The following is a 57671-nucleotide window of genomic DNA, read 5'->3' on the forward strand; positions in this document are numbered from 1 at the left end:
TCAAACTCTCCATAAAGGTCACTCAACCCGACCCGGCGACCCGAAGATCAGCCTGGGAAGGGTAAACCTAGAAGAAATCCTGACCGGTCACTCTCGTGACCAATCAAAGGAACCCTCCACACCGAAGTGTGGTCGGGGCCAAAACAAACATGGCTTAAAGAAAATCAAACACGCGCTGTTGAGTTCTCAAGAAACAATCACGCTTCCCGTACAAGCTCCAGGACCAGTGTCCCGTTCCGCTCTTCCGTGGAAGGCTTTGTTCGCGTTCGCACCGTTTCCGGTGTTTCCCGCTGTGTTGTGTCTTTACTTTATCAGGTATTCCGTGTCCCGCAACTCGGCGGTTTTCGGTGTTCCCGATCGGGGTAAAGCCCGTTTGCTTCCTTTGTTCTCCGCCTTTGTGGTGGAGGCTTCCGGGAAGCGACTCTTTCATCCTACATGCCCCGGGCAGTGCCCGAACCGTTTCGGCTGAGAAAGAGAAGTGTCGAGAGTTCACGGCCCGGTTCCGAACGGTGAACCCGAGGTTCCCGCTCGCCGTCCCGTGGCGACTCGGAGAACACTACCCCCACTCCGGGACCCGAGCAAACCGAGTCGCCTGTGTCGGCGGTCACCGGAGAACCGGCGTCGCCCCGTCTCCCGCCGAGGCTCCCCCACCCCGTTCCCGCCCTCCCCGACCTTCTCCACACCCCCTCCCGCCCCACACCCTGTCTCTCGCGCGCCCGCGCCCTCGCGCGCGAGGCGAGACGGGTCACCCTCCCTTCCTCCCCTCCCTCCCCATCGCTCTCCCCTCCACCTCAGCCACTCACCGAACTGATGAAACGGGCACCCGACAACGCTCATGTCCCTGACAACGGAAAAGCACCCCACCGTTTCGATCGGAACGACACCCGTGGAACGGAGGGGGCTTCGATCAGGGGCGAGTTCCCCCTTTTCACCCACGTCGAAGCAGGCCAGGGCCCCACAGGCGAAGGGACGAAGATCATTTCATCGCGGAATCCGAAAAGGCAGAGAAAGTTGTCGAAAGGCCCTTGAAATCCCCCGAAGGCCGATACATGATGTCGGCTTATCGGAACAGTTTCCGCTTCGGTCCCTCGCTCCGGCGCGAGTGACCGGAACAGGCCGCGTGTCGGGTGTTCGGGGGGACGACAGGCGCAGCGCGGCCATGCACCCTGTGGAAGGACACGCATGGACACCACATCCCCCGACAAGGCGCCCCCGACCGACACGGACCGGGCACCCGAGAGTCACATCAGCTGGAAGAGGTTCGCTCTCTTCTCGGTTCCCGCCGGAGCCGCGATCGGCGGAATCCTGGTGGCGATGGCCAGTGGGGCTCTCGCGGCCACCTTCAGCATCTCCAGCCAGCAGTTCAAGATCTCGGCCGACGAGATGACCGGCCAGGGGTTCGCCCAGTTCGGCTGGATCGACGCCACCGTCCGCGACGAGGCGGTACCCGTGGCGGTCGCCGGTATCCGCGAGGCCGAGATCGTCGGCCTCTGCCAATCGGTGCTGACCACCGAGTTCCCCATGGTCGGACCCATCTCCCTGATGCTGACCGCCGGCGACGCGGGCACCCCGGTGCGCGCCTCCGACCTGGTCATCGACATGGAACAGATGGACGGCGACGCCGAGTTCGACAACATCGAGATCGGCAGGGACGCCTCCACCCTGGACAAGGGGCCCCAAGGTCTCGGACGCGGGCAGGGGCACACCGACCTGTTCGGCATGCAGTCGGACGTGATCCGGGTCGAGAACCTGGAACAGACCGCGTGGGCCGCCTCCGCGGGCACCTTCCGACTGCACAACCTGAGCCTCGGCGTCTCCCTGGGGGATGACGAGTGCTTCTGAGTCCGCTTCGAAGGTCGTGGGAGGCCTGGTCCCGCTGGCGTCGGCGTCGCCCCTTCTCCGGGGGGCTGTTGATGATCCTCGCCGGGATCGAGATGGTGCTGATCGCCGGTCTGCCGGTGGAGCTCATGGTCTACCTTGGCGTCGGTTCCGTCTCCACCCTGCTCTTCGCCGGCATGTTGGTCGTCCTCGGACTGATCACCTGGTGCACCCCGAACCAGCACGTGATCACCGGCAGTCTCGCCGGGTTCGTGGCGTTGGGCGCGCTCGTCCTGTCCAACCTCGGCGGTCTCGTGATCGGGACCCTTCTGGCCCTGGCGGGCGGGGGTCTGGCCTTCGCCTGGCGCCCGGTCGCACGCCCGCCTCGACGGAAGCGGGGGCGGCGCGGGAAGGGCGAGGCCTCGAGGACCCGGCGGGCGCGAGAGACCGTCCCGCTCCCTCCGTTCGAACCCTGATCGGCCCCTCCCCCGGCATCTCAGTGTCCGGGGCACGTGGTCCGGCCGTCCGGTCCGCCACGTGTCCCGGTGGTCCACCGGCAAGTTCCGTCCACCTACGTCGGCGCGTACAGCACCCCAGTCGCGCCGGGCGTCCACGACGCCCGGCAGTCATCACAAGGAGTAACCATGTCGGTTCCGCGACCGAGATCCCGCAACTCCTCCGTCCTGGCCGTCTGCGCCGCCGGGGCCCTGGCCCTGGCCTGGGGCGGTTCCGCCCTGGCTGCGCAACAGGGCCCGACCACCGTCGAACCCGCCGGTGCCTCCTTCGAGGCCGCTCTGACCGGCACGGCGACCTTCGACGCGGGCGGAACGCTCGTCACCTGTGGTGTCTCCGTCTCCGCTCCGGGGGACGGTAACAACCTCGTTCCCGAGGCGCCGGACAACCACAACCCGGACGGGGCCGTCTCCGGGGCGATCAACGCGCCGACCTTCGAGGACTGCGACACGAACATGCCCTTGGTGAACGCCACCGTCACCGTGAACGACCCGGTGTGGGAGATGTCGATGCTCGCGGGAGAGCCCTCGACCGGTTCCATGACGGTTCCGGCCGGCGGCATCGTGGTGACCACGAGCGGTCTGGCCTCGTGCACCGCGACGGTGAGTCCGGACGCCGACGTCGCCATCGCCGGCACGTGGACCAACGGCGACCCCGCCTCGACCCTGGCCTTCGACACCACGGCCCCCGTGGTGGTGGAGGGCGGCCTGGGCTGTCCCGACACCGACGAGGCCGGGTTCACCGCCACCTATGAGGTGACCAACGCCGACGATCCCTCCGCGCCGATCACCGTGACCGGCTGATCGTCCTCTCTCCGACCGGGTCGGCGCCGCCGCGCCGGCCCGGTCCCCCATGTCCCGTCACGCCTCGAGCGCTCATACGGGTGACAACGATCCACCGACGCTCGCTCACATGGGGACGAAGACACGGCCCGTTCGTTCACCTACGGTCGCAGTACTCCGTGGAGTCATGAGGCGAAGGCTCCTCGGAGGGCGCGGACCGCTTCGCCCGTCCCCGTACACCCCCTCGGAGACCTCATGGCGTCCCACGTCGGTGTCCCGTCCGCCCGGTCCAGGTTGAGCCACGCCCTGAAGGTGGTGGGCGTGCTCGTCCGGGCCGGTGTCATCTCCCCCGGCCGCCCCGACAGGATCGTCCGGCAGCTCGGCCGGTTACGCACCTGGGGCGCCACCATCGCGGGCGGCTACGCGGCCGCCGGTGAACGTGATCCGGGTCGGATCGCGGTGATCGATGACGGGGGGAGCGTCACCTTCGGCCGGATGAACCTGTTGGCCCGGCGTTTCGCCCGGGAGCTGTACGACATGGGGGTGCGTCCGGGGGCCCGGGTGGGACTCCTGTGTCGTAATCACTCGGGTCTGGTGCAGGCCACCGTCGCCTGCGGCCGTCTCGGCGCGGACGTGGTCCTCTTGAACACCGGGCTGGCCGCCGGGCCGCTGGCCGAGGTGATCGAGCGGCACGAGGTGTCCCTGCTGGTCGTGGACGAGGAGTTCGAGGGGTTGTGCCGGGGGTTGCCGGAGGGGCTCCCCCGGGTGACGGCGTGGGGGGAGCCGGACGTTCCCGGTCCCCGGGTGCCGACGGAGGCGGGGGAGATCTCGGGGCCCGACCCGGAGCCGCCGGAGCGGCCGGGGCGGTTGATCGTGCTGACGTCCGGGACGACGGGGGCGCCGAAGGGGGCGCGGCGCCCGACCCCGAAGGGCCCCCAGGACGCGGCTTCGGTGTTGTCCCGGATCCCGTTGAACTCCCGTGATCGGATCCTGGTGTCGGCGCCGATCTTCCATACGTGGGGGCTGGCCGGGGTCCAGTTGGGGATGTCGTTGCGGGCCACGTTGGTGACGCGTCGTCTGTTCGAGCCCGAGGACGTGCTGCGCACGATCGAGGAGCGGCGGTGCACGGCCCTGTTCGCGGTACCGGTGATGCTGCGGCGGATCATGGATCTTCCCAGGTCGACGCGGGAGCGGTACGACACCTCCTCACTGAGGATCGTGGCGTGCAGCGGATCGGCGATGGATCCCCGGTTGATCGGCGACTTCATGGACGCGTTCGGGGACGTGGTCTACAACCTGTACGGGTCGACCGAGGTGTCGTGGGCGACGATCGCCACGCCCGAAGAGCTGCGTTCCGCCCCCACCACGGCGGGAAGGGCTCCTCTCGGTACGCGGCTGGCGGTGTTGGACGAACAGGGCCGGGAGGTCCCTCCCGGGGTCGAGGGCGCCATCCACGTCGGGAACGAGATGCTCTTCGACGGCTACACGAACGGTGGCCACAAGCGGATGTCCGGGGATCTGATGGAGACCGGCGACCGGGGGTACGTGGACGGGAACGGTCTATTGCACGTGGCCGGTCGGGACGACGACATGATCGTCTCGGGCGGGGAGAACGTGTTCCCCCGGCCGGTGGAGGAGGCGATCGTGGCCCTGCCCGAGGTGCGCGAGGTGGCGGTCGCGGGGGTGCCCGACGAGGAGTTCGGGCAGCGGTTCGCCGCGTACGTCGTTCCCTATGAGGGGCGTTTCGTCGACCCGAACCGGCTGAGGTTGCACGTGCGCGAGGTCTTGGGGCGTTTCTCGGTGCCACGGGACGTGGTGGTGCTGGAGGAGTTGCCGCGCAACGCCACCGGGAAGGTGGTCAAGCGCAGGCTCCCCGACGGCGCGCGCGGAGCCGAGGAGGGCTAGGTCGTTCGGTGTCGGTGCGGGAACGCACCGGCACCGTTGTGCCCACTTGTGCGGCGACTCGTCACGAACGCCCCATATTCCTTGCGCACGATTAAATCGTGGGCTTTGACATCGGGTGCGGGGTTACTACGATGTGACATGATGCCGGACCGAGATCCCGCCCAGGAGGGCGACTTCGAACTCCCGCGAGTCGACGAGCAGATGTGCTTCGCACTGTACGCGGCGTCCCGGGCTGTCACGAACCTCTATCGACCGTTGCTGGACCCGCTCGGTCTGACCTACCCGCAGTACCTCGTGATGATGCTCCTGTGGGAACGAGGGGAGTGTTCGGTCAAGGAGATCGGGGCCGTACTCCAACTCGACTACGGGACGCTCACCCCCCTGCTCAAGCGCCTGGAGACCAATGGTCTGCTCAGGCGGGAGCGGGACCCCGAGGACGAGCGCTCGGTACGGGTCACCCTCACCGAGGAGGGGGCCGCTCTGCGCGAACGGGCCCGAGGCGTCCCGGAGGCCATCGGACGGGTGATCGACCTGCCCGAAGAGGAATTCGAGGCGACCAGACTCGCGCTGCGCCGACTGACCACCAACGTGCTCGCGGGCGAGGCCCGCGTCACCGAGGGACCCTGAGGTCGGAGCGCGCCCTCTTCGGCCTCGCCCCCGCGGCGAGGCCGAAGAGGCGGCGGGCGGGCACCACGGGGGTCGTGCCCGTCACCGAGAGAAGAAGGGCGTCCCGTGCGGATGGGCCTGCCTGTCCACCCGCACGGGTCGCCCCGGATCGGGATCGCGCGGCCCCGATCACTCGCGGGTCCGCCTCTCAGCAGCCGCCCGGAGTGAGTTCCCAGTGGCCGGCGGCGGTCTCGGTCAGCGAGGTCCGCACGGCCGTGTTCCACAGCCCGAGCGGGTCACCGGACCCGAGCGCGTAGGCGTATCCGAGACGGTGTTCGGCCCGCCCTTGTGCGACGTGGGTGTGGTTGCTCGCCGTCACGCACTCCCCCGCGGGCCCCTCGGTCGGTTCACCGGTGGGTTCACCGGTCGGCGGATCCGTGGGTCCCCCGTCGCTCCCCCCGATGCCCCAGAACAGCGCGGTGTACCCGGCGGAACAGACCGTGTCGAGGAAGTGGGCGCCGGCGGCACCGCATCCGGCGGACGGGTCGACCGGGGTCCCGTGCCCCATCCCCGCGACGGAGAAATAGGCGACCGCGGCGTCCTCCGCTCCTCCGCCGTAGTACTCGACGGTGGTGGGCCCCGGCAGGCTCTCCGTGCCGTCGGGTTCGGAGGGAAGTCCCAGGACGTTCACCCACTGGGCGACACTCGACCTTCCGTTGGCCGGGGAGACGGTGGTATCGGCGGTTCCATGCCAGATCGCCACGCGGGGCGGCTCGGCGCCGTCGGGGAGTTTGGCCCGGACCCGGTCGCCCCACTGCTGCGGGGTCAGGCTCTTCCCGGGGTTCATACAGGTGAACGCGTCGATCATGCCGGACGCGCATCCCACCGGCACACCCGCGACGATGCCGCCGCCGGCGAAGAGGTCGGGGTAGGCGGCCAGGAGTTCGGCGGTCATCGCGCCGCCGGCGGACAGCCCCGAGACGAAGACGCGGTCGGTGTCCAGGCCGTGACGGGAGACGGCGGACTCCACCATCGAGGCGATCGATCGGGCCTCTCCGGAGCCTCGGGCCACGTCGCCGGGCTCGAACCAGTTGAAGCACCGGTTCGCGTTGTTGGCCGTCCTCTGCTCGGCGTAGACGAGGGCCGGGCCGGAGCTCTCGGCCTGCTCGGCCCATCCGGAGGAGCGGTGGTAGTCGGCTGCGCTCTGCGTGCAGCCGTGCAGGAGGACGACCAGGGGCGCCCCGTCGGAGAGGCCATCGGGAACGTACTCGTACATGGCGAGGTTCCCGGGGTCGGCCCCGAAGGAGGGCACCGGGGTGAGTTCGGCGGCCGAGGCGCGCGGTGCCGTGACGACCAGGACGGCCAGGGCCAGGAGGAGGACGGCGACCACGGAGAGGGCGGGGGCGCCGAGGCGGGCCGGGATCGGTGGTCCGGTGTCGGGGAGGATCCGGTGGGCGTGGGGGTGCATGGTGCGGCTCCGGAAGTGGGGCGACGAGCGGGAGGTTCGGCCGAACCGGTGCGTCGAAGCCTAGACTTCAAGTGATCCGCGCGACATGTATGTGAGACTCCGGTCACAGTGGATCGACGGGTGGGAAGTCCACAGGCGCCCGGTCGGGCATGGGCACGATCCACATGAGAAGACCCGGGGGTGTGTGTTCCGGGTCTATCCCCCGTGACGCGGACCGCGCCTAGTTTTCTGGCATGACGACGCACGAGCCCCCGCGGGACGACGCGCGACAGGCCACCGGGCCCGGCGCCCTTGGCACCACTCCGGACATCTCCGGCCCGTCGACCCCCCAGGTCTCATCGACCTCTCACACCACACGAGTCGACCTGACCGGAAGGACCGCTCTGGTGACCGGTGCCGCCGGCGGTATCGGGCGGGCGTGCGCGACGCGTCTGGCCGACGCCGGAGCCACCGTCCGTCTGGTCGATATCGATGGCGCCGCCCTCGCCGAACTCGCCGAACTGGGCGTGGGCGAACCGGTGGAACTGGACCTGACCGACCTGGACGCCGCCGAGGAGGCGGCGCGGGGATCCGACATCGTGGTGAACAACGCCGGGGTGCAGACGGTCGCCGCCGTACAGGACTTCCCTCCGGAGCGTTTCTCCCTCATCCTTCGACTCATGGTCGAGTCACCGTTCCGCGTGGTGCGCGGGGCCCTGCCGCACATGTACGAGCGCGGCTGGGGCCGGATCGTCAACATCTCGTCCGTGCACGGCCTCCGCGCCTCCGCCTACAAGTCGGCGTACGTGGCCGGCAAACACGGGCTGGAGGGGTTCTCCAAGGTGGTCGCGCTCGAAGGCGCCCCACACGGGGTGACCTCCAACTGTGTGAACCCCGGATACGTGCGGACCGCCCTGGTGGAGCGGCAGATCGCGGAGCAGGCCGAGGCGCACGGCCTCCCCGAGGACCGTGTGGTCTCGGAGGTGCTTCTGGCCCGCACCCCCGTGAAACGGCTGATCGAACCGTCCGAGGTGGCCGAGATGGTCGCCTATCTGTGCTCCGACGACGCCTCGTTCGTCAACGGGGCGTCCCTGCCCATCGACGGAGCCTGGAGTTCGAGCTGAGCACCTCCCCCGGATCCCATGACACCTCCCCGGAGCGATCGGAGGCCGAACGGCAGGCCCTCTACCTCGGACTCCTGCTGCGTGACGCGCCGGCCGTGGAGTACGAACGGCCGGTGCTGCGCGCGCGCTCGGACGGGGCGGACGCGGAGACGATCGCCGCGTTGGAGAACGCGAAGATGGCGGCGTTGCGGGTCCGGTCGGTGCTGCGCGATCGGCAACGGCGGGAGTCGGAGTTGAGCGCGCTCTTCGAGACCGCCAACGATCTGGCCGGGATGAGCAGTCTCGACCAGGTGCTGCGGGCGATCGTGGAGCGGGCCCGGCATCTGCTCGGGACGGACGTGGCGTACCTGACCCTGAGCGATCCGGAGGCCGGCGACACCTACATGCGGGTGACGTCGGGGTCGGTCTCGGCCACCTTCCAGCGGCTCCGTCTGGCCCCGGGCAAGGGCCTGGGCGGTCTGGTGGCCAGCACGTCGCTGCCTTACGTGACCGCCAACTACTTCGCGGACCCCCGTTTCGAGCACGCTCAGAACATCGACGACGGGGTGCGCGAGGAGGGGCTGGTGGCGATCCTCGGCGTGCCGTTGCGGATGAACGGGCGCCGAGTAGGGGTGCTGTTCGCGGCCAACCGACGAGAGCGGCCGTTCGCGCACTCGGAGGTGGCCCTGCTGTCGTCCCTGGCCACCCACGCGGCGATCGCGATCGACAACGCCAACCTCATCGACGACACCCGCCGGGCCCTGGACGAACTGCACGTCGTGAACGAACGTCTGCAACGGCACACGGCGTCGGTGGAGAGGTCGGCGAACGCGCACGACCGGTTCACCGACCTCGTGTTGAGCGGTGGCGGTGTGCGGGAGGTCGCGGCCGCGGTCGCCGAGGTGCTGGGGGGAACGGTGCGTGTCCACGACCGGGTCTCCGACACCTCGGTGACCGCCTCTCCCGAGGGGACGGCCGGCGGGTTCTCCCCCGGAGGGGACCCCTTGGCGGAGGGGGACGAGGCGCTCTCCGAGGCGGCCCGCGCCTCGTTGGCCGGTGGCCGTGCCGTATCCGTGGGGGAGGCGTGGGTGGCCACGGCGGCGGCGGGGACCGAGCCGCTGGGGACGCTCGTGCTCCACGGGGTGGAACTGGACGGCACCGATCAGCGCGTGCTGGAGCGGGCCGCGATGGTGACCGCTCTCCTGCTGCTCATCCGCCGCTCGGTGAGCGAGACCGAGCACCGGGTCCGAGGCGACCTGCTGAACGAACTCCTGGAGATGCCCGCCCGCGATCCGGAGTCCCTGCGTCAACGGGCCGCGCTGCTCCACACGGACCTGGACGCCCCGCACGTCCTGGTGGTGGCCGAGGCACCGAGAGGCGACCCGCAACGACTGCGTTCGGCCGCGGCCTTCGCCGCCGAGACGACCGGGGGCCTGGCCGCGGTCAGGGGAGGCCGACTGGTGCTGGCCCTGCCCGGCACGGACCCCTCGGACACGGGCCGCAGGGTGACGACCGAGCTGACCACCGCCGTCAACGGTCCGGTGACGGCCGGGCTGGCCGGCCCCACCCGAGGCCCGGAATCCTTCCGGAGCGCGTTCACCGAGGCGGTCCGATGTCTACAGACCCTGAGGGCGCTGGGGCGCACGGGGGACACCGCCACCACCGAAGACCTCGGCTTCTCCGGGCTGCTGCTGAGCCGGGACCGCGACGTGCCCGGATTCGTGGCGACCGCCCTGGGGCCGCTTCTGGAGTACGACGCCGAACGAGGAACCCTGCTGGTGAGGACACTACGCGCCTACTTCGCGGCCGGGGGCAACCTCTCTCGCGCCAAGGACGACCTGCACGTCCACGTGAACACGGTGGCTCAGCGTCTGGAGCGGATCGGTCGGCTCATCGGGGAGGACTGGCAGCGTCCCGACCGCGCGCTCGAACTACAGCTCGCCCTCCATCTGCACGGTCTACTCGACAAGGGTGTGGATCTGCTCGGCGAGCAGGACGGCGGTTGACGAGAACACGGACAGAGGACGTTCCCCGAAGGGCTTGACCTCTACCTTTGTTGAGGTCGTTGAGTGGTTCCTGAGCACCGAAAGGCGCTCGGCCGGGATCGCGCCCGGTCTCCACCGACGGAGGAGAGACGATGACCGCACCCGTTCTGGTCACAGGAGCCACAGGGAACACGGGGCGCCACGTGGTGGCGGGCCTGCTCGCGGAGGGGATCCCCGCCCGTGCCATGACCCGGGACCCGGAGCGCGCCGCCCTGCCCGCCGGCGCGGAGATCGTGCGAGGACGGACCACCGATCCCGAGGACGTGGCCGCCGCGGCCGAGGGGGCCTCCGCCGTCTACCTGGTGTGGCCCGGCACGGACGACGAGGCGGAGGGGGCGGCCGAGGTCGTCGAGGCGCTGGGAGGACGCGTCCCCCGAGTGGTGTACCTGTCCGCGCAGGGAGCCGAGGAGGGCGGGGTCTGGGGCGCCGTCGAGACCCTGGTCCGACGGAACGTGCCCGAATGGACCTTCCTCCGGGTGAGCGGGCTGGCCACCAACACCCTGCTCTGGGTGGAGGGGGTCCGGCGCGGCGTGGTCGAGGAGCCGTTCGGCCGGGCCCGGCGCTCCCTGGTCCACGAGAAGGACGTCGCGGCGATGGCGGTCCGGGCCCTGGTCGATCCGGACCACGTGGGCCGTGCCTACACGGTGACCGGCCCCGAATCGATCGGCCAGGCGGAGCAGGTGCGCGTGATCGGCGAGGTCATCGGTCGCGAGACACGGTGGGTGGAGCAGTCACCGGAGGAGGCCCGGGACGGGCTCGTCGAGCGGGTGGGGGAGGAGTTCGCCGACCAGCTCCTCTCCCACTGGTCGGCCAACGTCGATGTGGTCGAACCCGTCTCCCAGGACGTCCCCCGCGTGTTGGGACGCCCCGCCCTGACCTACCGGGAGTGGGTCGGGGACCATCGGGCCGACTTCGCCCCCGAGGGGTGACCTCCGCCGGGGGCGAGGTCTCCGCTCAGCACGGCCCCTGGTCGGCCCAGGGCCCCCATTCACCGGAGGCGCTCGGCGGGTCTCCCCTGACCCACCAGCGCGCCTCGTAGAAGCGCCCCTCGTAATGGACGACGTCACCGTCGTCGTAGACCTTGTGCTCCTTCCAGGGCTGACCGGAGCACACGGCGTTCGGACCCCCGCCTCCCGACCCCGGTTCGGATCCGGCGTCGCCGGCCTCCTCCTCGACCTCGGTCTCCTCCTGTCCGGCCCCCTCGTCCGGGCCGGAGGAGACGGTCAGGACGACCTCCTGGTCCTCGGCCGCGATCGTGCCGGGTTCGGGGTCCTGCCCGATGACCTCGCCCTCCGGCGCGGTGTCGTCGGGCGTCTCCACCACACCGGCCCGCAGCCTCAGCCCTTCGAGGGCGAAGACGGCATCGGCGCGCGCCATCCCGACGAGAGAGGGGACGATGGTGCCCTCGCTGACGTTGAGGGTGATCTCACCCTCCCGGTCCCCCTCCTCCCCCACCTCGGGGGTGGAGGACAGGACGGTGCCGGGGTCGTGTTCGGAGGAGTGCTCCTGGACGATCTCCACGGAGGTGAACCCGGCCGCGCGCAGAAGGTCACGGGCCTCGGTCTCGCTCTCGCCCACCACGGCGGGGACCTCGACGTACCGGGGGCCGACGGAGATCGACAGCAGGATCCGACTCCCCTGTTCCACCACCACGCCGGCGGCCGGCTCGGTCACGGCGACCGCGCCCGGTTCGACGTCGTCGCTGTAGTCCTCCTCGTAGGAGGGACGCAGTCCGTACTCCAGGGACTCCAGTTCGTCCTCGGCGCTCTCCACCGAGAGACCGACGAGGTCGGGCAGCACGAGCTCGTCGTCGGATCCGAGGAACAGGAACCCCGCGAACAGACCGAGGACCAGAACGCCGGCGCCCACCAGGACGGGGATCCGACGCCATGGGGGCGGAGGCCGCCTCCGATCCGCGGGGCCCGCCTCCGCGCCTTCGATCACGGGGATCGGGCGGGTGCTCACGTTCTCCTCCGGCCCCTCCCCCGGTTCGGGGAGGGATCGGAGGACCTGCTCGACCAGGGTGAGGTAGCGGCCCGCGTCGCGCGGCCGGTAACGCGGGTTGGGATCGGTGGCGTTGGCGACGAGCATGTCCAGGTCGGGGTGGAGCCCGGGCACCACCGCCGAGGGGCGCGGAGCCTCGCCCTCTCCGCCCCGGAACTCCCCCGTCAGGAGCGTGTACAGCAGCAGCCCGACGGCGTGGACGTCGGTGCGCGGGTCCGCCTCCTCCGCACCGACCATGCGGACCCCGGTGACGAGTACCCGGTCGTCCTCGTCCAAGAGGACGTCCTCCGGTCCCGGACCGCCGTGGACGAACCCCTGGTCGTGGGCCTCCGCGAGGACGGCGAGCACATCGGCCACGATCGACAGGGCCGTACGCGGCCCGTAGCGATCGTTCCCATCCTCGGCGGTGAGCAGGGCCTTCAGGCTCTCGCCCCGGGCCGCCCCGGTGACCATGTACACGTGGTCGCCGTCGCGCCCGTCTCCCAGGGCCCGGACCAGCCCGGGCGCGTCGGTTCCGGCGAGGCTCTGCGCCCGTCCGAGGAAGGCGTGCGCGATCGCGGGATCGGCGCCCGCCGCGGGGTCGAGGAGGGTCACGGTCACGGGGAGTCCGGAGGTCGTGTCCTTGCCGGAGTACACGGCCACCGTGTCGTCACCGTGGATCCGGTCTTCGAGGAGCACTCGACCGTGCAGAACGAGACCGGTGAGGGGATCGGGGGTCGTGTTCCGGATTCTATGGTGCCGAAACCACACATCACTGCCCCCATCAGGCCGAATGTGGACAGTGACCCTCCGTGTCGCCCGTTCGTCCGCTCTCGATCAGCGGCGGCCCCCGCCCCCGCCTCCTCCACCACCCCCGCCGAAGCCGCCCGAGCCGCCGGAGGAGTGGAAGGAGGAGGGGTGATGGGAGGAGAACACCCACCCCCGTCTCGGCCCGGAGGGCGCTTCGGACCCCATGGAGGAGAGGAGCCGGGCGTCCCACCAGGCCACGGAGGAAGGGTCGCGGTAGTGGAAGGGAGAGACCAGGGTTCTCCGCCGTTCTCTCGGCACCTCCCGTGTGTCGACCCCGCCCAGAGCGAGCTCGAACGAGGGCACGGCCGCCGTGGAGTTCGGCCCCCGATCCAGAACCGCCTTCCGGGCCTGGTCCAAGAGGTCCCTCAGGTGCCGACCGGTGGCGGTGAAACGGGAGAACGTCTTGCCGCGCCAGAGGCCGATCATCATGAACGGGGTCGCCAGGAGGATCGGGCCGAGACCGGCCGTGGCCTCGCCGGATATCGACAACTCGACCAGTTCACCGACCAGTAAGCACACGAAGACCCCCGCGAGGACGATCACGGTGACGATGAACGTCGTCCAGCGCTCGGGGTCGGTGAGCTTCATGAACCCCCGCCGTTCGGCGATCGTGGCCTTGAACAACTCTCTCCCCGCGCTCCGGTCGAGCGAGGAGACGAGTGTGTCCAGGCCGATGGTGCGCCCACTCTCGAAGACCTTGTGGAGCAACCGCTCCTCCGCTCGCCCCCGGGCGGGGTTCGGCTCGTCGATCCGCAGGTGGAAGAGTCGGCCACCCGGCGCTTCGGGTGCGGGCTCGGAGACCATCCGCCCCTTCTCCTCCGAGAGGGCGAGGAGGATCAGGGCGGCCCTCGAGACCCGCACCCGATCGTGGAGCATCGAGTACGCGGTCAACGGGTGCAGATCCCGGGGAAGATCGGGCATCCTCCGGCGGGCTCGCGTCTCCGCCAGGGCCCGGTACATCGGGCAGGCGATCGCCAGGACGAGCATGAGCAGGGCGAGGGAACCCGACCAGAGGGCGGGACGCCAGAAGTCGTTGAGCTCGGTCAGGACGGCCGAGGTGTCCACGGCCCCCGACGGTAGGGACACGGTGACGGCCATCCCCTCGTCCTCGGACAGGAAGGACGGGGATACGACGGCGGTCGTCCCGTCATGCTCGAACCCGTGGCAGCCACGGTCCTCTCCTTCCACCTTTCGATGGCAGGAGAGATCGCTGATCTCGGGGGCGGTGATCTCGACCGAGACGTCGTCCTTGGGGACGTCCCACTCGCTCCCGACGAAGTTCCAATGGAACTCGTCGTGTCCTCTCCGCTCGACGATCGCGCCGACCAGGGTGTAGGAGATCTCGTAGGTCTGTTCCTTGGTGACATGGGTCTCGGGGGAGTCCTCCAGACCGATGAGCACGAGGTGTTCCCCCTCCTCCACCCCTTCGAAATCGAGGGCGGTCTCGGCCCCGGTGGGGCTCCGCACCTCCAGGTCGCGCACCTCGACGTGCCTGGAGCGCAGGGGGCCGCTTCCCAGGTCGACGGGGATGTGGCGGGAGATCCCCGCACTCGGTCGGTATCCGAAGTCGTAGGTGATGGACTCGGTGACCTCGACCGTGCCGTCCTCACGGATCTCCGCCTCGGTGTGGTAGCGGGTGATGCCGTCCCCCATCAGGGAGTTCGCGGAGGCGGGGCCGAAGAGGCGAGTGATGTGACCGTGAACAGGAGCGCCGTCAGCACGGAACAACGCCTTCGGAGGGTTTTCGGCATGGATCGACCATAGGGGGACGTTCCTCGCTTCGGGGTACGCCGGCCGACCGTGGCCGGCGTACCCGCGAACGGTCGGGTGCGACCCGTACAGTCGGTGGCCGTGCGGCATCATGGTCCCGCACGGTGCGGAACGCGAGTGGGGAGCGGTCATGACGGAGCGGATCGAGTGGAAACCCGCGCTGGATCACCCTGAGTTGATGGCCGAGGCGGTGCGCGCCGCTATGACCAGGTTCGACGGTTCCGCGCGGATCGCGCGGATCGACCCCGAGTCGGCGGACACGGCGGCGTTCTGCGAACGCTACGGGTTGTCCCTGGACACGAGCGCCAACTGCGTGGTGCTGTCGGCCAAGCGCGGCGGAGAGGTCTCCTACGCGGCGTGCGTGGTGCCGGCCACGCGACGCGCGGACGTCAACGGGGTGCTGCGCCGTCACCTGGGCGCGCGCAAGGTGTCCTTCGCCCCGATGGAGGAGGCGACCGGGGAGACCGGGATGGAGTACGGCGGCATCACCCCGTTCGGTCTGCCGAAGGAGTGGCCGCTCCTGGTGGACAAGGAGGTCCACGACACCCCGTGGGTGGTGGTGGGCAGCGGCCTGCGCCGTTCCAAGCTGCGGGTCCCGGGCCCGCTGTTGGCCGAACTGCCCGGCGCCGAGGTCCTCTCCCTGACGAAGTAGGGGGTCTCCTGGGGATCTTCCCGGGGAGCCTTGTGGAAGTCGATTTGTCGACAAAACGACCTATGGTTTGGGCGGATTTCCTGGGGTTTTCGGGCCGACCGTACCTCGAAGTGCACGAGTGAGCGGTTCTCGAGCGCACCCGTGAGGCCGATCGACGGGCCCTGTACGCCGCCCGAGCGGCGACGACACCCACCGGAAAGGGTCTCCGCCGAACCGGTCCTATTTACTGACCGATCGGTCTGTAATACTGTTCCACCAGACCCGCCAGCCGAGGAGAGGACCGCCAGGTGTCCGGAGTACTGGAGAGTTACGCCCGAGGGTCGTGGTTCACCCCCTCGGACGAGGGCACGCCCCTGGCCGACGCGAACACCGGGGAGACCGTCGCCCGGATCTCGAAGAACGCCCCCGACATCGCCGGGATGATCGACTACGCGCGCTCCGTGGGCGGCCCCGCCGTGCGCGCGCTCACCTTCCACGAGCGGGCGGTCCTCCTCAAGGAGGTCGCCAAACACCTGATGGGGTACAAGGACGAGTTCTACGCCCTCTCCCACCGGACCGGCGCCACCTCTCGCGACACGATGGTCGACGTCGACGGCGGCTTCGGCACCCTCTTCGGCTTCTCCGGCAAGGGACGCCGCGAACTGCCCAACTCCACCGTCATCCTCGACGGACCCCCCGAACCCTTGAGCAAGGGCGGCACGTTCGTCGGACAGCACGTCTACACCTCCCGCCCCGGGGTGGCCCTCCAGATCAACGCCTTCAACTTCCCCGTCTGGGGCATGCTGGAGAAACTCGCCCCGGCCTTCCTCGCGGGACTGCCCAGCATCGTCAAGCCCGCCGACCAGACCGCCTACCTCACGGTCGCCGTGGTCCGACGGATCATCGAGTCCGGGCTGCTGCCCGAGGGATCCCTCCAGGTCCTCGTCGGCACCCACGAGGGGCTGCTCGACCACCTCGGCCCCCAGGACATCGTCGGCTTCACCGGCTCGGCCGCCACCGGCGCGCTCCTGCGCGAACACCCGAACGTGGTCCGCGGCGGCGTTCAGCTCAACGTGGAGGCCGACTCCCTCAACTTCTCGATGCTCGGGCCGGACGTGCGGCTCGAGGACCCCGAGTTCGACCTGTACGTGAAGCAGGTCGTCGCGGAGATGACCGTCAAGGCGGGCCAGAAGTGCACCGCCATCCGCCGCGTGCTCGTGCCCTCCGGCATGGCCGACGCCGTCATCGAAGCCCTCACCGACCGCCTGTCCAAGGTCCGTGTCGGGGCGGCCGACCATCCCGACAGCCGGATGGGCGCGCTGGTCTCCCTCGAACAGCGCGAGGCGGTACGCGAGGCGATCGGGGCTCTGGGACGCTCCGCCGAGATCGTGTTCGGAGACCCCGACCGGGTCGAGGTCATCGGGGCCGACGACGGGTCGGGCGCGTTCATGTCACCGGTCCTGCTGCGCGCCGAGCCGGGCGCGCGTGAGCCGCACGAGATCGAGGCCTTCGGCCCGGTGTCCACCGTCATCACCTACGACACGGTGGCCGAGGCCGTCGAGCTGGCCGCGCTGGGCCGGGGCGGCCTGGTCGGTTCCCTGGTCACCCACGACGAGGACGTGGCCCGCGAGGTCGTCCTGGGCACCGCCCCCTGGCACGGGCGTGTCCTGGTGCTCGACCGGGACGACGCCAAGGAGTCGACCGGCCACGGGTCCCCGCTCCCCGCCCTGGTGCACGGCGGCCCCGGGCGCGCCGGCGGTGGCGAGGAGCTGGGCGGCGTGCGCGGCGTCAAGCACCACATGCAGCGCACCGCCCTCCAGGGCTCCCCGGACATGATCACCGCGATCACCGGTCAGTGGACCCCGGGCTCGCGCCGCCTGGCCGACGACGTCCACCCGTTCCGCAAGGACCTGTCCCGTCTGCGGATCGGCGACACCATCGAGTCGGCCGAACGCGCCGTGACCCGCGCCGACATCGACCACTTCGCGGAGTTCACCGGGGACACCTTCTACGCGCACACCGACGAGGAGGCCGCGGCCGCCAACCCGCTGTTCGGCGGGATCGTGGCCCACGGCTACCTGGTCGTGTCGTTGGCCGCCGGGCTGTTCGTCGACCCCGCTCCGGGCCCGGTGCTCGCCAACTTCGGCGTCGACCACCTGCGCTTCCTCACCCCGGTGAAGGAGGACGCGGTCATCAAGGTGACCCTGACCGCCAAGCAGATCACGCCGCGCACCAACGCCGACTACGGCGAGGTGCGCTGGGACGCGGTCGTCACCGATCAGGGCGGAGAGGTCGTCGCCACCTACGACGTCCTCACCCTGGTCGCCAAGGGCGAGGAGTAGTCGCCCCGCCGCGCCGGTGACCCTCCGGCCCGTCTCCCGCCGCCCCCGACCGGATCGTGGTATCCGTCGGGGGCGGCGGCGCGCCGGGAGCACGACGGAGGAGGGTACGTGTCGAGAAGAGGACACGACAGAAGGGTCCGTCCGCGGCGGACCACCGTCCTGAGGGTGACCGAGGACTTCGACGCCCCGGTGGATCGGGTGTTCGCCCTGATCGTCGACCGGTCGGCCTTCCTGGACGCGATGCCGCCGGGGGTGGGGGTCCGGGACTGGCCCGAACCCTTCGGCAGGGGCGGGATCCTCGACCTGCGCTGGGGCGCGGCCGGTCTCGCACCCGTACGGTGGACCGCCGTCATCGACGCCTACGAGGAGGGACGCACGTTCAGCGACCTCCAGGTGAGCGGCCCCTTCCGCTATTGGCGGCACACGCACACGGTCGAGCCGTTCGCGGAGGGCACCCGGCACACCGACGTCGTGGAGTTCTCCACCGGGCTCGGGCCGGTCGGCGACCTCGCGGTCGCGATCGCGATCCGCGGCGCGTTCGGCCCCCGCCTGCGTCGGATGCGCGCCGCGCTCGGGAGTGGATGAGAAAGGGCGTTCCGGCAGGGTCCGACCCCGCCGGAACGCCCGCCCGTCACAGGTGCGCGATGGCCCGCCCCGGGTCCTCCATCGCGTCGGCGACCACGCGCATGAAGCCCGCCGCCGCGCCGCCGTCGCAGACCCGGTGGTCGAAGGCGAAGGACAACTGCGTGATCTTGCGGACCGTCAACTCCCCGTCCACGACCCAGGGGCGATCGATGATCCGGCCGAGGCCGAGGATCGCCACCTGGGGATGGTTGATGATCGCGGCGCTGCCGTCCACCCGGAGCGATCCGTAGTTGTTCAGGGTGAAGGTACCGCCGGTCATCTGCTCGGAGGAGAGTCCGCCCTCACGCGCCCGTCGGGTCACCTCCCTGATCGCGGTGTCCAACTCGGCCGTGGTCATCCGGTGCGCCCCCATCACGGCCGGGGCGACCAGACCTCGCTCGGTCTGGACGGCCAGACCGAGGTTGACCCCGTCGTACTGGACCAGTTCCGAACGTTCGGCGTCCACCAGTCCGTTGAGTTCGGGGTGGGCGCGCAGCCCCGCCAGGACGAACCGGGCCACGTGGGCGAGAAGGCCGGGCCCCTCCGGGTTCGCCTCGCGCAGCCGCACCAGTTCGGTGGCGTCCACGTCCACCCACACGGTGGCCTCGGGGATCTCACTGCGGCTGCGCGAGAGCGACGCGGCCATCGTCCTGCGGAAGGCGCCCATCGGCACCCTGCGGGATTCGGTCAGACCGGTGCGGGCGTCGACCGCGCCCGGCTCCACCGGAGACGGGGGAGAGGGGACCGCGATCGGGGCGGACGGGGCCGGAGCGGTGTTGGCGCCGGCCGCCTCGATCGCGGAGCGTACGTCCCGACGGGTGACGAGTCCACCGGGTCCACTGCCCTGGAGGTCTCCCACGCGCAGCCCGGCCTCCCGGGCCATCTGCCTGACCAGGGGAGAGGTGACCAGAGGGACACGGCGCGTCTCCACCGAAGGACGGGCCTCGGGCACGGTCACCCGGACACGCGGACGGCGCCGACGTCCCGAAGGGCTCCCCTCGGATGTGCCGTAGCCGATGAGCACGTTGCCCGAACCCGCGCGCTCCTCCTCCCGGTAACGTTCACCGGCGGGGTCCTCGGTGGTCTCCGGCACGGCCGGGTCCGGGACCCGGGCCTCCGCGGAGGGGGCCTCCGTCTCCACGGTGATGAGCGGTCGACCGACCTCCATCACCTCTCCCTCCGCGCCGTGCAGTACGCCGACCATGCCGGCGAAGGGGGAGGGCACCTCCACGAGGGACTTGGCGGTCTCCACCTCGACGATCGGCTGGTCGAGGGCGACGGTGTCGCCGACGGCGACCAGCCAGCGGACCACCTCGGCCTCGGTCAGGCCCTCGCCGAGGTCGGGCAGGTCGAAGGTCCGTGCGGTCACTGGTCCTCCCACTGAAGGTCGTCGACGGCGTCGAGGACGCGGTCCACACCGGGCAGGTGGAACCGCTCCAGCTTGGGCGGGGGATAGGGGATGTCGAAACCGGTGACCCGGCGGACCGGGGCAGCCAGCGAGTGGAAACAGCGTTCGGTGACCCTGGCGACGATCTCCGAGGAGACGCTCGCGAACCCGGAGGCCTCGGCGATCACCACGGCACGACCGGTGGAGCGCACCGCCGCGCATACGGTCTCGTCGTCGAAGGGGACGAGGGAGCGCAGGTCCACGACCTGGAGGTCGCGTCCTTCGGCCGCCGCCGCCTCGGCCGCCTCCAGGGCGACGGGCACGGTCGGTCCGTAGGCGATGAGGGTGGCGTCGGCGCCTTCACGCCGGACGACCGCGCGGCCCAGCGGGGCGGCGGGCCGTTCCACGTCGATCTCTCCCTTGGCCCAGTAGAGCTTCTTGGGCTCCATGAGGACGACCGGGTCGGGGGAGGCGATCGACTCGCGCAGCAGGAAGTAGGCGTCCTCGGGGGTGGCGGGGGTGACCACCTTCAGGCCGGGGGTGTGGGCGTAGTAGGCCTCTGAGGAATCGCAGTGGTGTTCGACGCCGCCGATGCCGCCGGCGAAGGGGACCCGGATGACCAGGGGCACCTCCACACGGCCGCGGGTACGGTTGCGGATCTTGGCCACGTGGCTGGCGATCTGCTCGAAGGCCGGGTAGGCGAAGGCGTCGAACTGCATCTCGACCACCGGACGCAGTCCGTTCATCGCCATGCCCACGGCCATACCGACGATCCCGGACTCGGCCAGCGGGGTGTCGAAACAGCGTTCCTCACCGAACTCGGCGGTCAGTCCGTCGGTGATGCGGAAGACGCCGCCGAGCGGGCCGACGTCCTCGCCGAACACGTGGACGGTCGGGTCCTCCGCGAGGGAGTCGCGCAGCGCCCGGTTGAGGGCCTGCGCCATGGAGAGCTTCTCGGTCGCCATCGTCACAGACCCTCTCTGCTCAGTTCCTCGGCCAGGAAGGCGGCCTGCTCGGCCAGTTGGGGGGTGGGCTCGGAGAACACGTGCGCGAACAGTTCGGCGGGCTCGGGTTCGGCCCCTTCGACGACGCCCTCGCGCATGTACGCGGCGACGGCCTCGGCGGCCTCGGTGATCTCGGTCCGGCGGGCCTTGGTGAGGGCCCTCTTGCGCTTGAGGTGCTTCTCCAGGCGGGTCAGGGGGTCGCGCGCGACCCAGGGGTCGACCTCGTCCCCGCTCCGATAGCGGGTGTCGTCGTCGGCGTTGGTGTGCGCCTGGATCCGGTAGGTGTGCGCCTCGATCAGGCGGGGGCCTCCCCCCGCTCGGGCGTCCGCGACCGCTCGTTCCAGGACGGCCAGGACCGCGGCCGGGTCGTTGCCGTCCACCCGTTCGCCGGGGACCCCGTAGCCGACGCCCTTGTGCGCCAGGGAGGGGGCCGCGCTCTGCCGGGCGAGGGGGACCGAGATCGCGTACTCGTTGTTCTGCACGAAGAACACGACCGGTGCCCGGAAGACGGCGGCGAAGTTCAGGGCCTCGTGGAAATCGCCCTCACTGGTGGCGCCGTCGCCGCACAGCGCCATGACGACGGTGTCCTCGCCCTTGAGCCTGGCCGCGTGGGCGACGCCGACGGCGTGCAGGAGCTGGGTGGCCAGCGGGGTCGCCTGGGGCGCGACCTTGCGCTCGTAGGGGTCGTAGCCCGCGTGCCAGTCGCCTTGGAGGAGGGTGAGGACCTCGATCGGGTCGACTCCGCGCGCGATGACGGCGGCGGTGTCGCGGTAGGTCGGGAAGAGCCAGTCGCCGTCGGAGAGGGCGAGCGCGGCCCCGACCTGGCAGGCCTCCTGGCCGTGCGAGGAGGGATAGACGGCGAGGCGTCCCTGGCGGACGAGGGCGCCTGCCTGGTCGTTGACCCGGCGCGCCGTCACCAGGGAGCCGTACACCTCCAGAAGGCGTCGGGTGTCGGGCATGGGGAGGCCGGAGCCGTCGACCCGTGAGCCCGACTCGTCGAGCAGTCGAAGGGGTTCCTCGGAGGGGAGTAGGGCCTGATGTTCCGCCATGCTGCAACCTCCTGGGCGCGGAAGATCTGTATGCAGACATGGTGCTGTTCGCGACCATCTGTTCGCCACAAACCGGTCAGAATCGAGAAAATGTCGCAAATCGATCAGAGTTTTCGGGCCGAGTGTCCACATATGTGACCTGGGACACCACTTCGCGTGGACATGTGGCCTACACCTCACACCCGGGTGACCCTCTTCTCGACCCGACCCGGTCCGGCCTTCGGGAGGGGCACCGCGCCTCGGAGAGGTGCGGGGGCGTCGTTAGCATGGGTCGGTGCCGCGAGCGGCCTGACCTGCGAGGCGCCGCGCACATCGGACACCGCAGGGACATCAGGGGGAGACAAGACCGTGAGCGACGAGCGCGAGAACCTGAGCTATGAGCTCTTCGGCACCGCGATGCGCGAGATGGCACAGGCGATCGCCGACGACGGGTACGAGCCCGACATCATCCTGTCCATCGCCCGCGGCGGCCTGTTCGTCGCCGGCGGCCTGGGCTACGCCCTGGACGTCAAGAACCTGCACGTCATGAACGTCGAGTTCTACACGGGTGTCGGCACCACCCTGGACATGCCGGTCATGCTGCCCCCGGTCCCCAACGTGGTGGACCTGAGCAACAAGAAGGTGCTCGTCGCCGACGACGTCGCCGACACCGGCAAGACCCTCAAACTCGTGCACGACTTCTGTTCCGAGCACGTCGCCGAGGTGCGCAGCGCCGTCGTCTACGAAAAGCCCCAGTCCCTGATCAAGTGCGAGTACGTGTGGAAGCACACCGACCGCTGGATCAACTTCCCCTGGTCGGTCCTGCCCCCGGTCGTCCACCGCGAGGACCAGGTCCGCGACGCCTGACACGAACGCACCGGAGGGAGCCGGCCCCGGGCGGGGCCGGCTCCCTCCGTATTCGGGCCGTTCAGGACCCGTCGTCGGCACCGGTCAACCGCCGACGAGGCGGGACAGCTCTACGCGGGAACGGATCCCGAGCCTGGTGTAGATGTTGCGCAAGTGGTGATCGACCGTCCGGGTGCTCAGAAAGAGCCGCGCCGCGACCTCCCGGTTGGTGGCGCCGCCCGCCACATGCCGGGCGATCCGCAGCTGTTGCGGGCTGAGCCGTTCCAATCCGCCCGCCTCAGGCGTCGCCGTGCCACCGCGCGCCGCCCGGAGCTCCTGTCCGGCCTGACGCGCCCACGGCCGGGCCCCCAGCCGTTCGAAGGCCTCCATCGCGGTGTACAGATGCTCACGCGCCCGCCCTGGATGGCGTGACCTGCGCAGATGGCCGCCGTACAACAACCGGGTGCGCGCCTCTTCGAAGTCGCAGTAACCGGAGGAGTGCAGTTCCAGCGCCCTCTCGAAGAACCCGGTCGCCTCCTCTCCCTCGCAGAGCAGACCCCGGCAGCGCATCACCTGGGCCCGGGCGGTGTCCTGGCCGGTCGCCTCGGCCCACCCCGCGAAGGTCTCCACCGCGCGACGCACCCGCACCTCGACCCCGCCGCGTACCGACGCCTCCACCAGGTGCGGGGTGATCAACAGCCGCACCGCCGCGTGACCGCGTCCGGGGCCGGAACGGGCCAGGGAGCGCAACCGCATCGCCGCCTCCGCCGTACGGCCGGAACCCAGATCGAGCAGGGCCAGGGCCCAGGAGGCGAGCCCCGCGGGGAGGCCGACGTCGTGTTCCCCGGCCAGCGCCAGCGCGGTCTCCGCGTGCTCCCGACAGTCGTCCTCCTCACCCCGAAGGGCGGCGACGAAGGCGAGCGCGCCCCGGTGATGGCTCGCGCAGTTGTCCTGCCCGGACCCCACCGCGCTCCGCAGCCCTTCGGCCGCGCTCTCCTCGGCCAGGGAGAGGCGTCCGAACCACATCTCCGCGTAGGTCAGGAACTCCAGGGCCTGCGGGACCAGGGCCAGAGCACCGGTCCGGCGCGCGATCGTCACGGCCCGCCCGGCCAGGGACCGGGTGCGCATGTGGTCGCCTCGGAGCAGGCCGGCGATCCCGCCCAGAACGAGCGCCTCGGGGTCCCCGATCCGCTCCGCGACCCTCTCGGCCCGTTCCAGGAGCTCGGCGCCCTCACGGTGCCGGCCCTGGAACATGGCGGCCTTCCCCGTCATGTAGTCGAGGACGAGACGATCCCAGGGCCTCGCGCGGCCACCATCGGGCGCGGCCTCGGAGACGAGGGTCCGGGCGCGTTCGACGGTGGCGAAGAAACGCTCGTGGTCACCGGACAGGCATCCGGCCTCGCCCGCCTGCAACAGGGCCCGCAGGGCCGTACTCGGATCGCTCCTTGCCAGCCGTTCGGCGGCCGGGCCGAGCCGTTGGACGGCGTCGATGGCCACCCCCGAGCGCAGGTCCATCTCGGCCCGGAGCAGGTCGGCGTGGTCCTGGACGGCGTACCCCCGGTCGCTCCGGACGGGCAGTGAGCGCACGCGTTCGAGGAGCCGCCCGGCCCGGGCCGGAGCACCGGACAGCCAGGCGGATCGGGCGGCGTCGACCAGGCGCCTCCCCCGAAGGATCGGATCGAGGCTCAGGCGGGCCGCGTGTTCGTGGAGCAGGGAGGCCGGGGCGTGGCCGTTCCGCTCGACGGCGCGGTGCGCCTCCGCGTGAAGGGAGGCCGCGACCCTCTCGTCCGGGCCGCCCCCGACGAGCGCGCGATGCCAGAGGGCCCGGCCGGTGTCCCGGGCGTCCTCGTGCGCGCGGGCCAGGTCCAGGTGCGCGGAGCGCCGTTCGGCGGGGGAGGCGTGGTGGTAGCCGGCCGAGCGGGCCAGTGGATGGGCGAAGACCGTCCGGTCCCCCGTCTCCACGACCAGTCCGGCGCGACGCGCGGGTTCGAGGACGTCGGGGTCCGTCGACGCGGGGGCGTGCGGGTCGGCGGCGGCCCGCACCAGGGCGAGTCGGGTCTCCTCCGGAAGCCGATGGAGACGCTCGACGAAGGCGTCGGTGAGTTCACCGTGAGAGCGTGGTGGTCGTTCCAGGGCGACCGCCCCGGAACGCTGGTCGGGGGTGCTCCCCTCCAGTAGCTCGAGGGCCGCACGGGGGTTGCCCTCGGCGGCCTCGGCGAGCGCGGAGGCCACCGGTTCGGTCGGCCCGTCCTCGGCACGCCCTCCGTGCCCCGCGGCCGACTCGCGCAGCAGGCGCAGAACGGCCCGTTCCGGCAGAGGGCGCAGACGAAGGGCCGGGACGCCGGCGAGCAGCCCCGGTTCCGGACCTTCGGCACTGAGCAGGACCACCGCTCCGTCGTGGGTCAGTCTGCGGGCGGCGAAGGCCACGACCCTCCGGGAGAGCGGGTCGAGCAGGTGGAAGTCGTCGACGTGGAGCAGGAGCGGACTCTGGGCCGCGACCTCGGTGAGCAGCCCCAGGGCCGCGCCGGCCAGGGGGAGGTCGCCGCCCGGCTCTCCGGTGTCCAGGGCGCGGGTGAGGGTCTCGCGTTGGACGTGCGGCAGACGTGGGAGGTAGGGGAGCGCGGGCCTCAGGAGTTGGTGGAGGCCGGCCAGGGGGATCCGGCTCTCGCCCGGCGCCGCGCGGGCGTGGAGCACGGTGAAGTCGGGTGCCTCGGACACGGCGCGCTCCAGGAGTGCGGTCCTGCCGGAGCCGGGAGGCCCCGTCACGAGCAGGCCGCCGCTCCGTCCCGAACGGGCGGATTCGAGCAGGTGGCGGAGGGAGAGCAGTTCGTGGTCGCGCCCGTACAGGGGCGCTGTACGTGTGAGCGGGTTCACGCTGTTCACCCCCTTAAGTTACTCGTCGGTTAAAAACGAGTAAAGGGACCGGCGATTCGGCCGATGCGCGCGCCATGGTCCGCGGCGCACAATCGGGATCCCCCGCCTCCCCCACCCTCGGAGCTCATATGAGACGCCCGATCTCCCTCCTGCTCGGATTCGTCCTCGCCCTCGGAATGTCCCTCCAGGCCGCCCCCGCCGGCGCCGACTCCCACACCCCCGTCGTCTTCGTCCACGGGTTCATGGGCAAGGGCGGCCAGTGGGACGACATGCGGGCCGCCCTCGTCGACTCCGGCTACCCGGAGGACCGGCTGCACGTCTTCTCCTACGACTGGGCCCGTTCCAACACCACCATCGCGGAACGGCTCTCGGAGCGGATCGACGAGGTGCGCGGCGAGCACGGTGTCGACCGCGTGCACCTGGTGACCCACTCCATGGGCGGCCTGTCCTCGCGCTACTACATCAAGAACCTCGGCGGCACGGAGACCGTCGACCAGTGGATCTCCATCGGCGGCCCCAACAACGGGACCGACATCGCGAACCTGTGCCCATCGCCGATCACCCCTTGCGCCGAGATGAGGCACGGGTCGGACTTCCTCGCCGACCTCAACTCCGGCGACCCCACGCCCGGGCCGGTCGGGTACACGACCCTGCGTTCCCCCTGCGACATCGTCATCTCTCCCACGGAGAGCACCTCCCTGCCCGGGGCCGACAACATCCGGGTCGGGTGCGTGGAGCACATCTCGATGATGTGGAACGGCGAGGTCATCGATCACGTCCGTCGCGTCGTCGGCTGACCCGTCCCCGACATGGGACGGGGCGACGGTCCGTTCCCACGAACCGTCGCCCCGTCCTCGACCGGAGGCCTACCCCGCGGTGGCGGGGTCGGCCTCGTCCGCGTGCAGGTCCCGGCCCTCCTGGACCTTCACCAGTGAGACCGCGGCGAAGGAGATCACGGAGAGCCCGACGATGTACACGCCGATGGTCCACGAGGCGCCGAAGCTGTTCAGCAGCAGCTCGGCGATCATCGCGGCGAAGGCCCCGCCCAGGATCGCCCCGAGGGCGTAGCCGATCGAGACGCCCGAATAACGGACCTCCGCCGGGAACATCTCCGCGTACAAGGCGGACTGGGGTCCGTAGCTCAGGCCGAAGGTCAGCGTGAAGACGAAGACCCCCACGAAGTACAGGAGGACGTCGCCGGTGTCGACCAGGAACCACATCGGCACCGCCCAGGCGGCGAGCAGCACGTAGCCGATCTGGAAGGTCCGCACCCGGCCGATCCGGTCGCAGATCCATCCGCCGTACAGCGTCGAGATCAGCCAGCCGAAGGAGGCCAGGGTCGTCGCCAGCAGGACCGGGCCGCGTTCCATCCCCAGCCCCATGTCCTCGACCGGCCTCGAGGCGTAGGTGGCGAGGAAGGCGATGACGAGGTAGCCCGCGGCGTTGTTGGAGACGAAGATCAGCGCGGAGAGGACGACCTCACGGGTGTTCTCGCGGAACAGGCGGCCCAGCGGGGCGGAGGACTTGGCCCGACGCGCCTGCATGTGCTTGAAGACCGGGGACTCCTCGACCGTCTTGCGGATGAGGTGGCCGACGACGATCAGCACGACGGACAGCAGGAAGGGGATGCGCCAGCCCCACTCGAGGAAGGCGTCGGTACCGATGATCGCGGTGATGACCCAGACCACGAAGGTCGCGAGGATCATGCCGCAGGGGACGCCGATCTGCGGGTAGGCGCCGAAGTAGCCCCTCTTGTGCACCGGAGCGTGTTCCACCGACATCAGGGCGGCCCCGCCCCACTCGCCGCCGGCGGAGAAGCCCTGGATGATGCGCATCAGGATCAGCAGGATCGGGGCGGCCATGCCGATCTGCGCGTAGGTGGGCAGCAGGCCGATGACGAAGGTCGCCACGCCCATCATGACGAGGGTCGCCACCAGGATCCGCTTGCGTCCGAACCGGTCGCCGAGGTGGCCGGCGACGATCGCGCCGAGCGGCCGGAAGAGGAAGGAGATGCCGATGGTGGCGAAGGAGAGCACCTGGGCGACGCCCGGGTTGCTGGCGGACAGGGGTTCCAGGAAGAGCGGTGCGAGTACGAGGCCCGCGGCCTGGGCGTAGATGAAGAAGTCGTACCACTCGATGGTGGTACCGACCATCGTCCCGGCGAGGACCTTGCGCTTCTCTCTTCGGTCGAGAGGGGCACCCGGTTCGGGGGTCGTGGCGTCGGAAGTCGCCATTGCTGCTCCGTAGTTCTCTGCCGGCATGGGCCGGATCCGTCGATGGGCCACGGCAGGCGCCGTCCGCGTATTCGGGGCGTACAAGGGGAAAACGGACGACATGCTCATGAGCCCCAGAACACCATGCCATGTGAGGCACGACACTTTCTACACCGGGGCCTTACTTTCGCAGTTGAGAACACATGTCCTTACCGAACGGTCGGTCGGAAAGTCCGGGTTCCAGCACACTCCGTGACGCCGTACCGCACCCCACCCCACGTCCTCGTAAGGACGGTGGACTACCTTGAGCACCAGTGACACGGGGTGCTTCGGACCGCACAGGGGTTCCGAGCTGAGATCACACCCGTCGAACCTGATCCGGGTAACGCCGGCGAAGGGATGTCCACTCACCCGCCCCCGGCGGTGACTCCTCTGTGCACGGCTCCCTTCTCCGCCAGACAGAAAGGGAACCGATGTCCTCCCCCGAAGCCGCACAGGCGATCCCTCTCGACCGACAGGTCGTCCTCGTCACCGGTGGAGCCCGCGGGCTGGGCTCCCATCTGGCCCGGGCCTTCCTGCGCGAAGGGGCCCGTGTGGTGATCAACCACCGGAGCAGCGCCGATGCCGCCCGCGAACTGGCCGAGACCCACCCCGACACCGCCCTGGCGGTCCGGGCCGATGTGCGTGACCGCGACCAGGTCACCGCGATGGTGGAGGAGGCCGAGAGCCGCTTCGGCGCCCCCGTCACCACCGTCGTCAACAACGCCCTCGTCGACTTCTCCTTCAACGGCGACGCTCGACCGCACGCCGACACCTTGACGTGGCAGGACCTCGACCGGCAGTTCAGCGGGACCGTCCAGGGCGCCTTGAACACCGTGCAGGCGGCCCTCCCCGGAATGCGCCGGGCCGGGGGAGGGCGGATCGTCAACGTGGGCACCAACCTGTTCCAGCACCCGGTCGTGCCCTACCACGACTACACCGCGGCCAAGGCGGCCCTGCTCTCCCTGACCCGCACCCTCGCCCACGACCTGGGCCCCGACGGCATCACCGTCAACATGATCTCGGGTGGTCTGCTGCGCACCACCGACGCCAGCTCGGCCACCCCCGAGGAGGTGTTCGACCTGATCGCCTCCGGCACCCCGCTGCGCCGGGTCACCACCCCGGCCGAGTTCGCCGACACCGCCCTGTTCTTCGCCTCCCCCTGGGCCCGGTCGGTCACCGGACAGAACCTGGTCGTCGACGGCGGGCTGGTGATGGACTGATGCCCGAGATCGAACGTCAGGCGCACATCAACCTGTTCATCTTCGGCTCCGGCCACCACAAGGCGGCCTGGCGTCACCCCGATTCCCCCGCCGAGCGGATCGGGGACATCCGTTACTACGAGGAGCTGGCCCGCACCGCCGAGCGGGGCCTCCTGGACGCGGTCTTCTTCGCCGACGGCCACGCCGCCGGCGAGGTGGCCGAAGGGCCGTGGTGGTTCCTCGAGCCCCTGACCGCACTGGCCGCGATGAGCCGGGCCACGGAACGGATCGGGCTGGTCAGCACCGTCTCCAGCACCTTCTACACCCCCTTCCACGCCGCCCGCATGCTGGCCTCGCTCGACCACATCTCCGGCGGTCGGATCGGGTGGAACGTGGTCACCTCCATGTTCGACACCGAAGCGCGCAACCACGGCTACGAGAGGATGCCGGAGCACGGGGAGCGCTACGCCCGCGCCGAGGAGTTCGTGGACGTGGTGCTGCGGCTGTGGGACTCCTGGGGCGAGGACGCCCTGCGCCATGACCGCGACGGTGTCTTCGCCGATCCCGAGCTGGTCCGCCCCATCGACCACCAGGGGGAGCACTTCCAGGTCGACGGCCCGTTGAACGTACCGCGCCCGCCCCAGGGTCACCCGGTGCTCTTCCAGGCGGGCGCCTCCGAGCAGGGCCGCGCGCTGGCCTCCCGTCGCGCCGAGGCGATCTACTCGGTGGCCTACGACCTCCCCAGCGCCCAGGACTACTACCGGGACGTCAAGGCGAGGATCCGGCGGGCGGGCCGCGACCCCCGTTCGGTGGCGATCATGCCGGGGCTGGTCACCTACGTGGGCTCCACCGAGGCGGAGGCCGAGGCCAAGCGGAACGAACTGGACCTGCTCCTTCCGGTGGAGGAGTCGTTGCGACAGTTGGGCCTGTTCGTGGAGCAGGACTGCTCGGACTGGGAGCTGGACGCGCCCGTCCCCGAACTCCCCCCGTTGGAGGCGTTCACCGGACCCAAGGGTCGCTACGCCACCATCCTGCGGATCATCGAGTCCGAGAGGCCCACGGTGCGCGGGCTGCTCGGACGTCTGGCCGCCGGCGGCGGGCACTGCACCATGACCGGCACCCCCGAGCAGATCGCCGACCGGATCGGCGTATGGCTGCGTGAGGAGGGCGCGGACGGCTTCAACCTCATGCCGCCGTCCCTGCCGGGAGGGATCGAGGACTTCGTGGACCACGTGATCCCCGTCCTCCAGGAGCGGGGGCTGTTCCGCCGCGAGTACACGTCGGAGACCCTGCGCGGGCATCTGGGGTTGGAGCGCCCGGCCGCACCCTCGCATCGGTGACCCTCGCCGGCCGGGTCCACCCACCTCGATCACGGTGAGCGGACCCGGCGGTGCCGTCGCGGTGGTCTGCTCAGAGCAGGTGCCTCAGGTAGCGGCCGGTGCGGCTCTCCGAGGTGGCCGCGATCCGCTCCGGCGTCCCCTCCGCCACGATCCGACCGCCCGCGGAGCCCCCGCCCGGCCCCAGGTCGACGACGTGGTCGGCGCCGGCCACCACCCGCATGTCGTGCTCGGCCGCGACCACCGTGGCCCCGGACTCCACGAGGTCCCGGAGCCGGTCCATCAGCACGTCGGTGTCGTACGGGTGCAGCCCCGTCGTGGGTTCGTCCAATAGATAGACCGTGTCCGCCACCCGACGACGCTGGAGTTCGCCCGCGAGCTTGATCCGCTGGGCCTCCCCGCCCGAGAGCTCGGTCGCGGACTGCCCCAGACGCAGATACCCCAGACCGACCGCGCGCAGGGTCTCCAGGGAGCGCCGCACCGCCGGCACCTCGTCGAAGAACTCCAACGCCTCCTCGACCGACATCGCCAGGACGTCGGCGATGGTGCGCCCCCGGTAGAGGACCCGCAGGGTGTCGGGGTTGTACCTGGAGCCGCCACAGGTGGGGCAGGGGGCGTAGGTGGTGGGCAGGAACAGCAGCTCCACCGAGACGAAACCCTCGCCCTCACAGGTGGGACAGCGTCCACCCGTGACGTTGAAGGAGAAGCGACCCGCTCCGTAGCCGTACTTCTTCGCCTCGTCGGTGGCGGCGAAGAGTCTGCGCACGGTGTCGAACAGACCCGTGTAGGTGGCCAGGTTGGAGCGAGGGGTGCGACCGATGGGCTGCTGGTCGACCCACACCACGCGCCCGCGTTCCGACGCGCGTTCCTCCACCGCCGCCAGCAGGCTGGACTTGCCCGCCCCGGACACCCCGGTGACGGCGGTGAACACCCCCAAGGGGAGATCGAGGTCGACGTCGCGCAGGTTGTTGCGGTCGGCGCCGCGTAATTCCAGCACGCCCCGGGCCTCGTGTCGAGGACGCTCGGGAACGACGTTCTCGAACAGGTAGCGCCGTGTCACCGACTCCGGCTCGTCGCGCAGACCCTCCACCGGGCCGCTGTAGAGGACACGGCCACCGTTCTCCCCGGCCCCGGGGCCGACGTCGACCACCCAGTCCGCCCCGCGCACGATGTCGAGGTTGTGCTCCACCAGGCAGACGGTGTTGCCGCCGTCGCGCAGCCGTCGCAGGATGTCGGAGAGCGCCTCGCGGTCGGCCGGGTGCAGCCCCGCCGAGGGCTCGTCGAGGACGTAGACCACACCGAACAGTCCGGTGCGCAACTGGGTGGCCAGACGAATGCGCTGTAGTTCCCCGTGGGAGAGGGTGGGGGCGGGCTGGGCCACGCTCAGATAGCCCAGTCCCAGCTCCATCAAGATCTCGGCCCGGCCGGTGATGTCCCGGGTCAGGACCCCGGTGGCCCCTTCCTCGTCGTCGTTGTGAGGACGCAGCAGCTCGACCAGGTCGGTCAAGGACAGGCGGGCCAGTTCGGCGACGTTGTATCCCGCGAAGGTGACCCTCAGGGCCTCCCGCCGCAACCGGAGCCCTCCGCACTCGCGACAGGTGCGGTTCTCCATGAACTCGGCGGCCTTGCGTCGCCGGGCCTCGCTCGCCGAGGTGCCGTAGGCCTTGAGCACCAGTCGACGGGCGCTGGTGTACCGCCCCTGGTAGGGGCGGTGGATCCGACCGGCCTCGCGGACCGGATGGACCGTCACCACGGGTTCCTCGTCGGTGAACAGGATCCACTCCCGCTCCCGTTCGGGCAGTTCCCGCCAGGGTCGGTGGATGTCGTATCCGAGGGTGTCGAGGATGTCGCGCAGGTTCTTGCCCTGCCAGGCTCCAGGCCAGGAGGCGATCGCCCCGTCGGCGATGCTCAGGGAGGGGTCCGGGACCAGGGAGGCCTCGGTGACCTCGTGTTCGACGCCCTCGCCGTGGCAGACCGGGCAGGCCCCGACGGCCGTGTTGGGGGAGAAGGCGTCCGAGTCGAGGTGTTCGTCTCCCGGTGGGCGCTCTCCGGATCGGGACAGGAGCATCCGCAACGAGTTGGAGATCATGGTGAGCGTGCCCACCGTGGACCGGCCCGAGGGGCTCGTCCTGGGCTGGGCCAGCGCCACCGCAGGCGGCAGACCGGTGATCGACCCCACCTCCGGGTCCGGGAGTTGGCGCAGGAGCCGCCGGGCGTAGGGCGCCATGGACTCCAGATACCGGTGCTGGGCCTCGGCGTAGAGGGTCCCGAAGGCCAGCGAGGACTTGCCCGATCCGGACACCCCGGTGAAGGCCACCATCGCGTCGCGGGGCAGCGACACGTCCACGTTCCTCAGGTTGTGGATGCGCGCCCCGCGGACACGGATGTGATCGTCGATTTCCGCCATGTCCCCAGGTCTACCCGGTTCGACCGCTCACCTCGACCGACGAGGCGCCGCGCCCCCATCGACCTTTCTTGGTCAGTGACCTACTATCTCTTGTTCAGCAACCAATAAGGGGTGGAACATGGACCAGAGGGTCGTGATCGTCGGGGCGGGTCCGGTGGGCCTGTGGCTGGCCGCGGAACTGAGATACGGCGGGGTCGAGGTGACGGTCCTGGAGCGCCGCACGGAACGGAACGCGAACTCCCGGGCACTGACCGTCCACGCGCGCACACTCGAACTGTTCGACTCCCGAGGGGTGCTCGACCCCTTGCTGGCGGAGGGCACCCGGATACCGAACGGGCACTTCGCCGTACTCGACAGCCGACTCGACTTCCGCGGGCTCGACTCGCCCCATCCGTTCACCGTGGCGATCCCCCAGGAGCGCACCGAGCGGATCCTGGAGGAGCACGCCCGAGGGAAGGGCGCCGACGTCCGCCGCGGGGTCACGGTGTCCGGTCTGGAGTTCGGCGAGGACCGGGTGCGCGTTCTGACCGAGGACGGGGAGAGGATCGACGCGCCGTGGGTCGTCGGGTGCGACGGCACCCGCGGCATCGTGCGCACGGCGGCGGGAATCGACTTCCCGGGCACCTCCTCGACCTGCCTCGGATGGTTGGCCGACGTCCGCGTCTCGGAGCGGCCCGACCCTCCGATCGTCGACGCCTGGAACGACGAGGGACAGGTCCTCGGGGTGCCCCTGTCGGAGGACCTCTACAGATTCGTGGGCATCGCGCGCGAGGACGTACGCGAGGACCGACCGGGCGAACCGACCTTGGAGGAGGTACGGCGCAAGATCACCGCGGTCACCGGACGGGACTGGGGCGCGCACTCACCGGTCTGGCTCTCCCGGTACGGGAACGCCGCACGGATCGCCGAGCGCTATCGCTCGGGCCGGGTCCTGCTCGCCGGGGACGCCGCCCACCGGCACATGCCCGCCGGCGGTGTCGGAATGAACGTGGGGATCCAGGACGCGGCGAACCTGGGCTGGCGACTCGCCTCGACCGCCCTGGGGACGGCCCCCGAGGGTCTGCTGGACGGCTACCACGACGAACGCCACCCCGTGGGCGTCGATCTGTTGCGCGCCACGCAGGCCCAGACCGCGCTGCTCACGGACTTCTCCCCGGACGGGCGGAGACTTCGGGAGTTGATGAGCGAGCTGATCTCTGAGGTCCCCGCCCTCGCCGACGACCTCGCCCGACGTCTCTCCGGACTGAAGGTCCGCTACCCGGCCCCGCCGGACGCGCACCCGCTCGTGGGGACGAGGGCCCCGGATCTCCCGCTCGCGGACTCCGGTGGGCTGTTCACGGCCATGCGATCCGGCGGGTTCGTCCTGCTCGACCTCACGGGCGGGCTCGAAGCCCCGGGCCTGCCCGCCCACCGGGTCGCCTCGATCGAGGGCCGCCGAGAGTGGACGAACGTCGACGCGGCGCTCGTACGTCCGGACGGACACGTGGCCTGGGCGGGCGACGCCTCCGGTGTTCCGGCGGCCCTGAGGTCGGTGGGTATCGGCACGACCAGGGCCGGGGCCGGCGGATGACGTAGGCTTTCGGGTCATGGTGAGGGATCGTCGGGCCGAGATCGTCCGGGCAGCGTTGGAGTTGTTGGACGAGAAGGGGCTGGAGGCGGTCAGCCTTCGCGCCGTCGCCGACCGGCTCGGGGTACGGATGAACACCGTCTCGTGGCACGTCAAGACCAAGGCCGGGTTGCGCGACCTCATGGCGGACGCGATCCTCGCCGAGATCCGGCTCGACGACCTGCCCTCCCCCGGTGAGGAGGCGGTGCGCGCGCTACTCCGCCGCTATCGGGGGGCCATGCTCGCCCATCGCGACGGCGGACGGGTCGTGGCCGGAACGTTCACCGCCGAACCGGCCACCCTGCGCTACGCCGACCGGCTCGTCGGTGCCCTGCTGGAGGGCGGTCTCGACGAGCGGGCCGCGGGTTGGACCGCCTGGACGCTGATCTACTTCGCCCTCGGTCTGGTCCAGGAGGAACAGGGCGCGGAGCGTGAGCAGGGCTCCCTCTCCGACCGTCTGGCCTCGGCGTTGGACGTCCGGGCCCATCCCGCGTTGGTGCGCGTCTTCCCGCACCTGACCGAAGGATCGTTCGAGGAGCGGTTCGAATACGGGATGGACCGCGTGCTCTCGCCCCTGGCCTGACCCCGACCCTCAGGAGTCGGCGGAACGGCGCAGGCCCAGTCGGCCTCGGGTGGCCAGGGTGAGGATCACCGCGACGAGGAGCACGGCGCAGACCTCGAACAGACCGGCCGGGTCGCCGACGAGCATGCCCTTGAGTCCGGCGACGACGTTGACCGCGGCGTGGGCGACCACGGCGGCGAGCACCCCGCCCCGGGCGGAGTTGAAGACGTGGCCGAGGACGACCGTGAGTCCGACGCAGAGCAGGGCGTAGGCGGGGAAGTACACCTCGGACTGGATCGTACCGGCCATCTCGAACAGCGGGGCGTGCCACACGGCCCAGATCGCGCCGAGGACGACGTTGGCGGCGAGCGGGGGAAGTGATCCCTGGAGGCGGGGCAGAGCGAACCCTCGCCATCCCAGCTCCTCGTTACCGCCGCCGACCAGAGCGATGAGCAGGAACTGGACGGGCACCATCATCAGCGCCGCCTTCAGGGCCTCCTCCTCGACCGAGGCCGTTCCCAGGTACACGGGGAGAGCGGCCGACCCCGCGATGGCCAGGACGACGAGCGCCGTGATCGCGTAGGGGGCGATGCCTCCCCTGTGTCGGAGCGAGTGGCGCCGGAAGAGCGCGCCCACCCCGGCACGTCCCTTCGTCGCGGCGGTGACGAGGATCGCGGCCACCATCGGGCCGAAACCGCCGACCAGGACGGCCGGGGTCGGATCACCGCCGTCGAGGAATCGGGGAATGAGCCACCAGGCGGTCCAGGAGAAGGCGAAGGAGATCACCAGGAAGGCGGTGAGGCCTCGGGGGTCGACGGCCGTCGTCCGTGACGGGTCGGGGGTGTGGGCGGGAGCGGGGGAAGGGGGAACGGGGTGCGTGGAGGGGGTCTCGGTAACCATGACGAGAAACATACATCGTTGGAGAGAAACCTACAACGTATGATTACTTGTATGCTGTCGGACATGGACGAAACAGGCTCCGACCGGCACGTCGACAGCGTCTTCCACCGCCCACAACGGCGCCGCAGGTCGCAACCGGCCCTCAGCAGGGAACGCATCGTCACCGCGACCATCGCGCTGCTCGATCGGGAGGGGGCCTCGGCGCTGACCATGCGCAAGGTCGCCGCCGAACTCGGGGTGCACGCGACGAGCCTCTACTGGCATGTGGACCGCCGAGAGGATCTCGTGGACCTGGCCGTGGACGAGATCCTCGCCGAGGCCGCCTCCCGGCTCCCCTCCGCCGGCCTGCCCTGGGACGTCGCCCTCAAGGAGACGGCCCAACGCTTCTATTCGGCCCTGACCGCGCACACCTGGGCCGCCGAGTTCGCCGGGTCCCGCCCCCTCGTCGGACCGAACGCCGTCGCCCTGTCGAGGCGGATCATCGAGGCCCTCGCCGCGCTCGGCGGGGAGGAGGAGAAGCGGGCGGTCGCGATCCGGGCGGTGTCGAACCAGCTCCTCGGCGCCGCCACGTCCGCCGTCGCCATGCGTGTGGCCAGATCCGGCGGGGCGGGGGAACACGAGGAGGCCGTCGCCTCGGCGGTCTCGGAGGCGGACGCCCTGGCCGTGGAGAACACCTACTTCGACCAGGTGCTGGACCTGATCGTGCTGGGCATCAAGGCCCGCCACGACGCCTGAACCGAGCGCGGGGCGGGCGGGCCCCGCTCCGGAACACGACCGAGGGCCCACCGAACGGATCGGTGGGCCCTCGTGACGTTCATGCCGGCCGGTCAGTCCCGACGATCGCCCTCGGTCTCCTCGGGACGATCCTCGGAGGCGTTCGGGGTGTCGGTGTCCTCGTCGGGGCGGTTCTCGTAGGGCTTCATCTTCAGACGCACGTCGACCTCCTTCTCGGCTCTCCCACCAACGTAGGAACGTCCGGGAACGACACCAAGCCCCTGACCGGACCCGGCCGGAAACGGGGAACCGTGTGGCCGATGGTCCTCATGAGGCCCCGGCCGTCGAGGGCCGGGGCCGTTGAGCGGGACGGTGGGATCAGCCCGTGTAGGAGGGCTCCCGCTCGATCGGTTCGGACGGCGCCGCCTCGGGGAACTCCGGACTCGGTTCCTCGACGGAGGGATCCTCCGGCTCGAAGGTGGGGTCGTCGGTGGCCGGGGTCGTGACCTCGGGGGCCGGGGTCGGGACCTCCGGCCCCTCCGTGGTGGAGACCGCCGGAACATCCGGGACGTCCTCCGAGGCGAACGCCGGGGCGGCGCCGAGGAAGGCCACCGCCAAGGCGGCGACGATGAGCGTTCGGGAATTCACTCGCATGATCGACCTCTGGTCTTGTGGGTGTCCGCTCGCTGAGCGGTCATTCGGTGATCTCGACCGGGGTGCCGATCGGCAGGCGTTCGGCCATCCAGGTGATGTCGTCGTCGGACACCCGGATACAGCCGTGGCTGACCTCGCCGCCCAGACCCGACTCGTCGTCGGTTCCGTGCACGCCGAGTTGGCCGGGCCCTCCCGCGAAGCTCTCCAGGGTGTCGGAGTGCCCGCTGAGGCCGAAGGCGTAGGCCCCGTACTCCCCTCCGGGGTCCGGGGGCCGGAGCAGCTCGGTGAAGTAGTACTCACCGGGCGGTGTCGGGGCGTCGCTCGTACCGATACCGACCGGTCCGGTCCGGAGCTCCTCCTCTCCCTCGGTCACGGTGAAGGAGAACTCCGACATGTCGACCACCACGCGGAAGGCGGTGACGGCGACCTCCACGTCGTCGGCCTCGATCCAGCCGGTGGAACCGTTGGGCCGTACCGGCAGAAGCACCTCCAGCCAATCGCCCCGGGTCCGCCTGACGAGGAAGACCCGGTCCGCGCCGAAATCGTTCGGGCTCGCGAGGGTGTGCACCACCTCGCCGCCGTCGGGTTCGGAGCGGATCTCGATCTCGTCGGCGAGGACCGTGGCGATGTGGCCGCCCGTCGCCCCCTCTCCCCGCTCCGGCGCCTCGGCGGTCTCCTCGGACTCCGCCGAGGTCTCCGAAGACGAGCAGGCGGAGGCGACGGCCAGGACGGCGACGGCGGCCAGGACGAGAAGCGTCCCGGCCGGCCCACCGGGTGTCAGGGATCGGAACATGGGGTCCATCCGGTCGAGGGGGTCCGGTGGGCCTCTCCGCACCGGACACCATGAAGACTGGCCGAGGAATGTGAAGAACCCGTGTGGCCGCCGTGTGCGTCCCATGTGGTGACCTGCGATGTCACCCGACACCCCCTTCGCCCCGTGTGTCCGCGGTCGTACGATCGTGGACGTCGGGGGGCCTCCCTCCCCGACCGGAGAACGGAGGCCCTCCACGTGTGCGCGCATGTCCTGGTGGCCGAGGACGACGTGAACCAGGCCGAGCTGATCCGGCGATACCTGGAGCACGAGGGCCACACGGTCCGCGTGGTCCACGACGGCCGGTCCGTGCTGGACGAGCACCACCGTGCCCGCCCCGACCTCATCGTGATGGACGTGATGATGCCCGTCATGAGCGGGCTGGAGGCGTGCAGGGTCCTGCGCGCCGAGTCCGACGTCGCGGTCCTACTGCTCACCGCACGCTCCACGGAGGACGACCTGCTGACCGGGCTGGACCTGGGCGCCGACGACTACGTCACCAAGCCGTACAGCCCGCGCGAGCTGATGGCGCGGGTGCGCACGCTGTTGCGCCGCTCCCGTGCGACGGTCCCGAACGAGGAACGGGTGCTGGAGGCGGGACCGATCACCGTGGATCCGGCCCGGCACATGGTGCGGGTCGACGGGGAGCCGGTGACGTGCACCCCCGTGGAGTTCCAACTGTTGCGGGCCCTGGCGGTCCGGCCCGGACGGGTACTGAGCCGAACCCAACTCCTGGAGACCATCCACGGGATCAGCGGGTACATCACCAAGCGCACCATCGACGTCCACGTGAAGAACCTGCGCCGCAAACTCGAACCCGACCCCCGACGACCGGTCCGGTTGATCACCGTCTACGGCGTCGGCTACAAGCTGGCGGGGCCCGACCGTGTCCGTTGAGGGGTCCTCGCCCCGACCTCACGGGGAACGGCGACGGGCCTCCCTGCGGCACGGGCTTCTCTTCCGGCTGCTGGCGGGATCGTCCCTGGTGGCGGTCTGCTCGATCACCGCGACGGCCTGGCTGGCGGTACAGAGGACCTCGGAATCCATCACCGACCAACAGGGCGAGACCCTGACCGTGGACACCCACATCCACGACACCCTCGTCGGATACGCGGCCACGCACTCGGACTGGGCGGAGGTGTCGGAGAGCGTCCAAGACCTGGCAGAGGAGACCGGGCGCCGGATCGTCCTCACCACCGAGGGCCGTGCGGTGATCGTCGACTCCGCCTCCCCGGCCGCGGGGGCCCAGGGTGAGACCCCTCCCCTGCCCGCTCGAACGTCGTCCGTGGTGGACCCGCTCGCGGTGGACGTGACCCTGGTCTCGGGGAACGGCGACCGCATCGATCCGCGCGCGACCGGACCCTTCACCCTGACCGATGAGGAGCGCGGCGCGCTGCGCTCCCGGGCGGAAGAGGGCGCGTCCTGCCTGGAGGAGGTCTACGGCGTCACCGCGGATGTGGTGACCGGGCCGACGGGACGTCCCGCGGTCGAATCGGAGCACGGGGACGCCTACATGTGGGCCGGCTGCGGCCTCACCGCCCTTGACCGGCCGTTCGGCGGCGAGGTGGAGGCACTGGCCGACCTGAACGAGCGCGCCTCCGACTGCGGCGACGCCGGAACGGACCTGGTCTACGCGATGGACGGCCGCACCGGGGGCCTCGTGATCACGGGCACGCCCCCCGACTCCCCGGGACCGGCCCCGGACGAGGCCCGACCCCCCGCCGCTCCGGACGACCCGACGGCCGAACTCCCGGAGGATGCCCCGGACGGCGCCGACCCCGTGGAGGGAGTCACCGAACCCACCCCCGGCCCGGAGCTCCCGTCCGGCCGGCCGGAGCCGCCCGCGCCCCCGTACGACGAGGCCCCCGTCGAGTCGTATCCGCTCCCGACCGAAGAGCCTTCGGAGGCGAGCCCCGGGGCCTGGCCGGACGACCCGGGTTCCGATCCCCCCGGTGCCGAGAGCCTGACGTGGTCGAGGGTCGAGTTGAGTCGGGAGACCGCCGCCTGCCTGGACTCCGCCCGGCGCGCCCAGCTCGACCCCTACGTCGCGCCCGCCGCCCTGCTGTTCATCGACGACCCCGCGGAGGGCCCGGAGACCGGACTGTCGTTGTCCAGGGAAGGCGCCCTGCGGCTGGGTGGCGTGGTCCTACTGGTGCTCTTGCTGACCGTGGTGGTGAGCACGACCCTGGCGACCCGCCTGCTGCGCCCCGTGCACGCGCTCACCGACGCCGTGAACCGCATGCGGGAGGGTGGTGGGCCCTCGATCCGGGTGCGGGTTCGCGATTCCGGGGAGATCGGCCGGCTCGCGGAGGCGTTCAACGAGATGTCCGAGCACCTGGAGCGGGCCGAGGACCAGCGCAAGGCGATGGTGAGCGACGTATCGCACGAGTTGCGGACCCCGCTGAGCAACCTGCGCGGCTGGTTGGAGGCCGTCCAGGACGGCATGGTCGAACCCGATCCGGAACGCGTGAGGATGTTGTTGGGGGAGACCCTGCTGCTCCAGACGGTCATCGACGATCTCCAGGATCTCGCCCTGGCCGACGCCGGTCGGCTGCGCCTGTCCCCGGAGGCCGTGGAGGTCGTGACCCTGATCGACCAGGTGATCGCGGGCCACGGGCTGCGCGCGGAGGAGGCCGGGGTGCGCCTGGTCGGCGAGGCCCGTGACGTGACCCTCGTCGCCGACCGGTCCCGGATGCTCCAGGTCCTGGGGAACCTGGTCGGCAACGCGCTGCGGCACACCCCGGAGGGCGGGACCGTCACCGTCGGCGCCCACCGGGCGGGCTCCCAGGTCGTGATCCGAGTGGCCGACACCGGGGTCGGCATCGCCGAAGAGGACCTGCCGCACGTCTTCGACCGGTTCTGGCGCGCGGACCGGTCCCGTAACCGACGCACCGGCGGCAGTGGGCTCGGGCTGGCCATCGTGCGCGGACTGGTGGAACTGCACGGTGGTTCGGTGACGGCGGACAGCACGGTCGGGGAGGGCACGACCTTCACGTTGCGGCTGCCCCTGACCGGCCGCCCCGAGGGGGACACGGACGACACCGGAAGGGGGAGGGCCGCCTCGGGCCCTGGGTGACCTCGGCAAGGTCGAGTCCATCCCTGGAACGGCACTCCCAAGGTCCGATCGCCATGGGTACGGCCCCGGCCGTCGAGGGCCGGGGCCGTACGGGTGCGCCCGTGACGCCGCTACACGCGGCCCTCGCCGGTTTCGGCGATGAGGGCGAGGAGCGCGTCGGCGGCCGGACCGGAGGAGGCCGGGTTCTGGCCGGTGACGAGCAGTCCGTCGGTGAGGACGTAGGGCAGCCAGTCACCGATCTTGGAGTAGTCGGCTCCGAGCCGCTTCAGTTCGTCCTCGACCAGGAAGGGGACGACCTCGGTCAGGCCGACGGCCTCCTCCTCCCCGTTGGTGAAGCCGGTGACCCGGCGTCCCTCGACCAAGGGGGCGCCGTCGGGGTCGACGGCGTGGCGCAGCACGCCGGGGGCGTGGCAGACCAGGGCGAGGGGCTTGCCGGCGCGCGAGGTGGTCTCGATGAGCCGGATGGAGTCGGGGTCCTCGGCCAGGTCCCAGAGGGGGCCGTGGCCGCCGGCGTAGAAGACCGCGTCGAAGTCGTCGACGGAGACGGTGTCGAGCCGGACGGAGTGCTCGAGGGCGGCCATGGCCTCGGGGTCGTCCTCGAACCGGCGGGTCTCGTCGGTCCGGAAGTCGGGCTCGTTGCTCTTGGGGTCCAGCGGCGGCCTGCCGCCCTTGGGCGAGGCGATGACGGGGTCGGCCCCGGAGTCCTTGAAGCGGTAGTAGGGGGCGGCGAGTTCCTCCAGCCAGAAGCCGGTCTCGCGGCCGGTGTCGCCGAGTCGGTCGTGCGAGGTGAGGACGATGAGGACCTTCATGATGACTCCTTGTTTAAGTAGACCGGTCGTCTCAAAGCAGACAGAACGGCGACCGGTCGGGTGATCACGGGTGATGAGCGTCCCGGGGCGGGCCCGCCCCGGGTCCTACAGGTTCAAGAGTCGACGGGTGACCCGCGTCGTGGTGTCCAGCGGGCCGATGTCACGGTGGATCTTGGCCATGACGCTCGCGCCGAGCCACATGTCGTACAGGACCTGCGCGGTGTCGCGCGGGGCACCGTCCACGACGATCGAGCCGTCCTCCAGGCCGTCCGCGATCGTCCGCTCCAGGCGGTCGATGATGGCGGTGGTGCCCTCCTTGAGGGCGATCCGCATCGACTCCGACAGGTCGGCGACCTCGGCGCCGAGCTTGACGGCCAGACACCTGCCCTGGCACTCGTCGACGCTCTGCGACTCGCGCCAGTTCCGCCAGTAGTTCATCAGTCGCTCCGCCGAGGTCGTACCCGACTCGCCGAGGACGCGGTCCATGTCCGCCAGGTAGTCGGCGAAGTAGGCCTTCATCATCGCCTCGCCGAAAGCGTCCTTGGAACCGAAGTAGTGGTAGAACGACCCCTTCGGCACCCCGGCCGCGGAGAGGACCTCGTTGATGCCCACCGCGGCGAACCCCTTGCGGGACATGATCCGCTGCGCGGCGTCGAGGATGCTGCGACGCGTGTCGCCCTGGTTGACTGTCACGATCTCACCCTATCGCTCATTAGACCAGTCGTCTAAGCGAGTCCGAGCGTCGACCCGGGCGACCCGCCGCGCCATCGGCCCAGGAAGTCCAAGAGGATCTCGTTGACCTCGGCCGTGTGGGTGGTGAGCAGCCCGTGCGGAGCACCCTCGATCTCGACGTACTCGGCGGTGGGCAGGGCCTCGGCGAAGCGGCGCCCGGTGGCGTCGATGGGCAGGGTCCGGTCGGCCGTACCGTGCACGATCAGGGCGGGCACGTCGATCCGGGGGATGTCCGCCCGGAAATCGGTGGGCCAGGTCAGCGGCGCGGCGGCCGAGGCGATCGGACCCGCGCCGGCCGCCACGTTCCAGGCGTTGCGCACGGCCTCCTCGCTCACCCGGGTGCCCAGGTTCTCGTCGAGGTTGAAGAAGTCCGCGTAGAAGCCGGTGAAGTAGGCGTAGCGGTCCTTCTTCACCGCCTCGGAGACACCTTCGAAGAAGGAGGGCGGAGCGGCGCCGTCGGGGTTGTCGTCGGTGATGGCCAGGTACGGCTCGAGCGAGGAGAGGAAGACGGCCTTGGCGACCCGGTCGGAGCCATAGGTGGACAGGTAGCGGGCGACCTCGCCGGTGCCCATCGAGAAGCCCACCAGGACCGCGTCGCGCAGGTCGAGGGTCTCCATGACCGTGTGCAGGTCGGCGGCGAACGTGTCGTAGTCGTAGCCGATGGAGGGCTTGTCGGACCTACCGAAGCCGCGCCGGTCATAGGTGATGACCCGGTGGCCGGCGTCCAGCAGGGCCGGGATCTGCCCCTCCCAGGAGTCGCCGCTCAGGGGGTAGCCGTGGATGAGGAGGACCGGCCGCCCGGCCCCCTTGTCCTCGTAGTGCAGTTCGATGTCGGTGCTGTTCTCCGTGCCGACCTTGATGCGTCCCATGATGTCCGCCCTTTCGAGGATCTCGGTGTCCGCCGTGTGCCGACAACAGGACTATACGACCGGTCTACTTTAATAACAACCCCCTCCGTCGCGGAATACGACGAGGGCCCACCGATCCGCTCGGCGGGCCCCCTGGGACCGGCGGCCTCGAAAGACCCCGGACATGAGAAAAGGCCCCCGCATGGGAGCCTTTTTCTTCGAGGTGGGCGTACCAGGACTTGAACCTGGGGCCTCATCCTTATCAGGGATGCGCTCTAACCGACTGAGCTATACGCCCTCGTTCCGTCAGGAACTCTACCGCATCCGGGGGACCGGGGCGAACCGGCGACCTCCTGGCGCGAGAGAGGGGACACGGGTCTCCCGCGTCCCTCTTCACCTCCCATTTTAGCCGGTTCCCGACAGTGCTCGGGACGGTCCGGGAAAGAGGTCGGGCCCGGCCCCACGAAGGGTCCGGGCCCGAAGGAGGCCGTGTGGTCCTACTCGGCCTCGGACAGGGTCACGTCGACCCCGCCGACCAGGTCGGAGACCAGGTTGTAGACCATCGCGCCCACCGTGGACAGGGCGGTGATCAGCACGACGTTGAGCGCGCCGATCACACCGGTGTAGCCCAGGACACGACCGGGGGAGAACCAGGCGGCCGGGTTCAGGCCCAGCTCGTCGTCTCCTCCGTCCCCCTCCAGGAGGGCGTTGATCATGTTGGTCAGCTCGTCGAACACACCCAGCATCGACAGGGTCGCGTAGATCACCGCGACCGCGACGAACAGGATGATGAAGCACACGAGGGAGACCACGAAGCTGAACTTCATGACCGACCAGGGCTCCACACGGGAGACCGTCAGGTGGGCCTTACGACTCGCCAGCGTCGCCTTGACGGCGCCGGGGGTCGCGGGAGCGGGTTCGGCCTCGGTCACCGTGTCGGTGCCCTCTGCCTCCTTCTCACCGGCAGGCTCGGTGGAGTCCGCAGCGGTCGAGTCCGCAGTCTCCACGTCCGAGTCCCCGGCGACACCCGCCGCGTCGGAATCTTTGCTGCTGGCGTTCGGCTGATTCTCAGACATAGAAACGTTACCGGTGGACTTTCGTTGAGACGGATCGGTCCGTGTGCCCCGTGGGGGCGCCGAAACGCACCCCACGGGACGTACTGCGCTTAACGCGCAGTCTAGGCCTCCTGGTTGCCTTCACCCGCGACCTCTTGATCGCCCGTGTCGAGCGGCCCCTCCGTGTCGTCGATCTCCTCGGCGTCCTCCGCCGCTTCGGCGTTGGCGGCGACGGCGACGATCTTGTTGCCCTTGTCGAGGTTCATCAGCCGGACGCCCATGGTGGTACGGCCGGACTGCTTCACCTCGGCGGCCCCGGTGCGGATGACCCCGCCCGCGGAGGTGATCGCGAAGATCTCGTCGACCTCCGGGTCCACCATGAGGGCGCCGACCAGCTTGCCCCGGGCCTCCACGACCTTGGCGGTCAGGACGCCCTTGCCGCCCCGGTTCTGGGTCGGGTACTGCTCGGACGGGGTCCGCTTGGCGTAGCCGTTCTCGGTGGCGACCAGAACGTCGGTCGAACCGTCACCGGGCCGGATGACGTCCATGGAGAGCAGGTAGTCGCCCTCCAGGAAGCGCATGCCGATCACACCGCTGGTGGCGCGACCCATCGGACGCAGCGACTCGTCGGAGGCGGAGAAGCGGATCGCCTGGGCGTCGCTGGAGATCAGCAGCAGGTCGTCCTCGGGGAAGACCAGTCGGGCGGCGATCAGCTCGTCGTCCTCGCGCAGGTTGATCGCGATGATGCCCGCCGAACGCGCGGAGTCGAAGTCCTCCAGACGCGACTTCTTGACCAGGCCCTCCCGGGTGGCCAGCACCAGGTAGGGGGCGGCCTCGTAGTCGCGCAGGGCCATGATCTGCGCGATCTCCTCGCCCGGCTGGAAGGGCAGCAGGTTGGCCACGTGCTGGCCGCGCGCGTCACGTGCGGCCTCCGGCAGCTCGTAGGCCTTCGTCCGGTACACCCGTCCCTGGTTGGTGAAGCACAGGATCCAGTGGTGGGTGGTGGTGACGAAGAAGTGCTGGACGATGTCGTCCTGCTTGAGCTGGGCCCCGCGCACGCCCTTGCCACCGCGCTTCTGCGCCCGGTAGTTGTCGATGCGGGTGCGCTTGGCGTATCCACCGCGGGAGATCGTGACGACCACGTCCTCCTCGGCGATGAAGTCCTCCATGCGCATGTCGCCCTCGAAGGGGATGATGTGCGTGCGCCGCTCGTCGCCGTACTTCTCGACGATCTCGCCGAGCTCCTCGCGGATGATGGAGCGCTGGCGCTCGTCCGAGGCGAGGATGTCGTTGTAGTCGGCGATGAGCGTCATGAGCTCGTCGTACTCGGCGGTGAGCTGGTTGCGCTCCAGCGCCGCGAGCTTGCGGAGCTGCATGTCGAGGATGGCGCGGGCCTGGATGTCGTCGATCTCCAGAAGCCCCATCAGTCCGGTGCGGGCCTCGTCGGCCGACGCGCTGGAGCGGATGAGGGCGATGACCTCGTCGATGCGGTCCATGGCCCGCAGCAGGGCGCGCAGGATGTGCGCCCGCTCCTCGGCCTTGCGCAGGAGGTACTTCGTCCGGCGGACGATGACCTCGACCTGGTGCTTGACCCAGTGCCGGATGAGCTGGTCCAGGCGCAGGGTGCGCGGCACCCCGTCGACCAGGGCCAGCATGTTGGCGCCGAAGGTCTCCTGGAGCTGGGTGTGCTTGTACAGGTTGTTCAGCACGACCTTGGCCACGGCGTCGCGCTTGAGCACGATGACCAGACGCTGACCGGTACGGCCGCTGCTCTCGTCGCGCACGTCGGCGATGCCGGTGATCTTGCCGTCCTTGACCAGGTCGGCGATCTTCAGCGCGAGGTTGTCCGGGTTGACCTGGTAGGGCAGCTCGGTGATGACCAGGGTCTGCCGGCCCCGGCCGTCCTCCTCGACCTCGACGACGGCGCGCATGGTGATGGAGCCGCGGCCGGTCCGGTAGGCCTCCTCGATCCCGCGCTTGCCCACGATGAGTCCGCGGGTGGGGAAGTCGGGGCCCTTGACCCGGGCGATGAGCTCGTCGAGCAGCTGCTCGTCGTCGACCTCGGGGTGGTCCAGGTACCAGTTGACGCCGTCGGCGACCTCGCGCAGGTTGTGCGGCGGGATGTTGGTCGCCATACCGACCGCGATCCCGGAGGAGCCGTTGACCAGTAGGTTCGGGAAACGCGCCGGCAGCACGACGGGCTCGGCGGAGCGGCCGTCGTAGTTGGGCCGGAAGTCGACGGTCTCCTTGTCGATGTCCCGGAGCATCTCCATGGCCAGCGGCGCGAGCTTGCACTCGGTGTAGCGCATGGCGGCCGCCGGGTCGTTGCCCGGAGAGCCGAAGTTGCCGTTCGGGTCGACCAGCGGCATCCGCATCGACCACCACTGGGCCAGGCGGACCAGGGTGTCGTAGATCGCACTGTCACCGTGCGGGTGGTAGTTGCCCATCACGTCGCCGACGACGCGGGCGCACTTGAAGTAGCCGCGGTCGGGCCGGTAGCCGCCGTCGTACATCGCGTACAGCACACGCTGGTGGACGGGCTTGAGGCCGTCTCGGACGTCGGGGAGGGCGCGGCCGACGATGACGGACATCGCGTAGTCGAGGTAGCTGCGCTGCATCTCGACCTGGATGTCGACCGGTTCGACCCGGTCCGTCACGCGCGGCAGGGACTCCACCTGGGAGTCGCCGCCCTCAGGGGCGTCGGGGTTGTTCGCATCCGTCACGGATGTCGATCCCTTCTAGGCTGGCTTGAGCGGGTGAGAGCGGGATTCCCTAGATGTCCAGGAAACGGACGTCCTTGGCGTTGCGCTGGATGAAGGAACGCCGGGACTCGACGTCCTCGCCCATGAGCACGCTGAACATCTCGTCGGCCTGGGCCGCGTCCTCCAGGGTTACCTGGAGCAGGACACGGCGGTCGGGGTCCATCGTGGTGTCCCACAGCTCGTTGGCGTTCATCTCGCCCAGACCCTTGAAGCGCTGGACCATGTCGCGCGGGCGCGGGTCCTTCTTGCCGGCGGCGATGCCGGCCTCGATGACCTGGTCGCGCTCGGCGTCGGAGAAGGCGTAACTCGCGTCGTTGCCCTTCTGGTCCCACTTGATCTTGTACAGCGGCGGCGCGGCCAGGTAGACGTTACCGGCCTCGACCAGCGGCTTCATGAAGCGGAACAGCAGGGTGAGCAGCAGGGTGCGGATGTGCTGACCGTCGACGTCGGCGTCGGCCATGAGGATGATCTTGTGGTACCGGAGCTTCTCCGCGTCGAAATCCTCGTGGATACCGGTGCCCAGGGCGGTGATGATCGCCTGGACCTCCTGGTTCTTGAGGATCCGGTCGATGCGGGCCTTCTCCACGTTCAGGATCTTGCCTCGGATGGGCAGGATGGCCTGGTTGTGCGGGTTACGACCGCCCTTGGCGGAGCCGCCCGCGGAGTCACCCTCGACGATGTAGACCTCGCACTCCTCCGGGTCCGTGGACTGGCAGTCCGACAGCTTGCCCGGGAGGGAGGTGGTCTCCAGGAGGGTCTTGCGGCGGGTCAGATCGCGGGCCTGGCGCGCCGCGACGCGAGCGCGGGCCGCCTGGCTGGCCTTGGAGACGATGTCCTTGGCCTCGCCCGGGTTGCGCTCGAACCAGTCGCGCAGGTGCTCGTTGGTGACCTTCTGGACGAAGGACTTGGCCTCGGTGTTGCCGAGCTTCGTCTTGGTCTGCCCCTCGAACTGCGGGTCGGCGAGCTTGACCGAGATGATCGCGGTCAGACCCTCGCGGATGTCGTCGCCGGTGAGGTTGTCGTCCTTGTCGCGCAGCAGCCGCTGGTCACGGGCGTACCGGTTGACCAGGGTCGTGAGCGCGGAGCGGAAACCCTCCTCGTGGGTGCCGCCCTCGGCCGTGTTGATGGTGTTGGCGAAGGTGTGGACCGACGAGGTGTACGACTGGTTCCACTGCATCGCGATCTCGACCGCGATGCCCTCGCCCTCCTCCTCGAAGGAGATGATCGAGGCGTGGGCGGGTTCCTTCTTGTTGTTGATGTGTCGGACATAGTCCGACAGACCCTCCTCGTAGTGGAAGGTGTTGACCACCGGGCCGTCGTCGGTGTGCTCGGGACGCTCGTCCCGAATGGTGATGGACAGCCCCTTGTTGAGGAAGGCCATCTCCTGCATCCGGCGGGCGAGGGTCTCGAACGAGAACGTGGTCGTCTCGAAGATGTCGCCGTCGGCCCAGAAGGTGATCTGGGTACCGGTCTCGTCGGTCGCCTCGCCCTTGACGAGCTCGCCCGTGGGGGCGGTCATCTCGTAGTGCTGACGCCAGACGTGTCCCTGCTGACGGATCTCCACGTCCAGGGCCGTGGACAGCGCGTTGACGACGGAGATACCGACGCCGTGCAGACCGCCGGAGACCGCGTAGGACTTTCCGTCGAACTTTCCGCCCGCGTGCAGCGTGGTGAGGACGACCTCCACGGCCGGACGCTGCTCCACGGGGTGGATACCGACCGGGATACCGCGCCCGTTGTCGGTCACCCTGAGGCCGCCGTCGGCCAGCAAGGTCACCTCGATGGCGTCGGCGTGGCCCGCCAGGGCCTCGTCGACCGAGTTGTCGACCACCTCGTACACCAGGTGGTGCAGACCGCGCTCGCCGGTGGAGCCGATGTACATACCCGGGCGCTTGCGTACTGCCTCAAGCCCCTCGAGAACCGTGATTGATCCTGCGTCGTAGGCCAAGTGGGAACACCCTCCTGCTGGGGACGCCTGTCGGCCGCGGCCGAGCGGACAACGGTCAACCCACGACAGGGCGATCGGAGGGGCAACGTACATCGCAGCACCTGGGAGATCACCGTTCGCCGCACGGGCCGCCCGCCCACCCTCTACATGGGGGCGTGGTACCGGCTACAGGCGTCTGAAGAACCTTCTCCATGATACCTCGCGCGGTACGACAAAGTGGCATTGGCGGCGCTGTGCCGCCCGAGAACGAACGATCAGGGAGGGAGCCGAGCCCCTACACGCGGGAGGGCCTTCTCGCAACTCCCGGCGCGGTTCAGTGCCCTTGCGCGCCCCTTCGCCCGTTCCCGCCCGAAGGGTGAGGTCCGGTCCTCGTGGGGTCGCCCGGAACGACCGGACCGCTCGATCCTCCCGAACAGGCCGTAAAGCCCCTGTTCATGGCGGTCTCGGACGAACCACCCCGCTCCCGACGCGTTCAGCGACGACGGGAACCGGGCCCCTTCACCTTGATGGAGACGACGGTCCCGTCCCCCAACTCCTCGTTGAGCCGGCGCATGAGATCACGCACCATCGCTCGCGCATGGGCCGCCATGGTCGGCGAATCGGCCACCACGACCAATTCACCTTCCGAATAGCTCTCCGGTCGCAGATGTTCGGCGTTGAACTCGCCGACGATGTCGCTCCACCGGCCGAAGACCCCGCCGATGGCCACCTGTTCCTGCCAACCGTGTTCGATCAGCCAGGTGCGGACCGCGTCTCCGAAGAGTTGGGGCTCGTTCCGTGACCGCAATCGGCCACGCGCGCGCGGGCGCGAGGTGCCTCTGGGGACCGCCCCTCGTTCACGGGCCTCGGCCCTGGCGCGGGCCAGGGCCTGCCGGGCCAGATCGGCCCCCGAGGCGTGCGGCACGGTGGGGACCACCGCCTCCCCCGAGACCGCCGACCCGTCCACAGGCTGTGGACGGTGCCGGTCGCCACCGCCTCCGAACGTTCCCCGTCCCGCCATCGGATCCACAGGCTGTGGATGACGCTCATTCACGCTCGACCACCCCCCGACGCACCCCGTATCTCACGCCGTCCAACTCCCCGGGGATGTCCTCGCCGACCGCGGCGGTCACCAGGACCTGCTCGGCGTCGCCGACCCGTTCCGCCAGACGACGTCGCCGCTCGGCGTCGAGCTCGGCGAACACGTCGTCCAGGATCAGGACCGGATCGTCCCCCTCCGCCCTGAGCAGATCGAACGCCGACAGCTTGAAGGCCAGCGCGTACGACCAGGACTCCCCCTGACTGGCATACCCCTTCGCGGGCAGATCACCGAGGCGAAGGTGCAGTTCATCGCGGTGCGGCCCCACAAGACCGACCCCGCGCTGGAGTTCGCGATCGCGTTCCCGTTCCAGGGCGCCACGCAGGAGGTCCACCAGCGCCGGGCGGTCGAAGGGGATCTCCTCCCCCTCCTCCACCGCGGAACTCCGGTAGGTGGGGACGGCGGGCCCACCGGAGTCGGTCAGCCCCGCGTAGTTCTCCGCCACCAAGGGCCGCAGCTCCTCCACCAGAGCAAGACGGGCGGCCAGGAGCTCGGCGCCGGCCTCCGCCAGATGCGCGTCCCACACCTCCAACGTGCTCAGGTCGGGGGCGGCCCGCTGACGAAGACGCGCGGAGGCCGACTTGAGCAGGGCGTTGCGCTGTTTGAGGACCCGCTCGTAGTCGGAACGCACCCCCGCCATCCGGGGAGTACGGGCCACGAGGAGGTCGTCGAGGAAACGGCGTCGCTCTCCCGGATCACCCTTCACCAGGGCCAGGTCCTCGGGGGCGAAGAGCACCGTGCGCAGGATCCCCAGCACGTCGCGGGGGCGCCCGGCCGCGCCTCGGTTCACCCGGGCCCGGTTGGCCCGGCCCGGGTTGATCTCCAGATCGACGAGCATGTCCCGACCGTCCCGCATGACCCTGGCGCTCACGATCGCCCGGGCGGCGTCCTGACGGACCAGCGGGGTATCGGAGGAGACACGATGGCTGCTCAGGGTGGAGACGTAACCGATCGCCTCGACCAGGTTGGTCTTGCCCTGACCGTTGGAGCCGACGAACACGCTCACGCCGGGTTCGAGTTCGAGCAGAGCCGACTCATAGGTGCGGAAATCGGCCAGTTGCAGGTGAGAGACGTACATCCGGCCTTCCTCCTGGTGCGGGGGAGCGCAGAACGATGACAGAGGGTGAGAAAAGGGAGAGGGGCGGTCCGGGTCGGGCCCGGCCGCCCCATGACGCGGGGATCAGCCCCGTGATCCGGCGTCGTCGGCCTTGGTGACGGCGTGTCCGCCGAACTGGTTGCGCAGGGCGGCGACGACCTTCATGGCCTGGCTGTCGTCCTGGCGGGAGGCGAAGCGGGCGAAGAGCGCCGCGGTGATGGCCGGGGCCGGGACGGCGAGGTCGACGGCGGCCTGGACGGTCCAGCGGCCCTCACCGGAGTCCTGGGCGTAACCGCGCAGCCCGGACAGGTCCGGGTCCTCCTCCAGGGCCCTGCTGAGCAGGTCGAGCAGCCAGGAGCGGACCACGGTGCCCTCGCGCCAGCTCTCGAAGGTGCCGGGGACGTCGTCCACGATGCCCGAGGCGACCATGAGCTCGTAGCCCTCGGCGAAGGACTGCATCATGCCGTACTCGATGCCGTTGTGGACCATCTTCACGAAGTGGCCGGCACCGACCGCTCCGGCGTGCACGAAACCGCCGCCGTCGTCGGGGGTCAGGGAGTCGAAGACCGGGCGCAGACGCTCCACGTTCTCGGCTCCGCCGCCGACCATGATCCCGTAACCGTTCTGACGGCCCCACACACCGCCGCTGACCCCGGCGTCGACGTAGCCGATGCCCTTGGCGGCCAGCGCCTCGGCGCGGTTGCGGTCGTCGACGTAGTGGGAGTTGCCGCCCTCGACGATCAGGTCGCCCTCGGTCAGGAGCTCGCCGAGCCGGTCGATGGTGGCGGAGGTCGGGTCGCCCGCCGGGACCATCACCCAGACCACGCGGGGCGTCTGAAGGCGGTCGACGAGGGCCTCCAGGCTCTCCACGTCGCGCTCACCGGGGGAGGCGTCGTAGCCGACGACGTCGTGCCCCTTCTCCCGCAGGCGGGCGGCCATGTTGCCGCCCATCTTGCCGAGTCCGATCATTCCGAGTTGCATGCTTGGGCTCTCCCTTGGGCACCTGTGGACACGTGGAAGCCGACCGGCCCGGGCATGGAGCCGCGGGCCGGGCGGCGGACGCCGGTCTTCGAGTTCGCCGGATCCGTCAACCGGACAGGCGCACCGGCATGATCAGGTAGCGGTATTCGGGGGAGCCGCCCTCCTCGGCCGGCTTTCCGGTGAGGATCGCGGGCTTGGTCGAGGTGGTGAAGTGCAGGCGGGCCACGTCGGTACCGATGGCGCCGAGCCCGTCGAGCAGGTAGCCGGAGTTGAAGGCGATCTGGATGTCCTCGCCGTCCAGCTCGGCCTCCAGGGTCTCCACGGCCTGGGCGTCCTCGCCGGTCCCGGCCTCCAGGACCAGGGCGCCCTGGGAGAAGGCCAGACGCAGCGGGGTGTTGCGCTCGGCGACCAGGGAGACGCGCTTGACCGCCTCGATGAACTCCGAGCGGCTGATCTCGGCCACCGTGTTGAAGGTGTCCGGCAGCAGGGCGCGGTACTTCGGGAACTCACCGTCCAACAGACGGGTGGTGGTCCGGCGACCGCCGCCCTCGAAGCCCATCATGCCCTCACCGGAGTCGCCGCCCGACAGGGCGATGGAGACCTCGGCGCCGGAGGTCAGCGACTTGGCGGTGTCGTGCAGGGTCTTGGCCGGGACCAGGGCGACGGCGGACAGCTCGGGGTTCTCCGGCTTCCAGCTCAGTTCGCGCACGGCCAGGCGGTAGCGGTCGGTGGAGGCGAGCGTGATGGTCTCGCCCTCGATCTCGACCCGGATGCCGGTGAGCATGGGGAGCGTGTCGTCACGCCCGGCGGCGACGGCCACCTGGCCGACGGCCGCGGCGAAGACGTCGCTGCCGATGGTGCCGCTGACACCGGGCATCTCCGGCAGGGAGGGGTAGTCCTCGACCGGCATGGTGTTCAGGGTGAACTTCGCGCTGCCGCAGGTCACCACGACCTTGGGGCCGTCGGTGGAGATCTCCACCGTCTGCGGCGGGAGGTTGCGGGTGATCTCGGCGAGGAGACGACCGGAGACCAGGGTCTGCCCGGGCTCCTCGATCTCGACGTCGACCGAGACCTGGGCGGAGACCTCGTAATCGAACCCGGACAGGCGGACCCGCTGACGACCGTCGACCTCGGAGGCGTCGAGCAGGATGCCCGCCAGGACCGGTACCGAGGGGCGTGTCGGGAGTGTGCGCGCTGTCCAGGCGACAGCGTCGGACAGTACGTCGCGTTCGACCCGGAACTTCACTTACCGACTCACTTTCCGCAAGGCCGGTGGACCGGCCATAGCCTCAACGTTGCAGCTCGTGGGCCCACCGAGGGCTCCGTCAACAGGGTGTGGACGCGCCGATCGCGGGAGCCGCCTCGATGCCCGTGGGACCACCGCCCGAAGCGGGGCGGCGAAGGACAGGGGCGAGAACACACGTTACCCGGATTCACCCGCTGTCGCTGCCGGCTCGGGACTCGACCGCCGTCACCTCGATCTGGAGGCGTTGTCCACAGTTTTTCCGCGAAGCTGCTTTGAAGCCCCAACTGAGCTTAGGTAGGTGCGTCGTAGTAGTAGGGCCTGTGGATAATGTGGATAACCATTGTTTCCGCAGGTCAGCTCAGGAATTTTTGTCCACAGGCCTTGTGGAGAACCCTGTGGGTAACTCGGGCCGCCTGTGGACGGAGCAGAGGCCTCTCAGTTTTTCCACACGCCGTCCACAGTCTCATCCACAGGTTTTCCCCATCTTTTCCACAACAGCCGGTGATGCGGTGGTCGGATCATGGGTTCCCCTGTCCACAGGGCGACCCCGGGTTACCCACAGGGCCGAGGCGGTTGTCCACAGCTTGTCCACAGGGTTATCCACAGATTTTGGGGCCTGGCTGTGGATAACTCGGCTCCGGTGCGGCAAAAATTTTTTTCCCGACCCTCGCGCATACCTCTCGAATCAGGGCGAAAGGTCTGTGCACAGGGTTTTCCACAGGTCACCGGAACTTTGTGAGCAACGTTCGTTGTCACGGTGGTCGCACCCCCTCCGGCCGGCACGGACAAAAGGTCGCCCCACCTCCCGAAAGCCCTGAGGAGCAGGGGCGAACCATACGTGTCGGGCACGGACGGTAGCACCCGGCGACGACACTCTCCTATCCCCCGAGAGGGGAGGAAACCTCGCACAAGCCTGTGGATAACTCTCCGTGGGCGGACCCCGGAGGGTTCGGACGACGGAGGGACGCGGAACCTGTGGACAACGTCTCCCTCCTCGGGGCGGAGGGGCTGTGGACGGCGGAACGGGGCTCTCGGAGGGACGAGGGCCCCGTTCCGGGGGATGTGGACGTGTCGACTTGTGGACGGAGCGACGAGGCGACTCGTCCACACGTGGGCGACGGAGAGCGGGAGAGAAGAGAGGAGGAGGGGCACCGTGCGGTGCCCCTCCTCCTCTCGCGCGTCGTCCCCGACAGGGACGGTCAGGTGAGCGTCGGTTGGTCCTTGATCCGACTGGTGAGCTCGTGGACCTGGTTGTAGATCGAGCGGCGCTCCGCCATCAGCGCCCGTACCTTGCGGTCGGCGTGCATGACGGTGGTGTGGTCCCGACCGAACTGCTGGCCGATCTTGGGCAGGGAGAGGTCGGTCAGCTCCCGGCACAGGTACATCGCGATCTGACGGGCCGTCACCAGCACCCGGGAACGGGAGGTCCCGCACAGGTCCTCCAGGCTCAGCCCGAAGTAGGCGGCCGTCTGGGACATGATCGTGCTCGCCGTGATCTCGGGGACCTCGCTGTTGGGCACCAGGTCGCGCAGGACCTGGCCGGTGAGGTCCAGGTCGACCGACTGCCGATTGAGGCTGGCGAAGGCGGTCACCCTGATCAGGGCGCCCTCCAACTCGCGGATGTTGGTCGAGATCTTGCTGGCGATGAACTCCAGCACCTCGGGCGGTGCCGCCAGGCCCTCCTGGGCCGCCTTCTTACGCAGGATGGCGATGCGGGTCTCCAGCTCGGGCGGCTGGACGTCGGTGAGCAGACCCCACTCGAACCGACTGCGCATGCGGTCCTCCAGCGTGGTGAGCTGCTTGGGAGGCCGGTCGCTGGAGATGACGATCTGCTTGTCGGAGTTGTGGAGCGTGTTGAAGGTGTGGAAGAACTCCTCCTGCGTCTGCTCCTTGTTCTCCAGGAACTGGATGTCGTCCACCAGGAGCACGTCGATGTCCCGGTAGCGGCGGCGGAACCCGTCCGCCTTACCGTCCCGGATCGAGTTGATGAACTCGTTGGTGAACTCCTCCGAGCTGACGTAGCGGACCCGCGAGCCTTCGTACAGCCGGTGCGTGTAGTGGCCGATGGCGTGCAACAGGTGGGTCTTGCCCAGACCGGAACCGCCGTGGATGAACAGCGGGTTGTACGCCTTGGCCGGGGCCTCGGCCGCGGCGACGGAGGCCGCGTGGGCGAACCGGTTGCTGGAGCCGATGACGAAGGTGTCGAAGGTGTACTTCGGGTTCAGCCGCGCGTGATCGCCCGGCGGGATCTCCGGAGAGCGCCCGGGCGGCGCGGTGGGGGAGGGGGCCTCGGCGGCGGGCCTCGCCGACTCCGGGGGCTCCTCCTCCGCGGTCTTCGCGTCCTCGACCTCGTTCGGGGCCACCGTGCCGACCTCGGGTGTCTCGGCGGCCTCGGACGCCGGGGTCTCCCAGCGGTTGGGGCGGTCCCAGTCGGCCTCGCCCCAACCCTGCTGGCGCCAGAGTTCCTCCTGGGTGGGCCATCCTCCGGCCGCCCCCCAGGACGCGGGGGTCTCCGGCGGCGTCTCCTGGAGTCCGGGCGCCTCGGCCGGGGTCTCCGGCGCGGGTGCCTCGGGCCACGGTTCCGCGGATCCGCCCGCGGTGGGGAGCGGCTCCTGGGTCCCGTGCGCCCCCTCGGGGCCGAGCAGGTCGGCGGGGACCGGGCCTCGCTCGGGGGCGGGCGGCGCGGGAGGGCTCGCCGGGCGCGCGTGCTGCCCGCGCGGCTCCTGGAAGGAGGGCCGGGCGGGGGAGGGGCGCGGTTCGGAGACCGGCGGCGCGTGGTCGGGCAGGGCCGGGCCCTGGTCCCGCCCGGGGGAGAACGGCCCGGGCACGGGCTCTCGGGGCCCGCCATAGGGCGACGGGGTCGGGGGAGGGGTGGGGACGGCGGTGGGATCCACCGTCACCGCCACACGGATCTCCCGTCCCAGGTGGGCGGAGAGAGCCTTGCTGATCGCCGGGTGGAGCCGGCTTTCGAGGACCTTCTTCGTGAACTCGTTGGGCGCCGCGATCAGCGCGGTGTCCTCGATCAGGCCCAGCGGACGGGTCTGCGGCAGCCAGGCGCGCTGGTGTGCGGGGAGGGCGTCGTTGTCGATCCCGTCCAACACGCTCGACCAGACCATTGCGAGGTTGACCTGTGCGTCAGCCAAGGTGACCTGCCATGGTTGCTGTCCCTTCGGTGCGGATCTGTTCGGGTGGGTTTCGGAGGCGGTGAGGGGACGGGGGAGATAGGTGCTGCGTGTCTCGGTGTCGGACCCCGGGAGGTCCGCCACTCCCATTGTCCTCCCCTGAGGGAGGTGTCGGGGCAGGGAGGGAGGTACGGATCCGGACTCTCGGGCCGGAACCACCCTGTGGAGAACTCCACCGCCCGCGTGTCGCGGGGGCGGCGAGGTCCCCCGGGTTTCCACAGGTTCCCGGGGTTGTCCACAGGTTGTGCACAGGTTTATCCACAGGATGTCAGGAGTCTGTGCACAGTGGGAGGTTATCCACAATCCCCTGGTCAGAAGGGGTTTATAGCGTTTCTGTTCGACGGCGGGGAGGCTGTGGACAGCTTCGGAGGTGAGTTATCCACAGGTTGAGGTTATCCACAGACCCCACCTTCTGTGGAAGTCTCACACGCCGACCGGGCGGGTTGTCCACAGGCCGTCGGGGTGAGCGCGCGCAGTGGTCTCCACCACCGCCCGGCCCCCGCCCGGAGGCCCACGCAGCGGTCTGATTTGACCCCGACCCGACCAGGTCGTATCTTCTTTATGCTTATGCCGAGGATTCTGCCTGCGCTCGTGAGATCACGATGTCGCGGCGACGGCGTACGCACTGTAAGGCCCCGCATATCCTGGGGGTCTGTCGTAGTACTTTCCTGACACGCCCCTGGAGCCAGTAGTGAGCAAGCGTACGTTTCAGCCGAACAACCGGCGTCGCGCGAAGGTCCACGGCTTCCGGCTGCGCATGCGTACGCGCGCCGGTCGCGCCATCATCGCCTCGCGTCGTCGTAAGGGACGCGCCGCGCTGACCGTGAGCCACTAGGCCACGCGCAGCCTCAAGTCTTCACTGGGACCGTCCGGCCTTCTCGCCGGCCGGTCCCTT

44 protein-coding genes, 1 tRNA gene, 1 pseudogene and 1 riboswitch are annotated in these 57671 nt (G+C 70.0%); of the genes and pseudogenes, 22 read left to right on the forward strand and 24 right to left on the reverse strand.

The annotated features are described in order from the left end of the window. The 6 genes from TR33_RS27280 to TR33_RS19030 all read left to right on the forward strand — a co-directional run. A partial coding sequence (locus tag TR33_RS27280) for a hypothetical protein (RefSeq protein ID WP_234305889.1) occupies positions 1-469 on the forward strand: 469 nt, incomplete at its 5' end. A 713-nt stretch (positions 470-1182) separates the two neighbouring features. Further along, entirely contained in the window at positions 1183-1842 is a 660-nt protein-coding gene (locus TR33_RS19010) for a DUF6230 family protein (RefSeq protein WP_014909571.1), read from the forward strand. Next, positions 1833-2294, forward strand: a complete 462-nt coding sequence (locus tag TR33_RS19015) for a DUF6114 domain-containing protein (RefSeq protein ID WP_014908274.1) — start codon at positions 1833-1835, stop codon at positions 2292-2294. Before TR33_RS19010 ends, TR33_RS19015 begins: the two co-directional genes overlap by 10 nt. Before the next feature lie 168 nt (positions 2295-2462). Then, a complete protein-coding gene (locus tag TR33_RS19020; protein ID WP_014909430.1) occupies positions 2463-3134 on the forward strand; it encodes a hypothetical protein in 672 nt (223 codons plus the stop codon). A 234-nt stretch (positions 3135-3368) separates the two neighbouring features. Further along, positions 3369-5018: an AMP-binding protein gene (locus TR33_RS19025; RefSeq protein WP_042284535.1), complete on the forward strand. Its 1650-nt coding sequence runs from the start codon at positions 3369-3371 to the stop codon at positions 5016-5018. Between the two features lie 141 nt (positions 5019-5159). After that, positions 5160-5645, forward strand: a complete 486-nt coding sequence (locus TR33_RS19030; protein ID WP_014913523.1) for a MarR family winged helix-turn-helix transcriptional regulator — start codon at positions 5160-5162, stop codon at positions 5643-5645. A gap of 187 nt (positions 5646-5832) precedes the next feature. Here TR33_RS19030 and TR33_RS19035 read toward each other — a convergent pair whose 3' ends face one another. Then, positions 5833-7092, reverse strand: coding sequence for an extracellular catalytic domain type 1 short-chain-length polyhydroxyalkanoate depolymerase (locus TR33_RS19035; protein WP_042284536.1), 1260 nt, complete (start codon positions 7090-7092; stop codon positions 5833-5835). A gap of 233 nt (positions 7093-7325) precedes the next feature. Between TR33_RS19035 and TR33_RS19040 the strand changes: the two genes are divergently transcribed. The 3 genes from TR33_RS19040 to TR33_RS19050 all read left to right on the forward strand — a co-directional run bounded on the left by TR33_RS19040 (position 7326) and on the right by TR33_RS19050 (position 11148). Then, complete coding sequence (locus TR33_RS19040; protein ID WP_199806159.1) at positions 7326-8195, forward strand: 3-hydroxybutyrate dehydrogenase; 870 nt, start codon at positions 7326-7328, stop codon at positions 8193-8195. Next, on the forward strand, positions 8180-10180 hold the full coding sequence (locus TR33_RS19045) for a helix-turn-helix domain-containing protein (protein WP_042284724.1): 2001 nt from the start codon (positions 8180-8182) through the stop codon (positions 10178-10180). Before TR33_RS19040 ends, TR33_RS19045 begins: the two co-directional genes overlap by 16 nt. A gap of 131 nt (positions 10181-10311) precedes the next feature. Then, positions 10312-11148 (forward strand): SDR family oxidoreductase, encoded by an 837-nt coding sequence (locus tag TR33_RS19050; RefSeq protein WP_042284538.1) that lies wholly within the window; start codon positions 10312-10314, stop codon positions 11146-11148. A gap of 25 nt (positions 11149-11173) precedes the next feature. Here TR33_RS19050 and TR33_RS19055 read toward each other — a convergent pair whose 3' ends face one another. Continuing rightward, complete coding sequence (locus tag TR33_RS19055) at positions 11174-12973, reverse strand: PASTA domain-containing protein (RefSeq protein ID WP_084570287.1); 1800 nt, start codon at positions 12971-12973, stop codon at positions 11174-11176. A gap of 66 nt (positions 12974-13039) precedes the next feature. Then, positions 13040-14665 carry a DUF2207 domain-containing protein gene (locus TR33_RS19060; protein ID WP_234305890.1) on the reverse strand — a complete coding sequence of 542 codons (1626 nt, stop codon included), beginning with the start codon at positions 14663-14665 and terminating at the stop codon, positions 13040-13042. A 247-nt stretch (positions 14666-14912) separates the two neighbouring features. On the opposite strand from TR33_RS19060, the gene TR33_RS19065 reads away from it, so the two are divergent. From TR33_RS19065 to TR33_RS19075, 3 genes are all read left to right on the forward strand, one after another. After that, a complete protein-coding gene (locus tag TR33_RS19065) occupies positions 14913-15434 on the forward strand; it encodes a YbaK/EbsC family protein (RefSeq protein WP_014910690.1) in 522 nt (173 codons plus the stop codon). A 287-nt stretch (positions 15435-15721) separates the two neighbouring features. After that, positions 15722-17755 carry a phenylacetic acid degradation bifunctional protein PaaZ gene (gene paaZ / locus TR33_RS19070; protein WP_042284541.1) on the forward strand — a complete coding sequence of 678 codons (2034 nt, stop codon included), beginning with the start codon at positions 15722-15724 and terminating at the stop codon, positions 17753-17755. A gap of 108 nt (positions 17756-17863) precedes the next feature. Next, positions 17864-18340, forward strand: coding sequence for an SRPBCC family protein (locus TR33_RS19075; protein WP_014908164.1), 477 nt, complete (start codon positions 17864-17866; stop codon positions 18338-18340). 46 nt (positions 18341-18386) lie between these two features. On the opposite strand, the gene TR33_RS19080 is transcribed toward TR33_RS19075, so the two are convergent. Genes TR33_RS19080 through pdhA form a run of 3 tightly spaced genes read right to left on the reverse strand, consistent with a single transcriptional unit; the run spans position 18387 to position 21819 of the window. Beyond that, positions 18387-19748 (reverse strand): dihydrolipoamide acetyltransferase family protein, encoded by a 1362-nt coding sequence (locus TR33_RS19080; RefSeq protein ID WP_042284544.1) that lies wholly within the window; start codon positions 19746-19748, stop codon positions 18387-18389. Then, positions 19745-20731: an alpha-ketoacid dehydrogenase subunit beta gene (locus TR33_RS19085; RefSeq protein WP_041561775.1), complete on the reverse strand. Its 987-nt coding sequence runs from the start codon at positions 20729-20731 to the stop codon at positions 19745-19747. The genes TR33_RS19080 and TR33_RS19085 overlap by 4 nt, the downstream gene beginning before the upstream one ends. 2 nt (positions 20732-20733) lie before the next feature. Continuing rightward, positions 20734-21819 carry a pyruvate dehydrogenase (acetyl-transferring) E1 component subunit alpha gene (pdhA, locus tag TR33_RS19090; RefSeq protein WP_014913225.1) on the reverse strand — a complete coding sequence of 362 codons (1086 nt, stop codon included), beginning with the start codon at positions 21817-21819 and terminating at the stop codon, positions 20734-20736. 348 nt (positions 21820-22167) lie between these two features. Here pdhA and TR33_RS19095 point away from each other — a divergent pair, with 348 nt between their 5' ends. Beyond that, positions 22168-22665 (forward strand): phosphoribosyltransferase, encoded by a 498-nt coding sequence (locus TR33_RS19095; protein ID WP_017536110.1) that lies wholly within the window; start codon positions 22168-22170, stop codon positions 22663-22665. Between the two features lie 84 nt (positions 22666-22749). Here the strand turns inward: TR33_RS19095 and TR33_RS19100 are convergent, their stop codons facing one another. Next, entirely contained in the window at positions 22750-25527 is a 2778-nt protein-coding gene (locus TR33_RS19100; RefSeq protein WP_042284546.1) for an AAA family ATPase, read from the reverse strand. Between the two features lie 119 nt (positions 25528-25646). Between TR33_RS19100 and TR33_RS19105 the strand changes: the two genes are divergently transcribed. Beyond that, on the forward strand, positions 25647-26315 hold the full coding sequence (locus TR33_RS19105) for an esterase/lipase family protein (protein ID WP_014911450.1): 669 nt from the start codon (positions 25647-25649) through the stop codon (positions 26313-26315). 69 nt (positions 26316-26384) lie between these two features. Here the strand turns inward: TR33_RS19105 and TR33_RS19110 are convergent, their stop codons facing one another. Further along, entirely contained in the window at positions 26385-27752 is a 1368-nt protein-coding gene (locus tag TR33_RS19110) for an MFS transporter (protein WP_042284549.1), read from the reverse strand. A gap of 289 nt (positions 27753-28041) precedes the next feature. Then, a riboswitch (TPP riboswitch) is annotated at positions 28042-28148 on the forward strand. Between the two features lie 56 nt (positions 28149-28204). Between TR33_RS19110 and TR33_RS19115 the strand changes: the two genes are divergently transcribed. After that, positions 28205-28993, forward strand: a complete 789-nt coding sequence (locus TR33_RS19115; RefSeq protein ID WP_042284551.1) for a 3-oxoacyl-ACP reductase — start codon at positions 28205-28207, stop codon at positions 28991-28993. Next, positions 28993-30312, forward strand: coding sequence for an LLM class flavin-dependent oxidoreductase (locus TR33_RS19120; protein WP_014909799.1), 1320 nt, complete (start codon positions 28993-28995; stop codon positions 30310-30312). The genes TR33_RS19115 and TR33_RS19120 overlap by 1 nt, the downstream gene beginning before the upstream one ends. Positions 30313-30382: 70 nt before the next feature. Here TR33_RS19120 and TR33_RS19125 read toward each other — a convergent pair whose 3' ends face one another. Beyond that, complete coding sequence (locus TR33_RS19125) at positions 30383-32716, reverse strand: ATP-binding cassette domain-containing protein (protein ID WP_042284553.1); 2334 nt, start codon at positions 32714-32716, stop codon at positions 30383-30385. 118 nt (positions 32717-32834) lie between these two features. Here TR33_RS19125 and TR33_RS19130 point away from each other — a divergent pair, with 118 nt between their 5' ends. Together TR33_RS19130 and TR33_RS19135 are read left to right on the forward strand one after the other, a co-directional pair. Then, positions 32835-34286, forward strand: coding sequence for an FAD-dependent monooxygenase (locus TR33_RS19130; RefSeq protein ID WP_042284554.1), 1452 nt, complete (start codon positions 32835-32837; stop codon positions 34284-34286). A gap of 16 nt (positions 34287-34302) precedes the next feature. Beyond that, entirely contained in the window at positions 34303-34905 is a 603-nt protein-coding gene (locus TR33_RS19135) for a TetR/AcrR family transcriptional regulator C-terminal domain-containing protein (protein WP_042284556.1), read from the forward strand. A gap of 9 nt (positions 34906-34914) precedes the next feature. On the opposite strand, the gene TR33_RS19140 is transcribed toward TR33_RS19135, so the two are convergent. Further along, on the reverse strand, positions 34915-35796 hold the full coding sequence (locus tag TR33_RS19140) for a CPBP family intramembrane glutamic endopeptidase (protein ID WP_042284557.1): 882 nt from the start codon (positions 35794-35796) through the stop codon (positions 34915-34917). 39 nt (positions 35797-35835) lie between these two features. Here TR33_RS19140 and TR33_RS19145 point away from each other — a divergent pair, with 39 nt between their 5' ends. Beyond that, the gene (locus TR33_RS19145; RefSeq protein WP_042284560.1) at positions 35836-36519 is read left to right on the forward strand and encodes a TetR family transcriptional regulator; all 684 of its coding nucleotides are present in this window, start codon (positions 35836-35838) and stop codon (positions 36517-36519) included. 357 nt (positions 36520-36876) lie between these two features. Here the strand turns inward: TR33_RS19145 and TR33_RS19150 are convergent, their stop codons facing one another. Then, the gene (locus tag TR33_RS19150) at positions 36877-37152 is read right to left on the reverse strand and encodes a hypothetical protein (RefSeq protein WP_159068804.1); all 276 of its coding nucleotides are present in this window, start codon (positions 37150-37152) and stop codon (positions 36877-36879) included. Positions 37153-37192: 40 nt separating this feature from the next. Continuing rightward, the gene (locus TR33_RS19155; protein WP_042284563.1) at positions 37193-37954 is read right to left on the reverse strand and encodes a L,D-transpeptidase family protein; all 762 of its coding nucleotides are present in this window, start codon (positions 37952-37954) and stop codon (positions 37193-37195) included. A 207-nt stretch (positions 37955-38161) separates the two neighbouring features. Here TR33_RS19155 and TR33_RS19160 point away from each other — a divergent pair, with 207 nt between their 5' ends. Continuing rightward, positions 38162-38860: a response regulator transcription factor gene (locus TR33_RS19160; protein WP_017536098.1), complete on the forward strand. Its 699-nt coding sequence runs from the start codon at positions 38162-38164 to the stop codon at positions 38858-38860. After that, complete coding sequence (locus TR33_RS19165) at positions 38850-41039, forward strand: sensor histidine kinase (protein ID WP_042284565.1); 2190 nt, start codon at positions 38850-38852, stop codon at positions 41037-41039. Before TR33_RS19160 ends, TR33_RS19165 begins: the two co-directional genes overlap by 11 nt. Positions 41040-41149: 110 nt before the next feature. Here the strand turns inward: TR33_RS19165 and TR33_RS19170 are convergent, their stop codons facing one another. The 12 genes and pseudogenes from TR33_RS19170 to dnaA form a co-directional block, all read right to left on the reverse strand. After that, a complete protein-coding gene (locus TR33_RS19170) occupies positions 41150-41848 on the reverse strand; it encodes a type 1 glutamine amidotransferase domain-containing protein (RefSeq protein ID WP_017536096.1) in 699 nt (232 codons plus the stop codon). Between the two features lie 105 nt (positions 41849-41953). Continuing rightward, a complete protein-coding gene (locus tag TR33_RS19175; protein ID WP_017536095.1) occupies positions 41954-42541 on the reverse strand; it encodes a TetR/AcrR family transcriptional regulator in 588 nt (195 codons plus the stop codon). A 32-nt stretch (positions 42542-42573) separates the two neighbouring features. Then, positions 42574-43449 carry an alpha/beta fold hydrolase gene (locus TR33_RS19180; RefSeq protein WP_042284567.1) on the reverse strand — a complete coding sequence of 292 codons (876 nt, stop codon included), beginning with the start codon at positions 43447-43449 and terminating at the stop codon, positions 42574-42576. Between the two features lie 203 nt (positions 43450-43652). Further along, a tRNA-Ile gene (locus TR33_RS19185) sits at positions 43653-43726 on the reverse strand. 199 nt (positions 43727-43925) lie between these two features. Beyond that, the gene (locus tag TR33_RS19190) at positions 43926-44504 is read right to left on the reverse strand and encodes a DUF3566 domain-containing protein (RefSeq protein ID WP_026125284.1); all 579 of its coding nucleotides are present in this window, start codon (positions 44502-44504) and stop codon (positions 43926-43928) included. Positions 44505-44605: 101 nt separating this feature from the next. Beyond that, positions 44606-47206 (reverse strand): DNA gyrase subunit A, encoded by a 2601-nt coding sequence (gene gyrA, locus TR33_RS19195; protein ID WP_017536092.1) that lies wholly within the window; start codon positions 47204-47206, stop codon positions 44606-44608. A 49-nt stretch (positions 47207-47255) separates the two neighbouring features. Next, on the reverse strand, positions 47256-49193 hold the full coding sequence (gyrB, locus tag TR33_RS19200) for a DNA topoisomerase (ATP-hydrolyzing) subunit B (protein ID WP_081536485.1): 1938 nt from the start codon (positions 49191-49193) through the stop codon (positions 47256-47258). A 472-nt stretch (positions 49194-49665) separates the two neighbouring features. Beyond that, entirely contained in the window at positions 49666-50193 is a 528-nt protein-coding gene (locus TR33_RS19205; RefSeq protein ID WP_017536091.1) for a DciA family protein, read from the reverse strand. A gap of 25 nt (positions 50194-50218) precedes the next feature. After that, a complete protein-coding gene (gene recF, locus TR33_RS19210; protein ID WP_042284570.1) occupies positions 50219-51349 on the reverse strand; it encodes a DNA replication/repair protein RecF in 1131 nt (376 codons plus the stop codon). Between the two features lie 102 nt (positions 51350-51451). Continuing rightward, positions 51452-52360: pseudogene (gnd, locus tag TR33_RS19215) on the reverse strand (phosphogluconate dehydrogenase (NAD(+)-dependent, decarboxylating)); the annotation flags it as partial. 94 nt (positions 52361-52454) lie between these two features. Then, entirely contained in the window at positions 52455-53594 is a 1140-nt protein-coding gene (gene dnaN, locus TR33_RS19220; protein WP_042284573.1) for a DNA polymerase III subunit beta, read from the reverse strand. 1199 nt (positions 53595-54793) lie between these two features. Then, a complete protein-coding gene (gene dnaA / locus TR33_RS19225; RefSeq protein WP_042284576.1) occupies positions 54794-56710 on the reverse strand; it encodes a chromosomal replication initiator protein DnaA in 1917 nt (638 codons plus the stop codon). Positions 56711-57467: 757 nt separating this feature from the next. Here dnaA and rpmH point away from each other — a divergent pair. Beyond that, a complete protein-coding gene (rpmH, locus tag TR33_RS26140) occupies positions 57468-57611 on the forward strand; it encodes a 50S ribosomal protein L34 (RefSeq protein ID WP_014909187.1) in 144 nt (47 codons plus the stop codon). Positions 57612-57671: the final 60 nt, after the last annotated feature.

Origin of the sequence: Nocardiopsis alba, from assembly GCF_000710955.1 — a bacterium.
In the GTDB taxonomy this organism is placed as follows: domain Bacteria; phylum Actinomycetota; class Actinomycetes; order Streptosporangiales; family Streptosporangiaceae; genus Nocardiopsis; species Nocardiopsis alba.

Bases quoted from the DNA above. Each gene is read 5' to 3' on its own strand.
- TR33_RS19010 (WP_014909571.1), top strand. From the start codon at position 1,183: ATGGACACCACATCCCCCGACAAGGCGCCCCCGACCGACACGGACCGG.
- TR33_RS19020 (WP_014909430.1), top strand. From the start codon at position 2,463: ATGTCGGTTCCGCGACCGAGATCCCGCAACTCCTCCGTCCTGGCCGTC.
- TR33_RS19025 (WP_042284535.1), top strand. From the start codon at position 3,369: ATGGCGTCCCACGTCGGTGTCCCGTCCGCCCGGTCCAGGTTGAGCCAC.
- TR33_RS19030 (WP_014913523.1), top strand. From the start codon at position 5,160: ATGCCGGACCGAGATCCCGCCCAGGAGGGCGACTTCGAACTCCCGCGA.
- TR33_RS19035 (WP_042284536.1), bottom strand. From the start codon at position 7,092: ATGCACCCCCACGCCCACCGGATCCTCCCCGACACCGGACCACCGATC.
- TR33_RS19040 (WP_199806159.1), top strand. From the start codon at position 7,326: ATGACGACGCACGAGCCCCCGCGGGACGACGCGCGACAGGCCACCGGG.
- TR33_RS19050 (WP_042284538.1), top strand. From the start codon at position 10,312: ATGACCGCACCCGTTCTGGTCACAGGAGCCACAGGGAACACGGGGCGC.
- TR33_RS19060 (WP_234305890.1), bottom strand. From the start codon at position 14,665: ATGGGGGACGGCATCACCCGCTACCACACCGAGGCGGAGATCCGTGAG.
- TR33_RS19065 (WP_014910690.1), top strand. From the start codon at position 14,913: ATGACGGAGCGGATCGAGTGGAAACCCGCGCTGGATCACCCTGAGTTG.
- TR33_RS19085 (WP_041561775.1), bottom strand. From the start codon at position 20,731: ATGGCGACCGAGAAGCTCTCCATGGCGCAGGCCCTCAACCGGGCGCTG.
- pdhA (WP_014913225.1), bottom strand. From the start codon at position 21,819: ATGGCGGAACATCAGGCCCTACTCCCCTCCGAGGAACCCCTTCGACTG.
- TR33_RS19105 (WP_014911450.1), top strand. From the start codon at position 25,647: ATGAGACGCCCGATCTCCCTCCTGCTCGGATTCGTCCTCGCCCTCGGA.
- TR33_RS19110 (WP_042284549.1), bottom strand. From the start codon at position 27,752: ATGGCGACTTCCGACGCCACGACCCCCGAACCGGGTGCCCCTCTCGAC.
- TR33_RS19115 (WP_042284551.1), top strand. From the start codon at position 28,205: ATGTCCTCCCCCGAAGCCGCACAGGCGATCCCTCTCGACCGACAGGTC.
- TR33_RS19120 (WP_014909799.1), top strand. From the start codon at position 28,993: ATGCCCGAGATCGAACGTCAGGCGCACATCAACCTGTTCATCTTCGGC.
- TR33_RS19125 (WP_042284553.1), bottom strand. From the start codon at position 32,716: ATGGCGGAAATCGACGATCACATCCGTGTCCGCGGGGCGCGCATCCAC.
- TR33_RS19130 (WP_042284554.1), top strand. From the start codon at position 32,835: ATGGACCAGAGGGTCGTGATCGTCGGGGCGGGTCCGGTGGGCCTGTGG.
- TR33_RS19135 (WP_042284556.1), top strand. From the start codon at position 34,303: ATGGTGAGGGATCGTCGGGCCGAGATCGTCCGGGCAGCGTTGGAGTTG.
- TR33_RS19140 (WP_042284557.1), bottom strand. From the start codon at position 35,796: ATGTTTCTCGTCATGGTTACCGAGACCCCCTCCACGCACCCCGTTCCC.
- TR33_RS19145 (WP_042284560.1), top strand. From the start codon at position 35,836: ATGCTGTCGGACATGGACGAAACAGGCTCCGACCGGCACGTCGACAGC.
- TR33_RS19150 (WP_159068804.1), bottom strand. From the start codon at position 37,152: ATGCGAGTGAATTCCCGAACGCTCATCGTCGCCGCCTTGGCGGTGGCC.
- TR33_RS19155 (WP_042284563.1), bottom strand. From the start codon at position 37,954: ATGGACCCCATGTTCCGATCCCTGACACCCGGTGGGCCGGCCGGGACG.
- TR33_RS19170 (WP_017536096.1), bottom strand. From the start codon at position 41,848: ATGAAGGTCCTCATCGTCCTCACCTCGCACGACCGACTCGGCGACACC.
- TR33_RS19180 (WP_042284567.1), bottom strand. From the start codon at position 43,449: ATGGGACGCATCAAGGTCGGCACGGAGAACAGCACCGACATCGAACTG.
- TR33_RS19190 (WP_026125284.1), bottom strand. From the start codon at position 44,504: ATGTCTGAGAATCAGCCGAACGCCAGCAGCAAAGATTCCGACGCGGCG.
- TR33_RS19205 (WP_017536091.1), bottom strand. From the start codon at position 50,193: ATGGCGGGACGGGGAACGTTCGGAGGCGGTGGCGACCGGCACCGTCCA.
- recF (WP_042284570.1), bottom strand. From the start codon at position 51,349: ATGTACGTCTCTCACCTGCAACTGGCCGATTTCCGCACCTATGAGTCG.
- dnaA (WP_042284576.1), bottom strand. From the start codon at position 56,710: ATGGTCTGGTCGAGCGTGTTGGACGGGATCGACAACGACGCCCTCCCC.